The organism is Aeromonas rivuli, assembly GCF_000820045.1.
Taxonomy (GTDB): Bacteria; Pseudomonadota; Gammaproteobacteria; order Enterobacterales; family Aeromonadaceae; genus Aeromonas; species Aeromonas rivuli.
This window is the reverse complement of record NZ_CDBJ01000043.1, coordinates 54,637-110,759: the sequence shown is the minus strand read 5'-3', so window position 1 is coordinate 110,759 and position 56,123 is coordinate 54,637. Positions and strand designations below refer to the sequence as shown.

The 56,123-nt window shown below is 59.8% G+C and carries 53 protein-coding genes, 7 tRNA genes and 1 pseudogene (2 of these 61 only partly in view); 37 read left to right on the top strand and 24 right to left on the bottom strand.

From position 1 onward, the window contains the following. A protein-coding gene (gene atcA, locus BN1130_RS09465) for a cold adaptation protein AtcA (protein WP_042041682.1) crosses the window boundary here: on the bottom strand, window positions 1-444 show its 5' portion. It extends 81 nt beyond the left edge of the window; only the first 444 of its 525 coding nucleotides appear in the window; its start codon is at window positions 442-444; the stop codon falls past the left edge of the window. A gap of 6 nt (window positions 445-450) precedes the next feature. Further along, window positions 451-735 carry a cold adaptation protein ActJcold adaptation protein ActJ gene (gene atcJ / locus BN1130_RS09460; RefSeq protein ID WP_042041681.1) on the bottom strand — a complete coding sequence of 95 codons (285 nt, stop codon included), beginning with the start codon at window positions 733-735 and terminating at the stop codon, window positions 451-453. A gap of 345 nt (window positions 736-1,080) precedes the next feature. Between atcJ and BN1130_RS09455 the strand changes: the two genes are divergently transcribed. Continuing rightward, complete coding sequence (locus BN1130_RS09455) at window positions 1,081-1,494, top strand: EF-hand domain-containing protein (RefSeq protein ID WP_042041680.1); 414 nt, start codon at window positions 1,081-1,083, stop codon at window positions 1,492-1,494. Window positions 1,495-1,563: 69 nt separating this feature from the next. On the opposite strand, the gene BN1130_RS09450 is transcribed toward BN1130_RS09455, so the two are convergent. From BN1130_RS09450 to BN1130_RS09430, 5 genes and pseudogenes are all read right to left on the bottom strand, one after another. Further along, a complete protein-coding gene (locus BN1130_RS09450; RefSeq protein WP_042041678.1) occupies window positions 1,564-2,085 on the bottom strand; it encodes a protein disulfide oxidoreductase in 522 nt (173 codons plus the stop codon). An 8-nt stretch (window positions 2,086-2,093) separates the two neighbouring features. Continuing rightward, a pseudogene (locus tag BN1130_RS09445) lies at window positions 2,094-2,243 on the bottom strand (copper resistance protein); the annotation flags it as partial. Window positions 2,244-2,257: 14 nt separating this feature from the next. Next, window positions 2,258-2,986, bottom strand: coding sequence for a DsbA family protein (locus tag BN1130_RS09440; protein WP_042041675.1), 729 nt, complete (start codon window positions 2,984-2,986; stop codon window positions 2,258-2,260). 10 nt (window positions 2,987-2,996) lie between these two features. Continuing rightward, window positions 2,997-5,054 (bottom strand): protein-disulfide reductase DsbD family protein, encoded by a 2,058-nt coding sequence (locus BN1130_RS09435; RefSeq protein WP_042041674.1) that lies wholly within the window; start codon window positions 5,052-5,054, stop codon window positions 2,997-2,999. Window positions 5,055-5,105: 51 nt separating this feature from the next. Next, entirely contained in the window at window positions 5,106-5,471 is a 366-nt protein-coding gene (locus BN1130_RS09430; protein WP_042041673.1) for a hypothetical protein, read from the bottom strand. A 242-nt stretch (window positions 5,472-5,713) separates the two neighbouring features. Between BN1130_RS09430 and BN1130_RS09425 the strand changes: the two genes are divergently transcribed. The 4 genes from BN1130_RS09425 to pspG all read left to right on the top strand — a co-directional run bounded on the left by BN1130_RS09425 (window position 5,714) and on the right by pspG (window position 7,813). Beyond that, window positions 5,714-6,442, top strand: coding sequence for a 1-acylglycerol-3-phosphate O-acyltransferase (locus BN1130_RS09425; protein WP_042041672.1), 729 nt, complete (start codon window positions 5,714-5,716; stop codon window positions 6,440-6,442). Window positions 6,443-6,669: 227 nt separating this feature from the next. Beyond that, the gene (gene pspA, locus BN1130_RS09420) at window positions 6,670-7,332 is read left to right on the top strand and encodes a phage shock protein PspA (RefSeq protein ID WP_042041671.1); all 663 of its coding nucleotides are present in this window, start codon (window positions 6,670-6,672) and stop codon (window positions 7,330-7,332) included. A 2-nt stretch (window positions 7,333-7,334) separates the two neighbouring features. Continuing rightward, window positions 7,335-7,541 carry a PspC domain-containing protein gene (locus BN1130_RS09415; protein ID WP_042041669.1) on the top strand — a complete coding sequence of 69 codons (207 nt, stop codon included), beginning with the start codon at window positions 7,335-7,337 and terminating at the stop codon, window positions 7,539-7,541. Window positions 7,542-7,588: 47 nt separating this feature from the next. Further along, window positions 7,589-7,813 (top strand): envelope stress response protein PspG, encoded by a 225-nt coding sequence (gene pspG / locus BN1130_RS09410; protein ID WP_042041668.1) that lies wholly within the window; start codon window positions 7,589-7,591, stop codon window positions 7,811-7,813. Window positions 7,814-7,964: 151 nt separating this feature from the next. On the opposite strand, the gene BN1130_RS09405 is transcribed toward pspG, so the two are convergent. Beyond that, a complete protein-coding gene (locus BN1130_RS09405; protein WP_232301966.1) occupies window positions 7,965-8,303 on the bottom strand; it encodes a GIY-YIG nuclease family protein in 339 nt (112 codons plus the stop codon). A 219-nt stretch (window positions 8,304-8,522) separates the two neighbouring features. Further along, entirely contained in the window at window positions 8,523-9,407 is an 885-nt protein-coding gene (rarD, locus tag BN1130_RS09400) for an EamA family transporter RarD (protein ID WP_042041667.1), read from the bottom strand. Window positions 9,408-9,556: 149 nt separating this feature from the next. Here rarD and BN1130_RS09395 point away from each other — a divergent pair, with 149 nt between their 5' ends. Beyond that, entirely contained in the window at window positions 9,557-10,138 is a 582-nt protein-coding gene (locus tag BN1130_RS09395) for a uracil-DNA glycosylase family protein (protein ID WP_042041666.1), read from the top strand. A 12-nt stretch (window positions 10,139-10,150) separates the two neighbouring features. Here the strand turns inward: BN1130_RS09395 and BN1130_RS09390 are convergent, their stop codons facing one another. Then, window positions 10,151-11,011 carry a DMT family transporter gene (locus tag BN1130_RS09390; protein WP_042041665.1) on the bottom strand — a complete coding sequence of 287 codons (861 nt, stop codon included), beginning with the start codon at window positions 11,009-11,011 and terminating at the stop codon, window positions 10,151-10,153. A 90-nt stretch (window positions 11,012-11,101) separates the two neighbouring features. Between BN1130_RS09390 and BN1130_RS09385 the strand changes: the two genes are divergently transcribed. Beyond that, complete coding sequence (locus tag BN1130_RS09385) at window positions 11,102-11,995, top strand: LysR substrate-binding domain-containing protein (protein ID WP_042041664.1); 894 nt, start codon at window positions 11,102-11,104, stop codon at window positions 11,993-11,995. 26 nt (window positions 11,996-12,021) lie between these two features. Here BN1130_RS09385 and znuB read toward each other — a convergent pair whose 3' ends face one another. Then, window positions 12,022-12,801 carry a zinc ABC transporter permease subunit ZnuB gene (gene znuB, locus BN1130_RS09380; protein WP_042041663.1) on the bottom strand — a complete coding sequence of 260 codons (780 nt, stop codon included), beginning with the start codon at window positions 12,799-12,801 and terminating at the stop codon, window positions 12,022-12,024. 89 nt (window positions 12,802-12,890) lie between these two features. Continuing rightward, window positions 12,891-13,649, bottom strand: coding sequence for a zinc ABC transporter ATP-binding protein ZnuC (znuC, locus tag BN1130_RS09375; protein WP_042041662.1), 759 nt, complete (start codon window positions 13,647-13,649; stop codon window positions 12,891-12,893). A gap of 93 nt (window positions 13,650-13,742) precedes the next feature. On the opposite strand from znuC, the gene znuA reads away from it, so the two are divergent. Both znuA and BN1130_RS09365 read left to right on the top strand, forming a co-directional pair. Beyond that, window positions 13,743-14,654, top strand: a complete 912-nt coding sequence (gene znuA, locus BN1130_RS09370) for a zinc ABC transporter substrate-binding protein ZnuA (protein ID WP_042041661.1) — start codon at window positions 13,743-13,745, stop codon at window positions 14,652-14,654. A gap of 49 nt (window positions 14,655-14,703) precedes the next feature. Then, complete coding sequence (locus BN1130_RS09365) at window positions 14,704-15,378, top strand: transglutaminase-like cysteine peptidase (protein WP_042041659.1); 675 nt, start codon at window positions 14,704-14,706, stop codon at window positions 15,376-15,378. Here BN1130_RS09365 and BN1130_RS09360 read toward each other — a convergent pair. Together BN1130_RS09360 and BN1130_RS09355 are read right to left on the bottom strand one after the other, a co-directional pair. Then, window positions 15,373-16,314: a TAXI family TRAP transporter solute-binding subunit gene (locus tag BN1130_RS09360; RefSeq protein ID WP_042041657.1), complete on the bottom strand. Its 942-nt coding sequence runs from the start codon at window positions 16,312-16,314 to the stop codon at window positions 15,373-15,375. The genes BN1130_RS09365 and BN1130_RS09360 overlap by 6 nt on opposite strands. Then, entirely contained in the window at window positions 16,311-17,612 is a 1,302-nt protein-coding gene (locus tag BN1130_RS09355) for a LapD/MoxY N-terminal periplasmic domain-containing protein (protein WP_042041655.1), read from the bottom strand. The genes BN1130_RS09360 and BN1130_RS09355 overlap by 4 nt, the downstream gene beginning before the upstream one ends. 259 nt (window positions 17,613-17,871) lie before the next feature. On the opposite strand from BN1130_RS09355, the gene mepM reads away from it, so the two are divergent. Then, the gene (gene mepM, locus BN1130_RS09350; RefSeq protein ID WP_042041653.1) at window positions 17,872-19,209 is read left to right on the top strand and encodes a murein DD-endopeptidase MepM; all 1,338 of its coding nucleotides are present in this window, start codon (window positions 17,872-17,874) and stop codon (window positions 19,207-19,209) included. 94 nt (window positions 19,210-19,303) lie between these two features. Here the strand turns inward: mepM and BN1130_RS09345 are convergent, their stop codons facing one another. Next, window positions 19,304-20,248, bottom strand: coding sequence for a D-2-hydroxyacid dehydrogenase (locus BN1130_RS09345; RefSeq protein ID WP_042041652.1), 945 nt, complete (start codon window positions 20,246-20,248; stop codon window positions 19,304-19,306). A gap of 160 nt (window positions 20,249-20,408) precedes the next feature. Here BN1130_RS09345 and BN1130_RS09340 point away from each other — a divergent pair, with 160 nt between their 5' ends. Next, window positions 20,409-20,990 carry a YjaG family protein gene (locus BN1130_RS09340; RefSeq protein ID WP_042041651.1) on the top strand — a complete coding sequence of 194 codons (582 nt, stop codon included), beginning with the start codon at window positions 20,409-20,411 and terminating at the stop codon, window positions 20,988-20,990. Between the two features lie 58 nt (window positions 20,991-21,048). On the opposite strand, the gene BN1130_RS09335 is transcribed toward BN1130_RS09340, so the two are convergent. After that, a complete protein-coding gene (locus BN1130_RS09335; RefSeq protein WP_042041650.1) occupies window positions 21,049-21,519 on the bottom strand; it encodes a MarR family winged helix-turn-helix transcriptional regulator in 471 nt (156 codons plus the stop codon). 161 nt (window positions 21,520-21,680) lie between these two features. On the opposite strand from BN1130_RS09335, the gene BN1130_RS09330 reads away from it, so the two are divergent. Together BN1130_RS09330 and BN1130_RS09325 are read left to right on the top strand one after the other, a co-directional pair. Further along, complete coding sequence (locus BN1130_RS09330; RefSeq protein ID WP_042041649.1) at window positions 21,681-22,208, top strand: hypothetical protein; 528 nt, start codon at window positions 21,681-21,683, stop codon at window positions 22,206-22,208. 9 nt (window positions 22,209-22,217) lie between these two features. Continuing rightward, the gene (locus BN1130_RS09325; RefSeq protein ID WP_042041648.1) at window positions 22,218-23,819 is read left to right on the top strand and encodes a BCCT family transporter; all 1,602 of its coding nucleotides are present in this window, start codon (window positions 22,218-22,220) and stop codon (window positions 23,817-23,819) included. A gap of 110 nt (window positions 23,820-23,929) precedes the next feature. Here BN1130_RS09325 and mutS read toward each other — a convergent pair whose 3' ends face one another. Continuing rightward, complete coding sequence (mutS, locus tag BN1130_RS09320) at window positions 23,930-26,512, bottom strand: DNA mismatch repair protein MutS (RefSeq protein WP_042041647.1); 2,583 nt, start codon at window positions 26,510-26,512, stop codon at window positions 23,930-23,932. Window positions 26,513-26,683: 171 nt separating this feature from the next. Here mutS and BN1130_RS09315 point away from each other — a divergent pair, with 171 nt between their 5' ends. From BN1130_RS09315 to BN1130_RS09260, 12 genes are all read left to right on the top strand, one after another. Continuing rightward, window positions 26,684-27,175 (top strand): CinA family protein, encoded by a 492-nt coding sequence (locus BN1130_RS09315; protein WP_042041646.1) that lies wholly within the window; start codon window positions 26,684-26,686, stop codon window positions 27,173-27,175. Window positions 27,176-27,251: 76 nt separating this feature from the next. Further along, complete coding sequence (gene recA / locus BN1130_RS09310; RefSeq protein WP_042041645.1) at window positions 27,252-28,316, top strand: recombinase RecA; 1,065 nt, start codon at window positions 27,252-27,254, stop codon at window positions 28,314-28,316. Window positions 28,317-28,365: 49 nt separating this feature from the next. Next, a complete protein-coding gene (locus tag BN1130_RS09305) occupies window positions 28,366-28,863 on the top strand; it encodes a regulatory protein RecX (protein WP_084218173.1) in 498 nt (165 codons plus the stop codon). Window positions 28,864-29,349: 486 nt separating this feature from the next. Next, entirely contained in the window at window positions 29,350-31,974 is a 2,625-nt protein-coding gene (alaS, locus tag BN1130_RS09300) for an alanine--tRNA ligase (protein ID WP_042041642.1), read from the top strand. A 17-nt stretch (window positions 31,975-31,991) separates the two neighbouring features. Continuing rightward, window positions 31,992-33,248: an aspartate kinase gene (locus BN1130_RS09295; protein ID WP_042041641.1), complete on the top strand. Its 1,257-nt coding sequence runs from the start codon at window positions 31,992-31,994 to the stop codon at window positions 33,246-33,248. Between the two features lie 84 nt (window positions 33,249-33,332). Then, complete coding sequence (gene csrA / locus BN1130_RS09290; protein ID WP_005315760.1) at window positions 33,333-33,521, top strand: carbon storage regulator CsrA; 189 nt, start codon at window positions 33,333-33,335, stop codon at window positions 33,519-33,521. Between the two features lie 213 nt (window positions 33,522-33,734). After that, a tRNA-Ser gene (locus BN1130_RS09285) sits at window positions 33,735-33,827 on the top strand. A 3-nt stretch (window positions 33,828-33,830) separates the two neighbouring features. Continuing rightward, window positions 33,831-33,907, top strand: a tRNA-Arg gene (locus tag BN1130_RS09280). 101 nt (window positions 33,908-34,008) lie between these two features. After that, window positions 34,009-34,085, top strand: a tRNA-Arg gene (locus BN1130_RS09275). Between the two features lie 26 nt (window positions 34,086-34,111). Then, window positions 34,112-34,188, top strand: a tRNA-Arg gene (locus BN1130_RS09270). A gap of 28 nt (window positions 34,189-34,216) precedes the next feature. Continuing rightward, window positions 34,217-34,293 (top strand) — tRNA-Arg (locus BN1130_RS09265). Between the two features lie 29 nt (window positions 34,294-34,322). Further along, window positions 34,323-34,399, top strand: a tRNA-Arg gene (locus BN1130_RS09260). Window positions 34,400-34,904: 505 nt separating this feature from the next. On the opposite strand, the gene pbpG is transcribed toward BN1130_RS09260, so the two are convergent. The 6 genes from pbpG to pepA all read right to left on the bottom strand — a co-directional run bounded on the left by pbpG (window position 34,905) and on the right by pepA (window position 43,039). Then, the gene (gene pbpG, locus BN1130_RS09255; protein ID WP_370736606.1) at window positions 34,905-35,720 is read right to left on the bottom strand and encodes a D-alanyl-D-alanine endopeptidase; all 816 of its coding nucleotides are present in this window, start codon (window positions 35,718-35,720) and stop codon (window positions 34,905-34,907) included. A gap of 143 nt (window positions 35,721-35,863) precedes the next feature. Further along, window positions 35,864-36,535 (bottom strand): DedA family protein, encoded by a 672-nt coding sequence (locus BN1130_RS09250; protein WP_042041933.1) that lies wholly within the window; start codon window positions 36,533-36,535, stop codon window positions 35,864-35,866. A gap of 8 nt (window positions 36,536-36,543) precedes the next feature. After that, window positions 36,544-37,845, bottom strand: coding sequence for a hemolysin family protein (locus BN1130_RS09245; protein ID WP_042041638.1), 1,302 nt, complete (start codon window positions 37,843-37,845; stop codon window positions 36,544-36,546). A 151-nt stretch (window positions 37,846-37,996) separates the two neighbouring features. Next, a complete protein-coding gene (locus BN1130_RS09240; protein ID WP_042041637.1) occupies window positions 37,997-40,849 on the bottom strand; it encodes a valine--tRNA ligase in 2,853 nt (950 codons plus the stop codon). Window positions 40,850-40,896: 47 nt separating this feature from the next. Next, entirely contained in the window at window positions 40,897-41,352 is a 456-nt protein-coding gene (locus BN1130_RS09235) for a DNA polymerase III subunit chi (protein WP_042041635.1), read from the bottom strand. Window positions 41,353-41,530: 178 nt separating this feature from the next. Beyond that, complete coding sequence (pepA, locus tag BN1130_RS09230) at window positions 41,531-43,039, bottom strand: leucyl aminopeptidase (protein ID WP_042041634.1); 1,509 nt, start codon at window positions 43,037-43,039, stop codon at window positions 41,531-41,533. 171 nt (window positions 43,040-43,210) lie between these two features. On the opposite strand from pepA, the gene lptF reads away from it, so the two are divergent. Together lptF and lptG are read left to right on the top strand one after the other, a co-directional pair. Next, entirely contained in the window at window positions 43,211-44,323 is a 1,113-nt protein-coding gene (gene lptF / locus BN1130_RS09225) for an LPS export ABC transporter permease LptF (protein ID WP_042041633.1), read from the top strand. Window positions 44,324-44,461: 138 nt separating this feature from the next. Continuing rightward, window positions 44,462-45,532: an LPS export ABC transporter permease LptG gene (gene lptG / locus BN1130_RS09220; RefSeq protein ID WP_042041632.1), complete on the top strand. Its 1,071-nt coding sequence runs from the start codon at window positions 44,462-44,464 to the stop codon at window positions 45,530-45,532. Between the two features lie 69 nt (window positions 45,533-45,601). Here lptG and BN1130_RS09215 read toward each other — a convergent pair whose 3' ends face one another. Next, window positions 45,602-46,123 carry an RDD family protein gene (locus tag BN1130_RS09215; RefSeq protein WP_042041631.1) on the bottom strand — a complete coding sequence of 174 codons (522 nt, stop codon included), beginning with the start codon at window positions 46,121-46,123 and terminating at the stop codon, window positions 45,602-45,604. 144 nt (window positions 46,124-46,267) lie between these two features. On the opposite strand from BN1130_RS09215, the gene BN1130_RS09210 reads away from it, so the two are divergent. The 10 genes from BN1130_RS09210 to deoA all read left to right on the top strand — a co-directional run. Beyond that, window positions 46,268-46,352, top strand: a tRNA-Leu gene (locus BN1130_RS09210). 692 nt (window positions 46,353-47,044) lie between these two features. Beyond that, entirely contained in the window at window positions 47,045-48,463 is a 1,419-nt protein-coding gene (amt, locus tag BN1130_RS09205) for an ammonium transporter (RefSeq protein ID WP_042041629.1), read from the top strand. Window positions 48,464-48,780: 317 nt separating this feature from the next. Continuing rightward, a complete protein-coding gene (gene rlmD, locus BN1130_RS09200; RefSeq protein WP_042041628.1) occupies window positions 48,781-50,130 on the top strand; it encodes a 23S rRNA (uracil(1939)-C(5))-methyltransferase RlmD in 1,350 nt (449 codons plus the stop codon). A 185-nt stretch (window positions 50,131-50,315) separates the two neighbouring features. Continuing rightward, entirely contained in the window at window positions 50,316-50,828 is a 513-nt protein-coding gene (locus tag BN1130_RS09195; RefSeq protein ID WP_042041627.1) for a GNAT family N-acetyltransferase, read from the top strand. A gap of 78 nt (window positions 50,829-50,906) precedes the next feature. Then, window positions 50,907-51,065, top strand: a complete 159-nt coding sequence (locus BN1130_RS23295; protein ID WP_503089934.1) for a DUF5363 family protein — start codon at window positions 50,907-50,909, stop codon at window positions 51,063-51,065. Between the two features lie 170 nt (window positions 51,066-51,235). Continuing rightward, window positions 51,236-52,009 (top strand): TatD family hydrolase, encoded by a 774-nt coding sequence (locus BN1130_RS09190; protein WP_042041625.1) that lies wholly within the window; start codon window positions 51,236-51,238, stop codon window positions 52,007-52,009. A 225-nt stretch (window positions 52,010-52,234) separates the two neighbouring features. Further along, window positions 52,235-53,509, top strand: coding sequence for a NupC/NupG family nucleoside CNT transporter (locus BN1130_RS09185; RefSeq protein WP_042041624.1), 1,275 nt, complete (start codon window positions 52,235-52,237; stop codon window positions 53,507-53,509). Window positions 53,510-53,630: 121 nt separating this feature from the next. Then, window positions 53,631-53,801: a XapX domain-containing protein gene (locus BN1130_RS09180; protein WP_042041623.1), complete on the top strand. Its 171-nt coding sequence runs from the start codon at window positions 53,631-53,633 to the stop codon at window positions 53,799-53,801. Window positions 53,802-54,188: 387 nt separating this feature from the next. Next, entirely contained in the window at window positions 54,189-54,962 is a 774-nt protein-coding gene (deoC, locus tag BN1130_RS09175) for a deoxyribose-phosphate aldolase (protein WP_042041621.1), read from the top strand. A gap of 106 nt (window positions 54,963-55,068) precedes the next feature. Further along, a protein-coding gene (gene deoA / locus BN1130_RS09170) for a thymidine phosphorylase (protein ID WP_042041619.1) crosses the window boundary here: on the top strand, window positions 55,069-56,123 show its 5' portion. Its footprint extends 277 nt past the window's final position; only the first 1,055 of its 1,332 coding nucleotides appear in the window; it begins with the start codon at window positions 55,069-55,071; the stop codon falls past the right edge of the window.

Sequence of the window (56,123 nt, the reverse complement as noted above, 5' to 3'; positions counted from 1 at the left end):
GTCCTCATCCTCATCGCGGGGCATGGCATAGTCGTCATCGCGGGCGCCACGGGGCAGGGGGTTGTCCAGCAGATAGAGCACGGCGCAGGCTTCGATAAGGGTATCTTCGCTCTGGGCGCGTACTGCCTTGACCAGGGGCAGGTCGGCGTTGTTGAAGGCAACGGACACCTTGAACTCGTCCCAGCTGGGTTGCTCCCCTTGGCCAATCCAGTTGCGCCAGGCGGGCTTGGCCTGGGCAGAAAACTGCACCCGGCCATAGAGGGCCAGTGGCAGGTATTCGGGCATGAATTCCAGCATGCTCATGTCGGCCAGCAGCAGCGCTTTCATCTTGCCGGTGAACTGTTCCAGCGCCTTGGGCTGGTCCACATCACGGTAGGATTCGATGTTCTCGCTGGCGTCACTCATCAGCGCCTTGATACGCGCCAGATCCAATGTCTTTTTCATACAGCCTCAGGGATAGAATTGATCCCATAACTCCTGCATGGCAGAGGTCGGGTCGGTCACAATGACGTTGTTAAAGTCTTTGATGAAGGCGGCTTTTTTCTTGGGGTCCGAAAGAACCTCGTAGGCCTGCTTCACCTGTTGCAGCAAGACGGCTGCGCGCGCTTGTTCTTCGTCGGTGGCCCCGAGCAGCTTGTCGGGGTGATACTGGTTCGACAGTCGTCGATACGCTTTCTTGATGTCGTTTTCGTTGGCGTTGGATTTTACACCCAGCACCCGAAAGTAGTTGTTCATGGCAGATCCTGCATCACTGGCAACAGAGAAGTCACAATGCTGGCCCTGGCTGGTCGCTGAGAAAACCAGGTACGGCGAAAAACCCGTCATTTTAACGGAAATAGCGCGGCACTGCCATGAATAGGATCTGATCGGCCAAATGAACTTGGCGTGGGTGGGAATTGGTCACTTGTCTCCCTTTGTGCCACCCGAAGAGGGGATGACCGGGCTGGCGACGGGGCGCGGGAACCTTTGCATTGGCCGAGGGTCAAATCGCGCAGGTCGTCTCAATGGCAGCGCCCCCGTCCGACCCGCCATCATTGGCCCGGTCGATGAGATAAAAGTGCAAATGAGGAAAACCACATCATGATGAAACGCTACTTTCTGCCCCTGATGCTGCTCAGCAGCCTGGCGGTGGCCGCCGATGCCGTGCCCGGTGAGCCGCTCATCAAGGGGGATATCAGCAAGGCCCAGTTTATGGCGAGTGCTGAAAAGCGCTTTGCCAGGCAGGATCAAAATGGCGATGGGGTGATCTCGGTTGCCGAGAAGGAAGCCACCCTGGCCAAGATGGAGGCGGCGATGAAGCAGGCTGGCAAGGCTGTGCCGGAGCGAATGGGTAACATCAAGCCGAGACGGGAAACCACCAAGGCGCAATTTGTGCAGCGTCAGGAGAAGTTGTTCGCCCATCTGGACAAGAATGGGGACGGAGTGATCAGCGAAGCGGAGCGAGCGGACACCAGGGCCAGCTTGCAGAAACGGGCACAGCAGTCAGCCCCTTAAGCAAGTCGTCCCCAACGGATATAAAAAAAGAGCCCGGTTCATCACCGGGCTTTTTTATATTGGAGTGGATTACCAGCTGGCCCACAGCAGCCGCAGCTTCAATCCCCAACGACTACTCCAGCCAGTGGTAGTGCCGACCACCTTGCCATCCTTGAGGATCAGAAAGCTGGGGGTGACGCTCACCTGCCAGTGAGCGGCCAGTGCGCCCTGCTCGTCGTTATGGGTCGGGAAGCGCAATCCCTTGCTGGCCATGCCGCGGCGCAGTTGCTCATCGTTGCCCGAGCGCAGCGCCACCGTCAGCACGTTACCGCCGTCTTGCCACAGCTGCTCCACCGTCGGGGTGGTGAAGCGGCACACCCCGCACCAGCTCGCCCAGTAGTAGATCAGCAGCGGCTTGTCCCGGCTCAGGGCCTGCAAGTCCGCCGTGCTGCCATCTTGCAGGGTGAGAGCGGGAAGCGGGCTCCCCGCGGGCAGGGTCGGCCCGCGCCAGAGATCCAGCGCGGTCGTGAGGATGACGGCAAACAGCAGTAGCCACAGCGCCTCCTTGCCCCAGCGCCGCCAGCGTGAGAGCGGGTTGTTAGTCTCAGTCATGGGTCCCCTTAGCTCTGCTTGGCCAACTCGGCCAAGACCAGGTTTTCGAGCTCGTCATAGGAGATGGCGCCCGGCACCAGCTGATTGCCAATCAAGGTGGCCGGTGTGCCCTGTACGCCGAGCAAGGTGCCCAGACGAAGTCTGTCTGAGCGCAGCTCCCATTGTGTGACCATCAGCCTTGCTTGGCCAACTCGGCCAAGACCAGGTTTTCGAGCTCGTCATAGGAGATGGCGCCCGGCACCAGCTGGTTGCCAATCAGGGTGGCCGGTGTGCCCTGTACGCCGAGCAAGGTGCCCAGACGAAGGCTGGTGCGCAGCTCCTCGGTCGCCTTGTCTTCTGGTTTGAGGCCCACATTACCGGTGGCGGCCAGGGCCTTGTTGATGTCCGCCTCGGTCAGCATGCCCTGCTTGCTCATCAACTTTTCATGGAGCGGCAGGAAGCGAGCCGGATCCTGCTGCCAGAGGGTCAGGCTGTACTGGGCGGCCTTGGCGGAAGTTTGCCCCTTGAAGGGCAGCAATTTGATCACCAGGCCGAGATCCGGATGCTCCTTGAGCAGACGGGTCAGGTGCGGATCGAACTGTTTGCAGTAGGGGCAGTTGTAGTCGGTGAAGGAGACCAGGGTCAGCTTGGGGTTTTTGGCCCCCAGGCGCGGGCTGGTCGGGCTCATGAACAGGGCCTGCTGGTTACCCTTGATGATGTTGCCAAGCTGGGCGGCTTGATCCGCGGTGTTCTGTTTCTCCCAGGCATCGGCCGCCTCATCGAGGATCTTCGGGTTGGCCACCAGGGTCTCGCGGATCAGCTCCTTGATGCGCACCTCCTGCTCCGAGGTGAAGGGAGTGGCGTGCAGGGTGGGGGCGAGCAAGGCGCCGAGCAGACTCAGGGTGATCAGGGTAGGTTTCATCATCTTTTCCTTAGAAGCGAGTGGTGCCGGCCTTGATGAGGCCAGCCTTGTGCAAGGTGGTGAGCAGGTCGGCTTTGTCGAGCAGGGGGGAGAGCACTTCCCCCTTGGGCAGGCCGGGACCATAGATCTGGTTGAAGGGCACGGCCACGGCGCCCCGGGCCCGCAGGAAGGCGGCCAGGCTGTCGTTGGGCCGGGTCCAGTCACCGCGCAGGGCAACCACATCCGGGGCCGAGAGGGCGCTTTGCACCTCGTCTCGTAGCAAGACGTTGTATTTATTGGCTTTGCAAGTCACGCACCAGTCGGCGGTGACATCGATAAAGACCCGCTTGTTATCCGCCAAAGCCCGTTGCAGTGCCGATTCCGACAGGGGCTGCCACTGCACCGTCTCCCTTTGAGGGCTATTTGGCGCCGTGAGGGCGCCGCCGAGCAGCAGGGCACCGCCAATCAGGGTCGAGAGTGCCAGGGTCAGGGTGACACCGCGCATGCCATGGCGCCAGCCGATGGCGACGAGCAGGATCAGCAGCACAGCGGCCATCAGCCAGCCGGTGGTGAGCGTGCCGAGGTGTGCGGAGAGCAGGCTCAGCAGCCAGAGGCTGGATCCCAGCATCATCAGGCCGAGCACTATGCGCAGTCGTCCCATCCAGGGGCCGGGTTTTGGCAACCAGAGTGCGAGGCGTGGCCAGGCCGCGATGGCGAGCCAGGGCAGGCTCATGCCAAGCCCGAGGGCGGTAAAGATGAGCCAGAGCTGAGCCAGGGGCGCACCGAGGGCAAAGGCGACTGCCGTGCCGAGGAAGGGGGCCGAACAGGGGGTTGCCAGCAAGGTGGCGAAGCTGCCCTGCAGGAAGTGGCCGCCCAGGCTGTTGTCGCCGGTGGTCGCGAGCCGGGTGTTGAGCCGACTGGGCAGCCGGAACTCGAACAATCCCAGCAGGTTGGCGCAAAACAGCAGGGTCACCACCACCATGAAGCCGATAAACCAGAGGCTCTGGAACTGAATACCCCAGCCGACCGCCCCCTGAGTGGCGCGCAGCAGGGTGCTCATGAGGGCCAATGCCCAGAAGGAGACCAGGATCCCGGCACTGGCGGCCAGAAATTGCAGGCGAATGGGTCTGCGCTCCCGCGTCTCAAGCTGCAGCACTGACCCCAACTTGAGGGCCAGTACCGGCAGTACGCAGGGCATCAGGTTAAGGATGAGGCCCCCGAGCAGCGCAATGCCGACCAGCCAGAGTAGCGAGTGACCACTGTCAGGCCCGGCCGCTGGCAGCGCCAGGGGGGCGCTGATGGGCGTCTCCCCCTGCCAGGCCTGTTCGCCATCGACCAGCAGCACGCCCTGCAGCCTGCCTTTGAGATCCGGGGCATTGCCTTGCCAGCCATCGCTGACCGGGATGCGAGCCAGCAGACGCTGGCCTTCGACCTGCAGCTTGGGCTCGCCAAACTCGGCCTCTGCCTGACCGTCGAGGAAAATCGCCGGCTGCTGCCAGCCCTGGGGCCGCTCGGCAATGAGTTGCAGCTCATTGGCGCCATACCCGGCCTCGAGCCGGATGTCGCTCGCCATCGATTGGGGCAACTTACTCATGGCCTGGGCATAGGCAAAATCAAAGCCCGCGGGGGCCGCCTCACCCAGCGCCAGCTGGAAGGGGAAGTCGGTCAGTATGCAGACGTTGCTGCAGGTGGAGAGGCGCAGTATGCCGCTCAAGGTGCTGCCTGTCGGCGCACTCAGGGTCATGGGGAAGCGGACGTCCCCCTGATAACCCTGGGTGCTGAGCCCGGCGACCTCGAAGCGCTGTGGGGTCGGCCAGTGCCACTGGACCTGGGTTGGCTCTTGGCCTTGCCAGAGGATCTGGGGGGCGATGCCACCCTGGCCTGGACTGCGCCAATAGCTCTTCCAGCCGGATCCGAGCTCGACCTCGAGCAGCAGGCGGCTCTGGGCCGGGTGGCTGAAATCCCCTTGCAGCCGGACTCGGGCGTGGTCGTTTTGTGGGCTGGTCAGCCAGCCGCTGTCAGCGGCGACGGCTATCGTCTGCCAGCCAAGGCAGATCAGCAGCAGCGCCGTCTTGATCAATCTAGTCATCGATGTGTCTCGCAATAAATAAGTTGGGATCCGTCTAAAGTGGCGGATAACTCATTCGCGCAGCACGCAGAGCTGGAGGTGCAATCGGAGTTTGGGGGCTCTGCCATTCCTGGGTGGCGGCAGGGGGGGGCTATAGCGCCACAGGGGGGGCAGAACGGCAATGATGAGGGCGACGACGAAAAAGATAAACTCGGCGGCATTGAGCTGGGTGGCGCTGAGCCACTTGCCCTTGAGCTCGCAACTGCTAGGCTGCGGGCTCTCCTGGCTCTGGCCCGTTTCGTCGGTGGACGTGAGGGCCTGACAGCTGAGCGCCTGGTCGAGTTGGGCCAGTTTGAGCAGGGGCTGGGCGGCGCAGTTGAGCAGCAGTATGCACACCAGTAGCAGGAGTCGTGTTGCTGTGCGCTGTGGTTGCGTCATACCGGGCCCATCGTCTAGAGAGGGCCACATCCTAACGGGCCGCTCTTGTCGATACAAGCCGTTGGGTCATTTTGGCTTCATAAGAGGCTTTTTTACGGTGTCAGACCACATGGAGAACGCGGCTGGGAGCAAGGTGACAGCGCCATGTGGTCACCCAGACGGGGCCCGGTTTTGTTTGGCTAACACTTGTTCACCCAAAGCGGCCTCAGTATACTGCGCCGAATCTTGTCTAGAGGTGTTCGATGCTCAAATTTGCCCGTATTCTGCTGCTTGGCCTGCTACTTGTCGTCTGGTTCATCCTGGCCCTGCTGCTCTGTCTGGTGCGCCCCGGTCATGCCAACAACGTCTACGTCTTCGCTCGCATGTACCATGCCGTCTGCCCGCTGATCGGCGTCAAGGTGACGTTGACCATGCCGGATGAAGTGAAAAACGTCGGCCCCGCCGTCTATGTCTGCAACCACCAGAGCAACTTCGACATCTTCACCGTGACTGGCGCGGTGCGCCCCGGCGTGGTGGCGGTGGGCAAGAAGAGCCTGCTGTGGCTGCCCTTCTTCGGTCTCATCTTCTGGCTGTCCGGCAATGTGCTGATCGACAGATCCAACCGCTCCCGCGCCATTGGCACCATAGGTCAGGTGGTGGATCGCATCAAAGGTCGTGGCACCTCCATCTGGATGTTCCCCGAAGGCACGCGCTCCCAGGGCCGTGGCCTGCTACCGTTCAAGGCGGGCGCCTTCCACACAGCCGTGCAGGCCGAGGTGCCAGTGGTGCCCATCGTCTGCTCCAGCTACTTCGGCCAGATCGATCTCAACCGCTGGGACAATGGCGAGGTGCGCCTCGAGATGCTGCCGCCCCTGTGCAGCAAGGAGCATGGTGCCGCCGGGATCCGCGAGCTGTCCGAACAGTGCCGCGAGCAGATGAGCGCCAAGCTGGCCGAGCTGGATGCCGCCATCGAGCGGGATCGCGCCGCCTGATGAAGGTTCAGGGTGTAAAAAAGGGAGCCACTGGCTCCCTTTTTTATTGGTGATTTTCGCCATCTTTTTTGGTTAAAAACGCTAACCCATGGTTTGGTTTTCGGATGTTAATCCCATATCTGATTGTAAGTTAACGAAAAAATATTCTGGCACGGCTCTTGTAACACTGATGGCACGAGAAACTGAAACCAGGGGCCCAGGCCCATTCCATGACAAGGAGCCAGACCATGAGTGTATTTAGCCGCCTCAGCGACATCATCAACGCCAACCTGCACAGCCTGCTCGACAAGAGCGAAGAGCCCGAGAAGATGATCCGGCTCATGATCGAAGAGATGGAGCAGGTGCAAATTGAGATGCGCACCCAGGCCGCCCGTCTCATCGCCGAACAGAAACAGCTGGAACGTCAGCAGAGTGCCCTGAGTCAGCAGATGCAGGGCTGGGCTGCCAAGGCCGAGCTGGCCATTGGCAAGGGCCGTGAAGACCTGGCCCGTGCCGCCCTCGGCGAGAAGCTGGCCGAGGCCAAGCGCCTCGCACTGCTGGAGCAGGACAGGGATCGGCTGGCCGAGGTGCTGGCCCAGCTCAATGCCGACAGCGAGCGGCTGGGGGCCAAGCTGACCGAGGCGCGGGAGAGACAGAAGTTGCTGGTCCTGCGCGAGCAGACGGCCCACAGCCGGATCCGCGCCCGTGCGCAGATCGACCATAGCCGCATGCATGAACTGATGGCGCGTTTCGACGGCGTGCAGGGCCGGGTCGATCAGCTGGAAGCCCAGCTTGAAGCCGCGACCCTGGGTCAGAATCCGTCTCTGGAAGCGCAATTTCGCGAGCTGGAACTCAATGACGAGATAGAGCGCGAGCTGGCTCGTCTGAAGGGTCAGAAGGTGGAGGTGTAATCATGACGCCCTGGCCGAAAGACGTGGCGCACGGCAAGTTGACCGGGGTTTGCGCCGGTATTGCCAGGCGGTTGGGGCTCTCCAGGGTGACGGTGCGGATAGTGGCACTGCTTGCCCTGATCCTGCTACCGCCATTTACCTTGGCAGCCTACCTGTTGGCGGTGCTGCTGATGCCACCGCGCCATGAACTGAAGCGCTGGCTGGATTGACCCCGCCCATACCCCCATGAAGAGCAGCCCGGCTGCGAGGAGTAAATATGTTGGAATTTCTGGTGTTGCTGGCGGTGCTTGTCGTGATGGCCATGGCCGGGTTCACCGTGCTGGCCATGGTGGTGGTGAGCGGGGTCTTCATGATTTTCGGGGCCCTGGCAGGCATGATAGGCCTGGTGTTCAAGCTGGCGCCCTGGATATTGCTGGGGCTGGTGGTCTACTGGTTGCTGGGCAATCGGCGTCGCACCAGCCGCCCCAATCATTACCGTTGAGGCCTGGTTTGCGGAGGGTGATGGGGCAGAGGCGCCCTGGATGACAATGCCTGGCGCAGAGCACTCAGGATACATGGTTGACCATCACTGGCTAAGCGTGCCCCGCCAGTGACAGCTCTCCTTCTCTGGCCACCGATAGCGGTGGCCTTTCTTATGATGGCAATCCATCCGGTGTGAGCGCGGCATCGGGCTCTCGCTTGTCTTCCCGTCGGGCTGCACTGGGCGAGGTGAGCAGCCACTGCTGGCTCAAGGCATGCCAGTGGTCGGGGTGCAGGATCAGTTGCTCCTTGATGGCCTTGTTCTGCTGCTTGAGCCGGTATTCGAGACGCAGGGCCGCGCCCCGCTCCCCGACCTCCTGTCGCCAGGCCAGGATGAGGGGGCCTTTGCCGCGCAGCGCCCGTGCCCCTGTCCCGCGTTGATGCTGGGTCAGGCGGCGATCAGGATCTGTGCTGATCCCTGTGTAGAGGCTGCCGCTGCGGGTGCGCACCATATAGATAAACCAGATGGCACTCGCCCCTGGGGGGGCGCCATCGGCAGATGGATGTCCCCTGGTCACGCAGACCGCTTCATCAGCGGCGCTGTCTGGTTCAAACGGGAGGCGTTCACTCATCTTGTACTCTGCTCTCGAACAGCGTCATGGCTCTGGGTGAGGGCATTATCGCAGCGCACCCTCAGGGAGCAAGGGTTCCATGGCAGAGCAGGCCGCCGCTCAAGGGGCATGAGCCTTGCGGTTCAACCTGTGCAGGGGCAGCAGGCTGATCAGCAGACCCGCCCAGACGAAGGCGAAGCCCACCATCTTCACGGGGTCTGGCTGCTCTTGGAACCAGAAGATGGCAAGCAGGAAGGCCAGGGTCGGCTCAATGTATTGCAGCAGACCCACGGTGCTCATGCGGGTGCGCAGCACCGCATAGCAGAACAGGCCAACCGGCACCAGGGTGGCAGGAGCGCTGCCCATCAGCAGCAGGCGATCTCCCCAGTCTCCCTGAATGAAGGTGCCCTGGCCCTGCCAGACCAGCCAGCCGATGCACAGCAGGGCCAGGGGCAGTTGCACCAGGGATTCGAGATAGAGGCTGGTGCTCGCCTCATAGTGCACCTTCTTCTTGAGCAGGCCATAGAGGGCAAAGTTGGCCCCCATGATGAGGGAAAACCAGGGCAGCTGACCGTAGGAGAACAGCATGTAGGCCAGCCCTGCCAGCGCCAGGGCAACCGCCAGGTGCTTCTGGGGAGTGAGCCGCTCACCGAGAAAGATCACGGCGAAGGCGATGTTGAATAGCGGGGTCATGAAGAAGGCGAGGCTGGTGGCCAGTACCTGACCCGTGGTCAGGCACCAGGTAAACATGCACCAGCTGACGGACATGATGGGACCGGCCAGCAGGATCAGACCGAGCTGGCGGGGTTCCTGGCGCAATCTTCCCCAGGGCAGCCGCTGGCCAAGCAGGCTAAACAGCAGGGCGAGCAGTACCACGGACCAGAGCACCCTGTGGGAGAGCAGCTCCCACATGTTGACCTCGGGCATGAACTGGTAATAGAGGGGCAGCAGGCCCCAGAGCGCGAACGACAGGGCCGCACAGCCCGTCCCCATCCAGCTTTTCATTCTCTTCCGTTTATTAAACTAAACAATCTGGGCCGCATGATAGGCTGCCTCTAGCGGGGCGGCAAGGGGCAACCAGGACAAAAGATGTGGGCGAGAGGGGCGCTGGCGCCATGGCTGCGCCCCCTGCCAGCAGCTGATATCATGGGGTCATGAACCGACTCGACGCGCTATTTGAACAGATCCGCGCCTGCCGCCTGTGCGAGGCGCATCTGCCCCTGGGGCCCAACCCCGTGATCCGGGGGAGCGAACAGGCCCGGTTGCTCATCATAGGACAGGCCCCCGGCACACGAGTGCATGCCAGCGGCATCCCCTGGGACGACCCCTCCGGCGAGCGGCTGCGGGATTGGCTCGGGCTGGCCCCCGCCGATTTCTATGATGAAAAGAGGGTAGCCATCATGCCCATGGGCCTCTGTTACCCGGGGCGTGGCAAGTCGGGGGATCTGCCTCCTCGTCCCGAATGCGCCCCCACCTGGCACGAGAAGGTGCTGATGCTGATGCCCCATGTCGAGCTGACCCTGCTCATCGGCCAATATGCCCAGCAGCGTTACCTCGGCAAGGCCCGCCATGGCACTCTGACCGAGACGGTGCAACACTGGCGTGACTATGGGGAAGCCTGGTTGCCGCTGCCCCATCCCTCTCCGCGCAACACCCTCTGGTTGCGCAAGAATCCCTGGTTCGAGACCGAGGTGGTGCCCGAGTTGCGCACCCGCATCCAGGCCCTCTTTCCCTGACGCTCATTTCCCCTAGCTGACAGGCTCCGCCAGGGGTTTGGCTTTGCTCTTTCGCGCCATGGCAGCCAGGGGAATGATGATGCACAGGCAGCCAACCAGCAGGGGCAGGCCGGGCTGCTCGTCGAATAGCCAGGCGCCGATGACCACAGCGGCCAGCAGGCCAGTGTATTCGGCCGAGGCAATCTTGCTCGCCTCCGCCTTGCGATAGGCCAGCACGCACAGACCCGCATAGACCATGATCAGCGCCGAAGATCCAAATGCGGGCCAGAGCAGGTGCCACTGCCAGGGGGTGGGATCCCAGCAGGCCAGGGCGAAGATGATGGGCATGCTCAACACATTGGTGAAGAAGAGGGTCTGGGCTATGGGTTGCTGCAGGGGCAGGCGCTTGATCAACAGGTTGTTGAGGGCCAGAGAGAGCGCCACCCCGAGCGCCGCCAATGCGGCCCAGTTCACTTCGGTCGGGCGCAACACTATCAGCACGCCGATGAACCCCATCAAGGCGGTCAATACTTTTTGCCGGGACATGGCTTCCCCCGCGATCCAGACCGCGAGGGGCACCATCAACAGGGGGGCCGCGTAGAAGAGGGCATTGGCGGTGGCCAGCGGCAACTGGGTCAGGGCTATCACCATGAGGCAGACACCCCCCGCCCAGATGTGGGCACGGAGCAGGTGCCATTTGAGGGCGATCGGCGGGTGGCGACGCCAGGACCAGAGCAACCAGGGGGCGAGCAGCAGCGCCGCCGAGAGCTGACGAAAGAGGACGAATTGGAAGATGGGCTGATCAGGATCCAGCACCTTGACCAGGACGTCGGAGAAGACGGCGATGAGGTTGCCGAGGACCAGATAGAGCATGCCTGCCGATACTGAATTCATACCACCTCCTGACTTGATGGGATCAGGGTAGCGGTGGGCTGACTATTGGGTAAAATGATAAATAATCACCATCTATGAGATTTATAGATAATGAAGCTCCCCCCGCTGCGTGCCGTGCAATATTTCGAGGTGGTTGCCCGCCTGCTCAGCTTCTCCCGCGCCGCCCTCGAGCTCAATGTCAGCCAGAGTGCCGTCAGCCATCAGATCCGCCTGCTGGAAGACTTTCTCGGCGAGCGATTGCTGCTGCGCCAGGGGCGGCTCTTGTCCCTGACACTGCAAGGAGAGATCTATTTTGAGGGCATCGCCGCCGGGCTTGGCCAGATAGCCCAGAGCAGTGCCCAGCTCAGGGGCGGAGCCCAAATGCAGCTGCGGCTCGCCGTCTACAGCTCCTTCGCGGTCAAGTGGTTGATCCCCAGGCTGGCCGGGCTGCGCCAGCTCTACCCCGAGCTGGATCTCAGCCTGGAGATGGTGGCCGAGGATCCCGAACTCTCCGATCGGGTGGCGGACTGCTTCATTACTGTCTGCCCCAATGGGCGTGGTTATAGCCATGATCTTATCTATCAGGAGCGGCTCTTCCCGGTGTGCAGCCGTCGGCTGTTGCAGCAGGTGGAAGCCGAGTGGCCCGGCGCCATCTGGCAGTTGCCGCTGCTGTCTGTGCAGTCCATCTACAAGTCACGAGGGGAGGATTGGCAGCGTTGGGCCGAAGCGGGCGGCATGAGGGTGCCGGAGGGGGTGCGGATGCATCACTTCAGCCATGTGTTGCTGGCCATGGAGGCGGCGGCCTGGGATCAGGGCGTCACCTTCGTCAATGACTACATGGTACGGCCGGATGATCCCCAGCTGGTGCGCCTGCCGGTGCATCAGCTGGAGACGGGGGATGCCTTCTACTTCACCTGCAAACGAGGGCGGGCCCATGAGCCCGCCATCAGCCGCCTGCGCCAATGGCTGCTGCTGGAAACCTGTCAGAGCCTGCCATCGCCTTAATCAGCGGTGCGAAGGATAGCTGACCATCAGGCCTTCTTGAACTGGCTCAGCACGAACAGACTGGTGGCGCAGACCACCACGGACGGGCCTGCCGGGGTATCCTGGAACCAGGAGAGGCTCAGGCCTCCCAGCACGGCCAAACACCCGATAAGGGCGGCCAGGCCTGCCATCTGCTCCGGGGTCTGGCTGAAGCGGCGTGCCGTTGCCGCCGGGATAATCAGCAAGGAGGTGATGATCAGCGCCCCGACGAATTTCATGGCCACCGCGATTACCAGGCCAATGAGCAGCATCAACACGCAGCGCAGCACATCGACCCTCACCCCTTCCACCCGCGCCAGCTCTTCCGAGATGGTCATGGAGAGCAGGGGATCCCAGAGTCGCCACAGGGTGAGCAGTACCAGGGCGCCGCCGCCGTAGATCCAGACCAGATCCACCGGCTGGACCGAGAGCAGATCGCCAAACAGATAGGCCATCAGATCGACGCGGACATTGTCCATGAAGCTCAAGGTCACCAGTCCCAGGGAGAGGGCGCTGTGGGCCAGGATGCCGAGCAGGGTATCGGTCGCGACCTGCTGATTGCGGCTCATGACCACCAACAACATGGCCATGGCGAGGCAGCAGACCACTACCGCCAGGGTGAGATCCACTTGCAGCAAGATGCCGAGGGCTATGCCAAACAGGCAGGCATGGGAGAGGGTGTCACCAAAATAGGCCATCTTGCGCCACACCACGAAGCTGCCCAGAGGCCCGGCCAGGAGGGCGATGCCGAGACCGGCGGCGAGGGCATATAACAGAAAGCTGTCCACGTTAAGATCCTTACTTGCAGTCGGTTGGCCAAAGGAGATTCAGGCCGGGTTTGGCGCCATATTTATCCGTGCTGTGCATTCTCGTCGGCTTATTTGCGTGACGGCAGGCGGATGAGCGGGGCAGGCTCGGCATGTTCATGCTGGCCATCGCAGTGGTGATGGTGGGTATAGACAGCCAGCACCTCCTGCTCGGGTCGGCCGAACAGGCGGGCAAACTCCGGATGGCGAGCCACGCTTTCCGGTTCCCCGTGGCAGCAGATGTGACCATTCAGGCAAATCACCTCATGGGTACTCGCCATGACCAGGTGCAAGTCGTGGGAGACCATGAGCACGGCGCAGTCGAACTCGGCCGCCAGTTTGCCGATGAGGGCATAGAGTTCGATCTGACCATTGATGTCGACCCCTTGTACGGGTTCATCCAGCACCAGCAGCTCCGGCTTGACCAATAAGGCGCGGGCCAGCAGTACCCGTTGCATTTCACCGCCGGAGAGCTTCTGCATTCGGTTATCGAGCAGACTCTGGCCACCGACCCGGGCAAGGGCCTCCTCAATGGAGAGGCGACCATTCTTGCCGAGCTGCAGGAAGCGGCGCACGGTGAGCGGCAGTGTGGGATCCAGGTAAAGTCGCTGTGGCACATAACCGACCCTGAGCCCGCCACTGCGCACAATGTGCCCGGAATCGGGCTTGAGCAGGCCCAGTACCAGCTTGCTGAGGGTGCTCTTGCCCGCACCATTGGGTCCGACAAGGGTGGTGATTTTGCCTTTATTGAGGGTAAAGGAGACCTTGTCGAGCACGAGACGTCCGTCGAATGAGAGACAGACGTGCTTCAGCTCCACCAGTTGGGTCATGACAGCTCCGGGGTTTACAGCCAGTGAGAGTTATAATATAACAGTCGCGTTTTCTGTTATATTATCACATTCATCTGTCCTGACGAGATCCCTATGCGAATTCTTGCCCTGCTCACCGCGCTGCTCATGATCAGCCAGCCGGTGCGTGCCACCACAGTCTTGACCACCATCAAACCCTTGGGTTTCATCGCCGCAGCCATCACGGATGGGGTCAGTGAGCCCCAGGTGTTGCTGCCGACCGGCGCCTCTCCCCATGACTTTTCTCTGCGTCCCTCGGACATTCGTGCCATCAAGCAGGCGGATCTGGTGGTCTGGGTCGGCCCTGAGCTGGAAGGTTTCATGAGCAAACCCTTGGCGGGTCTTCCCCACGTGCTGACCCTGACCCGGGTCAAGGGCATGCCATTGTTTGATTATGCCAACCAGGCAGGCGAGTCTCATGAGGGGCATGATCATGACGATCACGGCCATGAAGGTCACGAAGGCCACCATCATGAGGGGGTGGATCCCCACATCTGGCTGGGCCCGGATCAGGCAAGGGTGATAGCCCAGGCGCTGGCGGATACCTTGAGTGCCCAGGATCCGGCCAATGAGGCCCGCTACCAGGCGAATCTGATCACCTTCAACCGCAAATTGGCCGAGAAAGAGCAAGCCATAGCGCCGCAAATGAAGGCCGTCAGTCAGCAAGGTTATTTCGTGTTTCACGAGGCATATGGTTATTGGGAGCGTCATTATGGCATGCGTTCCCGAGGTCACTTTACCGTCAGCCCTGAGCGACGTCCTGGTGCCCGGACTCTGGTCGAGATTCGCAAGGCACTGGAGGAAAAGAAGGCCAACTGCATCTTCGCCGAACCCCAGTTCTCGCCGGCGGTGATCGAGTCGGTGGCCCGTAATACCGGCGCCAAGGTATTGTTGCTCGATGAGGTCGGGGAGGACGTGGTGTCAGGACCGGATGCCTATCCACAATTTATGCAGCAATTGGCCGATGGCTTTGCACAATGCCATTAGATGGGGTGTCTATACTGACCATCAACACGATTTAATGAGCACCATTTAAATGAGAAGGATCTCTCTGTTGATATGCAGTGGCTTGCTGGCCAGCTTGCCACTGCAGGCTTCCCAGCTTTCCACCTATCTGGCCGAACCCCAGTTGCAAGCCAAGATGGCCGATGTCTATGGCAAGGCGGCAGTGAAGCGGGCAGAGGCGTATGCCCGTCTGCTGAGCCCTCGGGCTGGCACCACTGATCAGCAGAAAATTGTCTTGGTAAACAACTATTTCAATAATCTCACTTATAGTGAGGATCCCAGGTTGTGGGGCATGGATGATTATTGGGCCAACCCGCTCGAATTCATTGGTGCCCGGGGAGGGGATTGTGAGGATTACAGCATTGCCAAGTATTACACCCTGATGGAGCTGGGTGTTGAAGAGAAGAAACTGCGTCTCGCCTATGTCAAGGCGGTTGATTACAACGCGTTTCATATGGTGACGCTCTACTTCCCCACTCCCAAGGCCGACCCTTTGGTGCTGGACAACATCAAAAGCAGCATATTGCCAGGCAGTAAACGTCCCGATCTCATTCCCGTCTACAGCTTCGATGCCAAGAGCATCTGGGTCATGAAATCACGCCGTGATGGAACCCTGGCGGGCAGTGCCGATCGACTGGCCCAGTGGACCTCCATGAAAACCCGCTTCTCCAGCGAGCATCTGCGCTCCCCCCGCCGCCAGCTATAACTTCCCAGCCGCCTTGAGCTCCGCAAAATAGCGGGCGGCTCCGGGATGCTGCGGCGCCATCAGCACCGGACCTATCTTGTTGCGCGATCTGTGAAACAGATTGGCGTAGCCATATGTCTGTTCGTTGAACGGGATCTGTTGATTCAGCATGGCTTTGGTGAGCCGATAGACCTGATCCTCCAGGACATCCTCCCGACTGACCAAGGTTGCTGCGATGGCGAAGGTTGGGACTGGCTTGGGGTTACCCGGATAGATGCGTGCCGGGATCTGGCTGCGCTGATAGTAGGGGAGGCCCTTGATGAACCGATCGCGTAGCTCGCCCTCTATGGACAAAAAGGTAATGGGGCAGCGTTTCGCCGCTTCCAGGGTCATGCGGTTGGGATGGCCTATCACCAGCGCGAAAGCATCAATCTGCTTGTTGCACAAGGATTCTGGCAAGTTGGCAACGCTCTTCAGATCGAGATCCTGCTCCTTGACGCCCAGTAGTGCCATCAGCGCCAGTGCCGTCTTGCGGGTGCCCGAATGCTTCAAACCAAAGTCGATAGGTGCCAGTTTGAGCTGTTCGAGTCGAGTGATATCGCCATCGGCCCGAACCACCAGGGTGAAGGGCTCGGCGTGAGTGGCGAACAGGGTTCTCAAGTGAGCTTGAGGAGCCCCTTCAAAGGCGCCGATCCCTTTGCTGGCCTGAAATAGCCAGTCTGACTGGACTATGGCGTAGTCACTCTCCCCTTCTTTCAACTGCTTCAGGTTTTCCAGGGATCCCGCTGTTGCCTTGGGTCGGCAGCTGAGGCTCTCATCCTGCTCATGGGCCAGGCGGCAGAACTCCTTGGCCATCTGGTAATAGATGCCTTGTTCGGATCCCGTTCCTATCTCGATGTGGGTGGCTGCCTGCAGGGATGGCACCAGTAGCAGGGGGAGCAGGGGCAGGATTTTCATGATGATGCTCCCGTGGCGTAACCATCGATACCCCAGGCCCGCAATATGCTGATGTCAGTGATGGAGCTGGCCTCTGCCAGCAAGGTATAGCCGGATCCATGGAGACTCTGGCTGACCAGATTCCAGTAGAGGGGAGAGTTGGTGACAGCAAGGCTGATGAACGCGGGATAGACAGGGTCGAGCTGGTTCAGCACCTCGTTGTTGATGGGAATGCCGCTAAAGGCCAACTCCAGTCCCGCGCCTTCCAGTGCCATGAAGGTGGTCATGGCACTGGCTGGCAGGGTGGTTATATCCCAACGCCAGTCGACGAATCTCCCCTTGGACGCCTTGATGAGTTCGTTCTGCAATTGGGACCATTGAGGATGGCTGAGCAGACTGAGCGGCAGGGAGAGCCCTTCACATTCCTGACCTAGCCAGTAAGTGATGGCTTGCTGCAACTTGATGAGAGGCATCTCGCCAGAGAATGGTTGGCGGGGCAACAAGCGCCGATAGAGCAGTATGTCCCCTTGGGTGGAGTAAAAATGCTGTTGTTGCCACTCCTCATCCACAGGGTGAAGGTTGATCAGGGGAAGATGACTGCTTGCCTCCTGCTGCTTGCCTAGCTGGGTGATCTTGAGCCGCTGTTGCAGCATGTCCCGTTTGCGCTCCGAGACGAGCTGGTTGACCGAGCTGGCCACCTCCTTGAGCTCCTTGAGCCAAGGGATGGGCAACTCAGCGCCATATTGACGCTTGCGGATCAGGCCCAACTGCTGATTGATCTCGGTGAGTGGGCGCAATAGACGCTTGCAGATCCAGGGAATGAGCAGGCTGAAGACGATCAGGCCGCCCAGCAGCGCCAGGCCAGTGCGGCTGACGGCATTCCACAGGTGTTGGTAGGCGTAGCCACTGTGTCCCTCCAGCGTCAGTGTCCCCAGCATGCGCCAGCCGTCGGTCAACTCCTGTTCGACCTTGACTGGCGGCATGGCGATGAGACTGGGCAACCAAGCCGGGATACTCTGCTGGGTACTGGTAAAGACCTTGTGGAACAGCATCTGGCCATCCGGGTCGACTAGGGTGATGGCACTGACGAAGCCACCGTCAAACATGGCATTGACGATGGTTTCAGCCAATACCTTGTCTTCATTGAGCAAGGTGCCCTGCAACACCAGACCGAGGGCTGTGATGGCCGTTTCAAGATTGGCCGACATCTGGTCGAGGATGGATTGGCGGACCGTGGTGATTTCGAGCATGAACAGTAGAGCGGCGCCAATCAGAAACAGGACGAGGATGATCCTGTTTAACAATTTCGCTAACGACATATCCACTCCCTGGAAAAAGTTGCGCAACATGGCCCTTGGCGGGTCGATCAGGATCTGATCTGGTTCTTAAAAGTAGGAAAAAATGGGAGAAAAGTGATGATATTTTCTGCCAAAAACCACAGGTTATGAATAAAATGTGTTTTTGGTGCGTCTTGCAGTGAACTTTTCACGAAATCATGGGTCGAATGTGCAGCTTTATGCGAATTTATAACAACGACACGACCCAATAACACTCTCAGAACTAATGACAGGATAGCGGATGAAACGTCTTCGTCCCTTGGTAGCCAGTGCTGCCAACTGGGAACCACCGGTTCCCCGCAAACATTTTTATGCCATGTTGTTGCTGACGGGATTGACCCTGTCGGCAGTGGCCATACTGCCTGCGCCAGGGGATATTCTGGAGCGCCCACTGCGCCTGGAACTGCCCATTTCGGCTCATGGCACCGCCACCAATGAAGACAACACCGAATTTAACGCCATCCCGGATCATGAGCTGATCGATCCCGTGGCTCCCGAGGATGACATTCCCGCCGATACTGGCCCCGAGTGGCAAGACTACCGGGTACGCAATGGTGAGAACCTCACTACCATCTTCAACACCCTTGGCCTGTCGACCACCACCCTGTACAAGGTGCTGGATGCAGACAGCAAGAACAATCTGGCCCGCCTCAAGCCAGGGCAGACCATAGAGCTGCTGATCGATCAGGACAACATACTGCAAGAGATGAAGATCCGGCTCAATATCAAGCAGTCTCTTGAGCTCAAGCGGGTCGATGACAACTACAGTGCCAACATGGTCACCGAGGCCGTGGAGTGGCAGAAGCAGAACTTCAATGGCGTCATCAATGGCAGTTTCTACGTCAGCGCCCGTAATGCCGGCGTCCCGGCCAGTCACATCAAGAAGATTGCCAACTTGTTTCAGTGGCGCCTCAATTTTGCCAGCGATCTGAAGAAGGGCGACAAGTTCAAGGTATTGATGCAGCAGGAGACGGTGCAGGGCAAGAATACCGGCAACAGCCAGCTGCTCGGGGTCGAAGTACTCAGCAATGGCAAGAGTTTCTCCGCTTGGCTGGCGGAAGATGGCAACTATTACGATGCCCAGGGACAGAGCCTGGAGCGCGGTTTCCGCCGCTATCCAACCCACAGCCGCTATCGCATCAGCTCGACCTTCAACCCGGCCCGCCGCCATCCCATCACTGGCATGGTGCGCCCTCATGAAGGTACGGATTTCGCTGTACCGGTCGGCACGGCCGTGTTGGCAACCGGGGATGGCGTGGTCGTCAAGGCGACCCGTCACCCCTTGGCTGGCACCTATGTGGTGATCAAGCATGGTCGCACCCTGAGCACCCGTTACCTGCACCTGAGCAAGCTGTTGGTCAAACCGGGTCAGCGGGTGAAGATGGGGGACAGGATAGCTCTGTCCGGCAACACAGGGCGATCCACGGGGGCGCATCTGCACTATGAGGTACGACTCAACAACCGCCCCGTTAACCCCATGACGGTCAAGTTGCCCATGTCCGAAGCTCTGAGCGGCAAGGCCAAGCGCCAGTTCCTGGCCAAGGTTCAGTCTTACAAGAAAGAGCTCTTGGTGAGCTGAGTTCCCGTGACGGCCAAGATCCCTCTGATTGCCATGAAAAAGAGCCCGTCGGGCTCTTTTTTATTGGCGGCTGTCCCGCCTCGGGCTTGGGGGCTCAGTAGCCCTTGTCGAAGTCGATGCGACCATCCAGAGGCTGGCCATCGATGAAGCGGATATAGTTGCGCACGAAAATCTGGGCCACGTCTTCGGGAAAGCTGTAGGCGCTGTTATGGGGAGTGATGATGAGGTTGGGGGTCGACCAGAGCGTGCTGTCGGCGGGCAAGGGTTCTTGCTCGAAGACATCCAGTACTGCCTGGGCAAGCTTGCCGCTCGCCAGGGCAGCGAGCAAATCCTGAGTGTGAATAGCGCTGCCACGACCGACATTGAACAGTATGGCGCCGGGCTTGCAGTGTTCGAAGCGCTCCCGGGTGAACAGATGGTGCGTCTCGCGGGTCGCTGGCAACACGCTCACTATCACATCGCTCTGGCCCAGTACTCGATTGAGGGCGGCCAGCTGGTACACCTCATCAAAGCCCGCCCGTTCATGACCACTGCGACTGACACCGAGCACCCGCATGCCGAAATGCTTGCCGGTCTGTGCGATATGCTGGCCTATGCTGCCGGTACCAAGCACCAGCAGTGTCCTGCCCTTGAGTCCCTGATAGGGGTGGCTCTGCCAATGCTGCTGCGCCTGCTGCTCTTGGTAGCAGGGCAGATGACGAGTCAGGCTGAGCAGGTGGCCGAACACATATTCACTCATCAGGGGGCCGAAGATGCCGCGCACGTTGGTGAGCTGATAATCGTGACGGCAATCGTTGCCCAGCAGTACATCAACGCCTGCGTAGCTCGATTGCAGCCAGCTCAGCTTGTGTGCCCGGGCCAGCAAGGGTTTGGCACGAGCAGGCTCGGCGAGCAGGATGTGAGCCTCGCCGATGAGGGGCTCTGCCTCACTTGGGCTGTCGGCTCGCAGGATGCGAAGATGCGGCAGGCGAGCGGCCTGCAACAGGCGCTGGTAGTGGGCATTGTCCTGACTGAGCAGCAGCAGGGTACGTTGGCTCATTGGCGAATTCCTCATAAGACGCGCGGCGAGGGAGGGGAGGCCGCTCTCTTCATCTTACCCGACTTGCCAGGGCAACAACGTCGACCAGCTCGCTTTTTCGTTTTCGCCGCGTCCCCCGTGGGCTACAATCTGCCCCACATTTTATGAAGGATCTCCTGCCGTGTTTGGTGACAAGTTTTATAAGCGACTGGCCGAGTTACAACCTTGGCAGCAAACCGTCTATACCCTGGCCCTGGCCGAGCGTATGTATCCGAACTATGCCCTGTTCGCCCAGGCCTCGGGCTTTGGTGATGCCAAGGCCTATCGCCATGCCCTGGATCAGATGTGGAGCTACCTCACGGTCAAGAGCTCCCGGGTCAACTTGGGGGCTATTCTGGAGGCGTTTGAGGTCTATATCCCCGAGCCAGGCAAATTCGAATCCTACGGCGCCTATCCGGCACTGGATGCCTGCGTGGCCTTGGGCTGCGCCTATAACTCGGTGATCTGCCGGGTGGGCGAAGAGGCCATGGATGCCAGTCACGCCTCGGTCGGGACGGTAGCCGGTTTCATCGAGCTGCTGGAAGAGCGGGATCTCACCGAAGAAGAGCTCTACGAGCATGAATACATGGAGGCGGAACTGGAGTTCCAGGTCGAGTTGCTCAAGCGGGTCGCTCACGAGCGTGACAGCGACCGGATCCTCGCCATCAAAGCCTTTGCGGCCCAGGACGGCGTCTCCAATATCGGTATCTCGCTGGAAGAGTAAGACGATAGTGTGATGAGATTGAAAAAAGCCCCGACGGGGCTTTTTTCATATGCGCCGTTCAGTCGGTGAGGGGATTCACGCTCAGCACGGGGGCGGCATTTATGCCGCTGGCATTCATCATGTGGGAGATGCGTTGCAGGGAAGAGAGCAGCAGGGTCTGCTCCCACACTTCCAGCGCCTGAAAGCGCTGAATAAAGTGGACTTGCAGAGGGGTCGGAGCCTGAGCCAGCAGCAATTGACCCTGTTCGGTCAGGGTGGCATGTACCTTGCGCTTATCGGTCTGGCTGCGAATTCTCTGCACCAGACCGCGGCTTTCCAGCCTGTCCATGATGGTGGTGGCGGTCGCCTGACTCATATTGGTGTGGTTGGCCAGCTGGCGCATCGAGATCTGCCCCAACTCATTTATTCCTTTGAGCAGCAACAATTGTGGTGCCGTTAGACCCGCCTCCTTGATCAACCGCTTCGAGTGCATATCGATGGCTCGAATGATTTGGCGCAGCGCGACCAAGACTTCATCATGTTTTTCCATGGTATCAGACCACTAAAGAGGCGTTGTTGGGAGCAGATTCTCGAACTAATCAATGCTTGGGTCAAGCGGCCTATGAATGACTTAGTTTCAGCTCAAAGCATTTTTATGGTATTTTATGCGGCCTTTACCAAATTTAAACCTGATATTTGAGGAACAAGATGATGACAAACGATCTGGACATCAAGTCTCTGGTTAGCGAGTTAACCGTGGTGCGTGTGCGCTATGAGTTGCCCGACACCTCTGCGTTCATTCGCTATCAACCCCGTTACGATGAGGATCCTAACACCCTCAAAGTACACCACTATGATGGTGAGCTCCCTCTCTCCTGTACCAACACCGGCCGCTTCACCCTCAAGGAGCTGGTCAACGAGATGCGGTATGCCTATGTGCTGGTGCACCTGTTCCCCAATGAGAGCGCCATGAACTTCTACCTCTCCGGTCTGGACAACGGTCTGGCCCAGCTCGAGTTCATTGGCGGTAGCTATGACTTCAACCGCCTCTGGATCAGTAGCGGTATCTCCAACATCGGTATCCCCATGGCGATCTTCCTTGGCAAACGCCATGCGGTAAATGGTCAGCCTTCGGTCAGTCTGGTCGATCATCGTGACGACAGTGCCGGCAAGCTGGTCTATCGGGCCATCGGCGGCGCCGGTGACCATGTCGGTGAAGATTTTTACAATCAAGACTAAGGAGGGTCAATGAGAGCGACCAAAGGGATATTCAAAGGCCTTAATTCAACCATGGCGACCACGGCCCTGACCGTGATCACCCTCTTCCTGCTATTCGGGGTCTTCGATCCGGACACGGCGGCATCCTGGTTCAGTGGCGCCAAAGACACCATCATCGCCAGCTTCAAGTGGTATTACATCCTGGTGGTGGCGCTCTTCCTGTTCTTTGCCATCTATCTGATGTTCAGCCGCTTTGGCAGCATCCGCCTGGGGGATGATGATCAGGAGCCCGAGTATGGCTACTTCGCCTGGTTCTCCATGCTGTTCAGTGCCGGCATGGGGATAGGGCTGGTGTTCTGGAGCATCGCCGAGCCGATGTTCCACCTGCAGGCCAACCCTTTCATCGAAAAGGGCATGACCCCCGAGGCGGCGCAGATTGCCATGCGGGTTACTTTCTATCATTGGGGTCTGCACCCCTGGGCCATCTACGCGATTGTCGGTCTCTCCCTGGCGTTTTTCAGCTATAGACGCAAGCTGCCCCTGGCCATTCGTTCCGTGCTCTACCCGATCCTGGGTGACAGGATATATGGCTTCTGGGGTCATGCCGCCGATGTGCTGGCGGTGTTCGGTACCGTGTTCGGAGTCGCCACCTCCCTCGGCCTGGGGGTTGCCCAGATGAACACGGGTCTCAATCAGCTCGTTGGGATGGACGTCTCCCAGACCAACCAGCTGTGGCTCATTGCGGGTATCACCCTCATCGCTACCCTGTCGGCAGTCTCGGGGGTGGGGCGTGGGGTCAAGATACTGTCTGAGCTCAACGTCTGGCTCAGCATCCTGATCTTGCTGGTGTTTGTCGTGATGGGGCCGACCACCTACATCCTCAACTCCTATGTGCAGAACATCGGTGACTATCTGCAAAACCTCATCAAGTTGAGTTTCTGGACCAACACCGAGGCGAACGGCACCTCTGCCTGGCAATCCTCCTGGACCGCCTTCTACTGGGGCTGGTGGATTGCCTGGGCCCCCTTTGTTGGCATGTTTATCGCCCGCATCTCCAAGGGGCGTACCATACGTGAGTTCATCCTGGGCGTGCTGCTGGTGCCCTCTCTGTTAGGCATGTTCTGGCTGACGGTGTTTGGCGGTACCGCCATTCATCTGGAGTTGTTCGGTGCGGGCGGTGTGGCCGAGGCCGTCAACCAGGATGTGACCCAGGCACTCTACAAGACGGTAGACATGCTGGATTGGGGCACTGTGGGCCTGATTGCCAAGGGGATCCTGACCCTGCTGATCTGTACCTACTTCATCACCTCCTGTGACTCGGGCACCCTGGTGATCACGACCCTGCTCTCCATTGGTGAGAGCGAGCCGCCGATACGTCACCGCGCCGTCTGGGGCATAGGTCAGGGGCTGGTCGCGGCCATCTTGCTGATGTCGGGAGGATTGGCTGCCTTGCAGGCCGCCAGCATCATCGCCGCCTTGCCCTTCTCGGTGATCATGCTGGCCATGTGCTACTCGCTGATCCTCGGTCTCAAGCAAGAGAGCCAGCGGCAGGTCGAGTACCGACAGAACCTGAAACGACACGATGGCTCGGTCCACATCAGCCTCAAGGAACGGATAGGCCCGGGCACCTGATAATGCCCTGATGCCTGTGAATGCAGGCATCTCATCCAAAAAAGGGGAACCCGTTGGGTTCCCCTTTTGTTTGAGCTTGCGCTGCTCCCGTTCTGGGAGTCACGCCGCTGTCAGAGCAGTTGCTTGAGGCGATAGATCAGCTCCAGGGCCTGGCGGGGGGAGAGGTCATCCGGGCGTATCTGTGCCAGTTCCTCCACGGCCGGGTGAGACTGTGGCAAGGGCTGTGGTGGAGGGAGGCTGCCCGCTTCGCCCGTCACCAGCGGGATGCCACGTTCCAGCTCGGCCAGCTTGTGGCGCGCCTGATGGATCACCGACTTGGGCACCCCGGCCAGGGCTGCGACTTGCAGGCCGTAAGAGCGACTGGCCGCCCCTTCCTGCACCGCATGCATGAAGGCGATGGTGTCGCCGTGCTCCACCGCATCCAGATGGACGTTGGCAAGGTTTGGCAGCAGCTCGGGCAGCTTGGTCAGCTCGAAGTAGTGGGTGGCAAACAGGGTGTAGGCCCCTATCTTGCTGGCCAGCTGTTCGGCACAGGCCCAGGCCAGGGAGAGACCATCATAGGTGCTGGTACCGCGACCTATCTCGTCCATCAGCACCAGGCTCTGGGCGGTGGCATTGTTGAGGATATTGGCGGTCTCGGTCATCTCCACCATGAAGGTGGAGCGGCCCGAGGCAAGATCGTCCGAGGCGCCGATGCGGGTGAAGATGCGATCGATGGGACCGATGCGGGCGCTGTCGGCTGGCACATAAGCGCCAATGTGCGCCAGCAGCACGATGAGGGCGGTCTGGCGCATATAGGTAGACTTACCCCCCATGTTGGGGCCTGTGATGATCAACATCTGCCGGCCCTGTTTCAGACTGACCGGATTGGCGATGAAGGGATCCTTCATGACCTGCTCTACCACGGGGTGGCGGCCGCCCTCGATCAGGATCTGATCCTCGTCGGTCAGGGTCGGACACTGATAATTGAGGGTCTCGGCTCGCTCCGCCAGGTTGGCCAGCACATCCAGCTCGGCCAGGGCGGCGGCAGACTCTTGCAGCTCGGCGAGATGGGGCAGCAGGGTGTCGAGCAGCTCTTCATAGAGCCGTTTTTCCAGGGCCAGAGCGCGACTCTGGGCGGTCAGGATCTGATCTTCGTATTTTTTGAGCTCATCGATGATGTATCGCTCATTGTTTTTCAGAGTCTGACGGCGGATGTAGTGGGCGGGCACCAGGTGGCTGTTGGCCCGGCTCACCTCGATGAAGAAGCCATGCACCCTGTTGTAGCCCACCTTGAGGGTGTTGATGCCCGTCTCCTGCTTCTCCCGCTCCTCGATGCGCCCCAGTACGGCGGTGGCCCCATCGGCCAGATCGCGGATGTCGTCGAGCTCGCTGTTGAAGCCCTCGCGGATGACGCCGCCATCGCGGATCAGCACAGGCGGGGTCTCCATGATGGCCCGCTCCAGCAGATCCAGCAGCTCCGGGAAGCAGGCGGCGCGATCCCGCAGTCGCTGCACCGCTTCGTGCTGGCTGCCTGCCAGCAAGGCTTGCAGGTGTGGCAGCTGGGTGAACGCCTGGCGCAGACGGGTCAGATCCCGAGGGCGTGCGGAGCGCAGGGCGAGGCGGGCCAATACCCGCTCCATGTCGCCAACCTGGCGCAGCAGGGCACCCAGCTCGTCATAGAGGTTTGCTTCTATCAGCTCGGATATGGTGCTCTGGCGGCCGCGCAGCAGCACCCGATCGCGGATCGGCTGATGCAACCAGCGCTTGAGCAAACGGCTGCCCATGGGGGTCTGGGCGCGATCCAGCACTTCGCTCAGGGTATTTTCGTAGCCGCCGGCCAGATTCTGGGTCAACTCCAGGTTGCGGCGGGTCGCGGCATCCATGATGACGGCGTGATCCGGTTGCTCAAGCCTGACTCCGCGAATATGAGGCAGGGCGGTGCGCTGGGTGTCTTTCACGTACTGCATCAGGCAGCCTGCGGCGCACAGGGCGACCTCACTCTTGTCGACCCCAAAGCCCACCAGATCCTGGGTGCCAAATTGCTGGCACAGCAATTTGCGGGCCGTGCCCAGTTCAAACTCCCACTCGGGGCGACGGCGCAGGCCGCGGCGTCCCGCTATGTGGTGCATGAACGCGAAAGATTCCGGATGGAGCAACTCGGCCGGGTTGGTGCGCTGCAACTCGGCAAGCAGCGTCTCTTCCTTGTCGAACTGATTGATGAAGAAGCGGCCCGAGCTGATATCCAGGGTGCCAAAACCGAACTGACGACCATCGTGATAGAGGGCGGCGATCAGGTTGTCCTGGCGCTCGTTGAGCAGCGCCTCGTCGGAGACTGTGCCCGGGGTAACGATACGGATCACCTTGCGCTCGACCGGCCCCTTGCTGGTGGCCGGATCCCCCACCTGTTCACAGATGGCGGCCGACTCGCCGAGTTGCACCAGCTTGGCCAGATAGCCTTCGATGGCGTGATAGGGCACCCCCGCCATGGGAATGGGGGTGCCGGCGGATTGACCACGCTTGGTCAGGGAGATGTCGAGCAGCTGCGCCGCCCGGCGGGCATCGTCATAGAAGAGCTCATAGAAGTCGCCCATCCGGTAGAACAGCAGTATCTCAGGGTTCTCGGCCTTGAGGCCCAGGTACTGCTGCATCATGGGCGTATGTTGGCTAAGGGCTGCGTTGGGAGCCCCTGTTTGGGCGGATAATGCGTTCATGTTCGATCCCGGATGGTGGCCGAGTGGCCTATGCAGATACGGCTATTATGGGGGCCATTCTACACAGAAGGCGGGGATGGGGGGAACCCAACCTGATGGTGCCCAAGGCTGACTCTGTTGCGATAGCCCGGGCCGGGATAGCATAATGCAGGCTCGATAACGGGAGGTGCCATGACCCTTGATAGAGAGATTGTTTGCCTTGCCGAGGAGCTGGGCCCGGCCCTCATCGGCCGTGGCTGGCTGGCTGCCACCGCAGAATCGTGCACCGGGGGCGGGGTTGCCTATGCCATCACCGAGGTAGCGGGCAGCTCGGTCTGGTTCGATCGCAGCTTCGTCACCTACACCAATGAGGCCAAACAACAGATGCTGGGAGTCAGTGTCGACAGCCTGGTGCGTCACGGCGCCGTCAGTGAGGCCGTGGTACTGGAAATGGCGAGGGGCGCCCTGGCGCGATCCGACGCCCGCATCAGCGTCGCCATCAGCGGCATAGCGGGGCCGGGCGGGGGGTCTGAGGATAAACCGGTCGGCACCGTTTGGTTTGCCTGGGCCGAGCAGGGAGGGCGTCAGCGCTCGCTGCTTGCCCGTTTCGAAGGGGATCGCCATCAGGTGCGACAACAGGCGATCAGACAAGCCCTGTCCGGTCTCTTGGCCCTGCTCAAGTAAAAGGGGTTGATACTGTATGAATAGACAGTATACTTAGCCCAACTTCACCTTATCACGATTTCCAGCGGAGATTGGCATGGATCAGAACAAGCAGAAGGCACTGGCGGCAGCGCTGGGTCAGATTGAGAAACAGTTTGGTAAAGGCTCCATCATGCGTCTGGGCGACAGCAAGACCATGGACATTGAAGCCATCTCTACCGGCTCCCTCTCCCTGGACGTGGCGCTCGGCATCGGCGGTCTGCCCTGCGGTCGTGTGGTCGAGATCTATGGCCCGGAATCATCAGGCAAGACGACCCTGACGCTGCAAGTCATTGCCGAGGCTCAGAAGAAGGGCAAGACCTGTGCCTTCGTCGATGCCGAGCACGCGCTGGATCCCATCTATGCCGCCAAGCTGGGCGTCAACGTCGATGACCTGCTGATCTCCCAGCCGGATACCGGCGAACAGGCGCTGGAAATCTGTGACATGCTGGTGCGTTCCAACGCGGTCGACGTCATCATCGTCGACTCCGTTGCCGCCTTGACGCCCAAGGCTGAAATCGAAGGCGAGATGGGGGATTCCCACGTCGGCCTGCAGGCTCGCTTGATGTCCCAGGCGCTGCGCAAGCTGACTGCCAATATCAAGAATGCCAACTGCCTGTGTATCTTCATCAACCAGATCCGTATGAAGATTGGCGTCATGTTCGGCAGCCCCGAGACCACCACGGGTGGTAACGCCCTCAAATTCTACGCCTCAGTACGCCTGGATATCCGCCGGATCGGCGCCATCAAGGAAGGGGACGAGGTGGTCGGTAACGAGACCCGTGTCAAGGTCGTCAAGAACAAGGTGGCCCCGCCCTTCAAACAGGCCGAGTTCCAGATCTTCTATGGTGTCGGCATCTCGAAAGAGGGCGAGCTGGTGGACTTGGGCGTCAAGCACAAGCTGATCGACAAGGCCGGTGCCTGGTATAGCTACAATGGCGAGAAGATAGGCCAGGGCAAGGCCAACGTCATGAAGCTGTTTGCCGAGAACAAGACGATGGCTGCCGAAATCGAAGCCAGACTGCGTGAGCTGCTGCTGGCCAAGGACGGGGGGCCAAACGAGAAAGCTCCAGTGGCCGCTCTCGACGAGCTTGAGCCCGAAGATGAACAAGAATTTGAGTAACAGACAGGCCGGGCTAACCCCCGGCCTTGTTTTTATGGGCGAGGGAGCCATGACGGAACAGCCTGAGTTGTCATTTGAAGAAATATTCGCCGCCGCCCGCGCCTACGCCATGCGCAGTCTGGGCAGGCGGGAGAGTGCCGAGTCCGAGCTGCTGATGCGCCTGCGCAAGCGGGGCTATGATGAGGCCGTGAGTCAGGCGGTGCTCGATTATTGCCGTGATCACCAGTGGGTATCCGATGAGCGTTATGGCGCCATGGCGGTGCGGGCCGGAGCGGCCAAGGGGCATGGTCCCACCAAGATCCGCTTCGATCTGCGCCGCAAGGGGCTCAGTGATACCGAGTTGGAGCTGGCGTTTGATCAACCCGAACTGGACTGGTTCGAGCTGGCCCTTGCCCTGTTGCAGCGCCGCACCGATGGTGCTGTTCTCAAGGAGTTCAAGGTGCGGATGAAGTGGCTCAAGTATCTGCTGGGGCGAGGTTTCAATCAGGATCAGGCCCGTTATGCGCTGGATACTCTGCTGGCCGAGAGCGAGGCGGACGACGGCTGAATGGCAAGCATGATGGCTTGCTCAGGCCGGGAGTTGCGCTTTCCCTCGTCACGTTAAGTCAATCCCTTCTTGGTGTGAGGCGCATGCCTCTTGTTCCCTGCCGCCGTGCGCCCTTCCGTGATCTGCCGCCAGCCACCCCTGCTGCTCTCTCTTTGGCGTTTTGTCTTTGACGTTTTGGCCGTGGCATCTTGGTGACGGCTTCCTGGCCAACCTTCTAGGCTATGGCGTCGTGACGCTGTCCGCTGGTGATCGTCATGTGCCTGTCTTGCCGCCTTTGGGGAGTCTGCGCTGCATGTTCGGGTTTCTCGTCAGCCTGGATCTGAGCCCAGCCCGCCGCTTTTTTAGGGCGTTATGCCTTGCATGTCGCCTGGGGTCTCTTTTCACCGGCTTTTTCGGGGCCGAGGGGCCTGTGGGTTTTACTTTGCCCCGTAGAAAACTTACATTAAGGCGATTAAAAGTCCGTATCTGAATCAAGCAGGATTTTCCATGTATATGTCCACATCAGAGATCCGCAACGCGTTTCTCGAGTACTTCCGCTCCCAGGGGCACCAGGTGGTGTCGTCCAGCTCACTGGTCCCGCACAACGATCCAACCTTGCTGTTCACCAATGCAGGGATGAATCAGTTCAAGGATGTCTTCCTCGGTGCCGACAAGCGCGCCTACAACCGGGCGACCAGCTCCCAGCGCTGTGTACGTGCGGGCGGCAAGCACAATGATCTGGAAAACGTGGGTTATACCGCGCGTCACCACACCTTCTTCGAGATGCTAGGTAACTTCAGTTTCGGCGATTACTTCAAGCAGGATGCTATCCGCTTCGCTTGGGAGTTCCTGACTGGCACCCTGAAGCTGCCCAAAGAGCGCCTGCTGGTCACCGTCTATGAGACCGATGACGAAGCTTTCGACATCTGGGCCAAAGAGATTGGCGTGCCGACCGATCGCATCGTGCGCATCGGTGACAACAAGGGCGCAGCCTTTGCCTCCGATAACTTCTGGCAGATGGGTGATACGGGTCCTTGTGGTCCCTGCACCGAGATCTTCTACGACCATGGCGATCATATCTGGGGCGGCCCTCCCGGCTCACCGGAAGAAGATGGCGATCGCTTCATCGAGATCTGGAACGTGGTCTTCATGCAGTTCAACCGCCAGGTCGATGGCACCATGGAACCGCTGCCACGTCCCTCCGTGGACACCGGCATGGGGCTGGAGCGTATCGCTGCCATCATGCAGGGCGTGCACTCCAACTATGAGATCGACATCTTCCAGGCACTGATCAAGAAGGCGGCCGAGATAGTGGGCACCGAGGATCTGAGCAATCAGTCCCTGCGCGTCATCGCCGATCACATCCGCTCCTGCGCCTTCCTGATTGGCGACGGTATCATGCCCTCCAACGAGGGGCGTGGCTATGTACTGCGCCGCATCATCCGTCGCGCCGTGCGCCATGGCCGCAAGCTGGGTGCCACCGATGTCTTCTTCTACAAGCTGGCCGCCGAGCTGGCCGTGCAGATGAAAGACGTGGCCACCGAGTTGAGCGCTCAGCTCTCCCTGGTCGAGCGGGTACTGCGCATCGAAGAGGAGCAGTTTGTCCGCACCCTGGACAGGGGCTTGTTGCTGCTCGAAGATGTGCTGGCCAACCTGGGGGATGCCAAAGTGATCCCGGGTGACGTGGTGTTCAAGCTGTATGACACCTATGGCTTCCCGGCGGATTTGACCGCCGATGTGGTGCGTGAGCGCGAGATCGGTATCGATGAAGAGGGTTTCCACACCGAGATGGCGAAGCAGCGTGCTCGCGCCAAAGAGGCCTCCAGCTTCGGTGTCAATTACAACGATGTGCTCAAGCTCGACTTCGAGACCCCTTTCACCGGTTACCAGGCCCTGACCGAGCAGACCCGTGTGCTGGCCATCTACAAAGATGGCGTCCAGGTGAGTGGCCTCATCGCGGGTGAAGAGGCGGTTGTGGTACTCGAGAAGACCCCCTTCTACGCCGAGTCCGGCGGTCAGGTGGGCGATACCGGCATCATCAAGGTGGATGACGGTATCTTCGCGGTGACCGACACTCGCAAGGCGGGTAAAGCCATTATCCATACCGGCTATCTGGAGCTGGGTACCCTGGAAGAGGGTGCCGCCGTGGTGGCAGAAGTCGATGAAGAACGCCGTCAGGCCGTGGCGCTGAACCACTCGGTGACCCACTTGCTCCATGCGGCCCTGCGTCAGGCATTGGGGGATCATGTGACCCAGAAGGGATCCCTGGTCGGTGCCGAGCGGATGCGTTTTGACTTCTCCCACTTCGAAGGCTTGACCATGGCGACCATTCGTCGCATCGAGGAGCTGGTCAACGCCCAGATCCGCGCCAACCATGACATCGCTACCCAGGTGATGGATCTGGAGGCGGCCAAAGCCGCTGGCGCCATGGCACTGTTTGGCGAGAAATACGAAGATGACGTGCGGGTAGTGCGCATGGGCGATTACTCCACCGAACTCTGTGGTGGTACCCATGCCAAGCGCACCGGCGACATCGGTTTCTTCAAGATCATCGCCGAGAGCGGCATAGCGGCGGGTATCCGCCGTATCGAAGCCGTGACCGGCAAGAGTGCCATCGATTTCATGCACCAGTTGGCCGAGCAGATTGAAGAAGCGGCTGCGCTGATCAAAGGCGATCAGTTCTCCCTGGGTAGCAAGGTGCGTCAACTGCTGGACAAGTCCAAGATGATGGAGCGCGAGCTGGAGCAGCTCAAGGCCAAGCTGGCAGCCCAGGCGGGCAGTGACCTGCTGAGCCAGGTCATCGAGATCAAGGGTCAGAAGGTGCTGGTAGCCGCACTGGATGACGTGGATCCCAAGTCCCTGCGCGGCATGCTGGACGAGCTGAAGAATCGGATGAAGTCCGGCGTCGTGCTGCTGGCCACCAGTGATGAAGGCAAGGTCAACCTGATCGCTGGCGTTACGTCGGATCTGACTGGCAAGGTCAAGGCGGGTGAGCTGGTCAATCTGGTTGCCCAGCAAGTCGGCGGCAAGGGGGGCGGTCGTCCTGACATGGCGCAGGCGGGCGGCACTCAACCGGAGGCCGTGCCGGCGGCACTGCAATCCGTTCACTCCTGGCTGGAAGAGCGCCTCTAATTAGGGCGAGGTGATCTGTGGCACTCTATGTACAGAAGTTCGGTGGCACCTCGGTTGGCACCCTGGAGCGGATCGAAGCGGTCGCTGAGCGGGTCGCTCATACCAGACTGCAGGGGCATGATGTGGTGGTGGTGGTCTCCGCCATGTCGGGGGAGACCAACCGTTTGCTGGGCATGGCCCAGCAGCTGGATCCTGACGCCAATCGGCGCGAGATGGATGTGCTGGTCTCCACCGGCGAGCAGGTCACCATTGCCCTGCTTGCCATCGCGCTGAACCGCCGTGGCTGCCAGACCGTCTCCATGACCGGGGATCAGGTGCGCATCCATACCGATTCGGCCTATGGCAAGGCCAGGATCACCCACATAGATACCGCATCGCTGCAAGGCGAGCTGGCCAGTGGCAAGGTGGTGGTGGTGGCAGGCTTCCAGGGACGTGATGAGCACAATGCCATCACGACCCTGGGCCGGGGTGGTTCCGACACCACAGCGGTGGCGATTGCGGCGGCCCTCAAGGCCGATGAGTGTCATATCTTCACCGATGTAGACGGTGTCTATACCACGGATCCGCGCATCGAGCCCAAGGCTCGGCGCCTCTCGACCATCACCTTCGAGGAGATGCTGGAGATGGCGAGCCTGGGGGCCAAGGTGCTGCAGATCCGTTCGGTGGAGTTTGCAGGAAAGTACCGGGTACCATTACGGGTGCTGTCGAGCTTTATCGATGGCGAGGGAACCTTAATCACATATGGAGGTGAGAGGATGGAAGCTCCCCTGGTATCGGGCATTGCGTTCAACCGCAATGAGGCCAGTCTGACCATTTTGGGGGTGCCGGACAGGCCCACCGTTGCGGCTCAGATCCTCGGCCCCATCAGCGATGCCAATATCGACGTGGACATGATTGTTCAGAATACGTTGGGGGATGGCACTGCAGACTTTACCTTCACGGTGAATCGCGATGACTATCGCCGTGCCCGTGCTCTGCTTGAGCTGACGGCCAGCGAGCTTGGCGCCGCCTGTGTTCAGGGCAATGGTGAGATAGCCAAGGTCTCTATTGTCGGGGTGGGGATGTGGAATCATCCCGGCGTGGCCCGCACCATGTTCAAGGTATTGGGTGAGGAGGGGATCAATATGCAGTTGATTTCAACCTCAGAGATCAAGATTTCCGTGGTGATTGACGAGAAGTATCTGGAGCTGGCAGTACGCTCCCTGCATGGGGCCTTCGGGCTGGATCAGGAGCCGAGTGAACAGCCTCTGGGTAACAATCCCGGATTGATTTAGTTTCAACCATTTACCATATCGGTATCTTTGTAAGATAATGTCGATTATCGATACAAATACAAAACAGAATACAGGAGCAAGCGAATGCTTATTTTGACTCGTCGTGTAGGGGAAACCCTGATGATAGGTGATGAAGTGACAGTGACCGTACTGGGCGTGAAAGGCAACCAGGTCCGTATCGGCGTCAACGCACCGAAAGAAGTCTCTGTACACCGCGAAGAGATCTACATGCGGATACAGGCCGAGAAAGTACCGGGCCAACCCAACTTCTAAGCCGCTTTTCATAGCAGCATCAAGGCGACACCTCAGTGTCGCCTTTTGTTTTTCTGGGGGGCGCAACCTGCCCGTCAGGGGCGTAAACAGTGGGATAAGTATCGATTTTGTTTGAATATCCCGCTCTTTGACCAAATGCTGAGCGAACAGGCTTTTTTCTCCAAAAAAGTGTTTGACTAAAAATCCCTGTGAAGTATTATCAGCCCCGCAAACGGAGAGGTGGCCGAGAGGCTGAAGGCGCTCCCCTGCTAAGGGAGTATGCGGCTTATACCCGCATCGGGGGTTCGAATCCCCCCTTCTCCGCCATTTGCGCCCGTAGCTCAGCTGGATAGAGTACCTGGCTACGAACCAGGTGGTCGGAGGTTCGAATCCTCCCGGGCGCACCATATTAAGACTCAAGCAAGAGTCATGTGTTGACCATCAGCAAGTCGACACTTTAGAAAAGGCTTACTGATAAGTAAGCTTTTTTTATCGCTTTAAAAACAGGGCGCCCGTAGCTCAGCTGGATAGAGTACCTGGCTACGAACCAGGTGGTCGGAGGTTCGAATCCTCCCGGGCGCACCATTTAAAGCAACACCAAAAGTTTATGAGCGCCCGTAGCTCAGCTGGATAGAGTACCTGGCTACGAACCAGGTGGTCGGAGGTTCGAATCCTCCCGGGCGCACCATATTGAAAGCAGTACAAAAAGTTTGTGAGCGCCCGTAGCTCAGCTGGATAGAGTACCTGGCTACGAACCAGGTGGTCGGAGGTTCGAATCCTCCCGGGCGCACCATATTAAGAAGCAATGTCAAAAATTGATGAGCGCCCGTAGCTCAGCTGGATAGAGTACCTGGCTACGAACCAGGTGGTCGGAGGTTCGAATCCTCCCGGGCGCACCATACAGACAGCCTCGACTCAGGTCGAGGCTGTTTTTTTATGGATCCTTTCCGGCCCGCTCCAATCCCTGCCACTCCCGTGGCCCTCGCTTGTCGCATACCGGGAAGAGAGGCTGACAACCCTGCTGCCCGCCAGCCCATCCTTCATCGCAACCCCCATCAGCGAGCCTTGTGGCTGTGGCGCTATCCAAGGGTGTACTCCCTTCCCAGAGCCCCACGCAAGGCCATAGGCGGCGTATTGCTGGCCCTGCCCCACTCTCCAGGCGTTCCCCCTTCATCTTGCTTGCTGGCTAGCGCAGCGACCCATTGCGCCTTGAGCCGGCCGGGAATAGTGCCCAGGCCTGGGCTCTCTTCAGGCAAGGTGTGTGGCGGCGAGGGGAGGGGGGAAATCGGTGGCGGGTGTGCCAGGGCAAGCATTGTCTGACGCGGGAGCCAGCCAGGGCGGATAAGCAAAGAGGGATGCCATGGCATCCCTCTTTGGGTCAGATCGAGCCAAACGAGCTTCTACTCAGGTTTTGAGCCACTTGCGGATGCGGTTGGCATCTCCTATGGGGGTGCGTTTGCCAAAGGAGTTGAGCAGGACAATGGCCAGCTCTTTGTTGTCCGGTTTGGCACGCATCAGCAGGCAGCGGCCCGCTTCATTGGTAAAGCCGGTCTTGGAGAGACGCACATCCCAATCCTGGTTCTTGACCAGGGGATTGGTGTTGTTGAAGTGCAGGCTGTATCCGGGCACCGCAAAGCGCATCTCCTGCTCGCTATCCTGGGTGAACTGGCGGATCAGCGGCTGGCGATAGGCGGCAGCGATCAGCTTGGCGAGATCCTGGGCGGTGGAGACATTGGCACTGGAGAGGCCGGTGGCATCATGGAAGCGGCTGTTGCGCATCCCCAACTGTTTGGCTTTGGTGTTCATGGCCCGCACGAAGGCGGCGCGCCCTCCCGGGTAATGGCGAGACAGCGCCGAGGCCATGCGGTTTTCCGAAGACATCAGTGCCAGATGCAAGGCATCGCGACGACTGATCTTGGTGCCCATGCGCACCCGGGAATAGGTGTGCTTGATGGCATCGCGATCGTTGCTGTTGACGGTGAGGGTCTGGTTGAGATCCTGCCTGGCATCGAGTACCACCAGCGCCGTCATCAGTTTGGTGAGGGAGGCGATGGGGCGGCGACTGGTCGCGTTCTTCTGATAGAGCGTCTTGCCGCTGCCAACCTCCATCACCAGGGCGCTGCTCGACTGCAATTGCAGTTTGGCAGGATTGGGCGCGGCCATGACCAGGGCGGGCAGCAAGAGGCTGGCCAATGTACTCAACAACGTCAAGGTGCGCATCTGACCCCTCATACGACTACTCCATCCAACTCCAGAAAAAGGCGGTAGATTCACGCATTTTTGCTGCGGCTTTACAAGGTCGCTGGTGGCTATTTTATTAATAATCGTGATTAAAAAAGGCCATGTTGCCATGGCCTCTTGCTTCAGGGTTTATTTTGCTCCGGCGTGGCCTTGCGCCGCACCAACCAGCGCCAGATCAGCGCCACCAGACCGGCAGCGAGCAGCACCAGCGGCAGGTAGAGAATGATGCTGAGGAACTGAGTCTCATACTGGGCTGCCAGCTTGGTATGACTCAGGTAGTAGCCCAGACTCACCAGCGGGCTGACCCAGAGGATGGAACTGACCAGATTGACGACCAGGAAGCGTCCCTGGGGGATCTCGGTCGCACCGACTATGTAGGGATAGACGGTGCGCACGAAGGCGATATAGCGCGCGGTGATCAGGGTCAGGATGCCGTACTTGTTGAGCAGGTAGAACACCTTCTCCTTGTGCTTGTCGTCCATGTGGGACATCAAACGGTGATAGGTCTGGGTGTGCCCGAGGAAGCGGCCCTGCATGTAGCCGAGCCAGGTACCGACGAAGGTCGCGACGATCAACAGGGGCACCACCCAGGGGGAGATCACCTCCTGATAGATGAGTACCCCGGTCAGGATGAGCAAGCTGTCACCGGGCAGAAAGGCGGTAGGAATGAAGCCGTTCTCCAGCACCAGGAAAGTCAGCAGCACGCAGCACACCATGAAGGCCATCCTGGGATCTGACAGGGTGGCGAGATCCTGGGTCATGAAGGCGTGCGCCAACTGGGAAAACTGCTCCATCATAATACCTACTCCACGGCCTCGGCCGACTGCTTGGTTGAGGTTGCCAACACTTTATCGATACGCAGACCATCCATGTCGACAATCTCCAGTTGCCACTGATCCAGGGAGACCAGATCTCCGGTCTGAGGCACTCGTCCCAGCAGCAGCATGATGAGGCCGCCCAGGGTGTGATAGTGGTGATCCTCTTCTTCCGGCAGGCGGTTGATCCCCAGGCAATCCTTGAGCTCTGGCAGAGGAATGAGGCCGTCGAGCAGCAGGCTGCCGTCGGCGCGCTGAAAAATCCAGTTGTCCTGCGCTTCACCCTGCTGGAAGTCCCCCGCCAGCGCCTCGAGCAGATCCTGCTGGGTCACCAGACCCTGCAACTCACCATATTCGTCCACCACCAGCACCATGTGCTCGGCGTGACCACGGAAATGGTTGAGCAGCTCCAGGCCATTGAGGGTCTCAGGCAACAGGCTGCCATCCTGGGTGAGGGCCGCCAGATCGATGGTCTCGCCGCGCACATAGGCATGGAGCACCTTGTTGACGTTGAGGATGCCAACCAGGTTGGAGAGGCTGCCGTCACACACCGGGAAGAAGCTGTGGCCATACTCCACCATTCGCATCAGGTTGACCTCGGTGGGCAGGGCCAGATCCAGATAGCGGATGTCGCTGCGGGGCACCATGATGGACTCGAGACGGCGCTCATCGAGGCGAAACACATTGCGTAGCATGGTGCGCTCATGGGCCTCGATGACCCCGGTCTCGGAGCCCTCCTCCAGCATGGCGTGGATCTCTTCCTGAGTGAGGTGACTGTTGTTCTCCTGGCTGACCCGCAGCAGTCGCAGACTGGCATGGGTCGAGGCTGAGAGCAGCCAGACGAAGGGGCGAGTCAGGGTCGCCAGCCACAGCATGGGGCGCGCCATCAGGCAGGCGATGCGCTCCGGGCTTATCTGGCCGAGTCGTTTGGGCACCAGCTCACCGATGACGATGGAGAGATAGGTGACGATGACCACCACCAGCACGGTGGCGAGCAGACTGCTGCTGCTGGGGGTCAGGCCCCAGCCCTGCAGCCAGATGGCGAAGGGTTTGGCCAGCACGGATTCACCATAGATACCGTTGAGCAGACCTATGCTGGTGATGCCAATCTGCACCGCAGAGAGGAAATGGGTAGGATCATCGGCCAGGCGCAGGGCGATGGCGGCAGAGTGGCTCCCCTCGGCGGCGAGCTTGGTGAGTCGCGCCTTGCGGGCCGTGACGATGGCGATTTCAGACATGGCGAAGAGGCCATTGAGCACAATCAATCCAATCAGGATCAACATTTCCATACGGTAAGCTAACTCCACATAATGAACACTGCGGCAGTGTAATGAATTTGGCGGGGATCCGCTTGTAAAAACGATGGCTGTGAGGCGCCCACAAAAAAGCCCCCTGCTGGCAGGGGGCTCAATATGGCGGTGCGAATGGTGAGGGTGCCGCTTACAGGGCGGCGATTTCCACCTGCTGGGCTTCCAGCTTGGTGAGCTGGAGACGGTAATCTTCCAGCTTCTCGCGCTCCTTGGCGATGACCGCATCCGGCGCCTTGGCCACGAAGGCCTCGTTGCCGAGCTTGCCTTCGATACGGCCGCACTCACCGACTAGACGGGCCACCTCTTTGGCCAGACGGGCCAGCTCGGCCTCCTTGTCGATGAGACCGGCCATGGGGATCATCAGCTCGGTGCTGCCGATCAGCTTCTTCACCGACAGCGGGGCGACGTCGCCGTCCGCCAGCACGCGGATGGACTCCAGGCGAGCGAGGGACTTGAGGAAGGCCTCGTTATCACCGGCGCGCTGGGCGTCCTTGGCATCGCACTGGAGCAGCACGTTGAGGCCAACGCTCGGCGCCACGTTCATCTCGGCGCGGATGTTGCGGATGCCGACGATGAACTCCTTCACCCACTCCTGATCCGCCATGGCGGTCTCATCCAGCCTGGCGGCATCGAACTCGGGGAAGGCTTGCAGCATGATGGTGTCGGCATGGACCCCGGTCAGCGGCGCCACCGATTTCCAGATGGTCTCGGTGATGAACGGAATGATGGGGTGCGCCAGGCGCAGCAGGGTTTCCAGCACGGTCACCAGGGTGTGACGGGTGGCGCGCTGCTCGGCCTCGGAGCCCTTGCCCAGCACCGGCTTGGTCAGCTCCAGATACCAGTCGCAGAACTGGTTCCAGATAAATTCGTACAGCACGCCGGCGGCCATGTCGAAGCGGTAGGTGTCGAGCGCGGTGCGGAAGTCGCGGATGGCGACCTGCAACTGGGACTGGATCCAGCGATCCGCCAGGCTGAACTGCATCTCGCCGCCATTCAGGCCGCAATCCTGCTGTTCGGTGTTCATCAGCACGTAGCGGGAGGCGTTCCACAGCTTGTTGCAGAAGTTGTTGTAGCCGTCCAGGCGCTTCATGTCCCAGTTGATGTCACGACCCGTGCTGGCCAGCGCCGCCAGGGTGAAGCGCAGGGCGTCGGTGCCGTGGGCCTCGATCCCTTCCGGGAACTGCTTGGCGGTGCGCTTGCCGATCTTCTCGGCCATCTGCGGCTGCATCATGTTGCCGGTGCGCTTCTCCAGCAGATTTTCCAGGCTGATACCGTCGATCATGTCGAGCGGGTCCAGCACGTTGCCCTTGGACTTGGACATCTTCTGGCCCTCTTCATCCCGGATCAGGCCGGTGATATAGACGGTCTTGAAGGGAACCTGCGGGGTGCCATCTTCGTTCTTGATGAAGTGCATGGTCATCATGATCATCCGGGCTATCCAGAAGAAGATGATGTCGAAGCCGCTCATCAGCACGTCGGTCGGGTGGAAGGTCTTGAGCGCCTCGGTGTTGTTCGGCCAGCCCAGGGTGGAGAAGGTCCACAGGGCGGAGCTGAACCAGGTGTCGAGCACGTCTTCGTCCTGACGCAGCACGGTCACGGACGGAATGTTGTGCTTGGCGCGCACCTCGGCCTCGTCGCGGCCGACGTAGACCTTGCCGGATTCGTCATACCAGGCCGGGATGCGGTGACCCCACCACAGCTGACGGGAGACGCACCAGTCCTGAATGTCGCGCATCCAGGAGAAGTACATGTTCTCGTACTGCTTGGGCACGAACTGGATGCGGCCATCTTCCACCGCAGCGATGGCGTCTTTGGCCAACGGCGCGGTGCGCACATACCACTGGTCGGTCAGCATGGGCTCGATGGGCACGCCGCCGCGATCGCCATAGGGCTGTTGCAGCACGTGATCCTTGATCTCGCTCAGCAGACCCAGCTCGTCCAGCTTGGCCACAATCGCCTTGCGGGCAGCGAAACGCTCAAGGCCGGCGAACTCGCTCGGCAGGGCGGCGTCATAGGCGGTGCTGGGGTTGCCGTTGCAATCGACCACTTCGGCCTCGGCGCGCACAAAGGCGTCCAGGGTGAAGATGTTGATCATCGGCAGGTTGTGGCGCTTGCCGACTTCGTTATCGTTGAAGTCGTGGGCCGGAGTGATCTTCACGCAACCGGTGCCCTTCTCCATATCGGCGTGTTCATCGGCGACGATGGGGATCAGGCGGTTCACCAGTGGCAGCAGAATGTGCTGGCCGATCAGCGCCTTGTAACGGGGGTCTTCCGGGTTCACGGCCACGGCGGTATCGCCCAGCATGGTCTCCGGACGGGTGGTAGCGACGATCAGGTGATCCTGACCCTCGGCTGTCTTGGCGCCGTTGGCCAAGGGGTAGCGCAGGTGCCACATGTGGCCCTTGATCTCGCGGTTTTCCACTTCCAGATCGGAGATGGCGGTGTTGAGCTTGGGATCCCAGTTCACCAGGCGCTTGCCACGGTACATCAGACCATCTTCGTAGAGGCGCACGAACACTTCTTGTACGGCTTCGGAGAGACCCTCATCCATGGTGAAGCGCTCGCGCTCCCAATCCACGGAGTCGCCCAGGCGGCGCATCTGGCGGGAGATGGTGCCGCCGGACTCTTCTTTCCACTGCCAGATCTTGTCGATGAAGGCTTCACGGCCGTAATCGTGGCGAGTCTTGCCCTCTTCGGCGGCGATCTTGCGCTCCACCACCATCTGGGTGGCGATGCCGGCGTGGTCACAACCCGCCTGCCACAGGGTGTTCTTGCCCTGCATGCGGTTGTAGCGGATCAGGGTGTCCATCAGGGTCTGCTGGAAGGCGTGGCCCATGTGCAGGCTGCCGGTGACGTTCGGCGGCGGGATCATGATACAGAAGGAGTCTTGGCTGGTGTCACCGTGGGGCTTGAAGTAACCCTGGGATTCCCAGTGCTGATAGAGCGCCTGTTCGATGGCATTGTGGTTAAAAGTCTTTTCCATGGTCTCGCCGTATGCTGATAGGTTCTGATGGATAAAAAAGGGGGCAGTCAGGGCTGCGCCGGATTGTGCGCTGCAAGTGCGGGCTGATCTCTCATCTCGAGTTGATGACCGGCCTGGCGATACTCTTTGTAGCGCTCGCGGGCTTGCTGCTTCTGCGTGTCGTCAGTGGGGACAAAATCTACCACCTGAGGGAAGTTCCCTGCAAACAAAGGTGCCTCCCAGGCCAGATTGATGAGCCGGGCATAGCGTCGTTTGGGGGGCTGATGGCCTATTTCCACCGGGGCCTGACCCGCTTCACCTTGCAGCTGGTGGGGCACGAAGCGATCGGTTGGTAGCTGCCAGAGCAGCTCGTCGAGCCGTTCGGCCTGGGCCTGGTTCGCACAGTACAGATAGAGGTGACCGCTGCTCCAGCCCTCGGCTGCCAGCTCGCAGGCGAGCCGTTCGCAGGCGCTGACGCCAGCCTCATCCGGTTCGCTCATCAGGTAGAAGGTCACTTGGCTCATCAGGTTGGGTCCCGTGTGGCGGTGACTGCGCTTGGCGCAAGCCAGGCTGCGCGCCGCAGATCTCTTGGCGGGTGCGCATCGGCTGCGCATCCTGCCTGTTTTGTAATGAAACAAGGAAGAGGCGGGCCTCTTCCTTGTGAGTCAAGGGTAACAGGGGCCAACAAGTGGCCGCCAGGGGTTACTCTTTTTCTTCGATGTCCACCCCGGCCCGGTTGAGCAGGAACTGGGTGAGCAGGGGCACCGGACGACCGGTGGCACCCTTGTCCTTGCCGCTCTTCCAGGCGGTACCAGCTATATCCAGGTGAGCCCAGTTGTACTTCTTGGTGAAACGCGACAAGAAGGCGGCAGCGGTGATGGTACCGGCCGGACGACCGCCGATGTTGGCCATGTCGGCGAACGGGCTCTCCAGCTGTTCCTGGTACTCGTCGAACATCGGCAGGCGCCAGGCGCGATCGCCGGCCTGCTCCGAGGCGCCGAGCAGTTCATGGGCCAGCGGGTTGTGATTGGCCAGCAGACCGGAGGTGTGATGCCCCAGGGCGATGATGCAGGCACCGGTCAGGGTGGCGACATCGATCACAGTGTCTGGATCGAATCTGTCCACATAGGTCAGCGCATCGCACAATACCAGACGGCCCTCGGCATCGGTGTTGAGCACTTCGATGGTCTGGCCGGACATGGAGGTGAGGATGTCACCCGGGCGATAGGCATTGCCACCGGGCATGTTCTCGCAACCGGCGAGGACGCCGATGACGTTGATGGGCAGTTGCAACTCGGCCAGGGCATGCATGGTGCCGAGCACGGAGGCGGCGCCGCCCATGTCGTACTTCATCTCGTCCATGCCATCGGCCGGCTTGATGGAGATGCCGCCGGAGTCGAAGGTCAGCCCCTTGCCCACCAGCACTATGGGCTTGGCATCGGCGTTGCCCTTGTACTCGATGATGGCCATCATGGCTTCGTTTTCGGAGCCACGGGCCACCGCCAGGTAAGAGTTCATGCCGAGTTCGGCCATCTCCTGCTCGCCCACGACTTTGGTGGTGATGTTGTCATAGGCATCGGCGAGGCGACGGGCCTGGGAGGCGAGGTAGGCCGGATTGCAGACGTTGGGCGGCATGTTGGCCACATCGCGGCAGACCCGCACCCCTTTCGAGACGGCCAGACCGTGGGAGATAGCTTTCTCGCCTATGGTCAGTTCCCGACGCGTCGGCACGTTGAACACCAGCTTGCGCAGCGGGCGACGTGGCTCGGCTTTATTGGTCTTGAACTGATCGAAGCTGTAGAGGCCGGCCTTGGTGCTTTCTACCGCCTGGCGGACTTTCCAATAGGTGTCACGACCCTTGACGTGCAGCTCGGTCAGGAAGCAGACCGCTTCCATGGATCCGGTTTCGTTGAGGGTGGTGATGGTCTTGTTGATGATCTGTTTGTACTGGCGTTCATCGAGCTCCCGCTCCTTGCCACAGCCCACCAGCAGGACGCGCTCGCTCAGCACGCCCGGTACTTGATGCAGCAGCAGCATCTGGCCTGGCTTCCCTTCCAGGTCACCACGGCGCAGCAGCGAGCTCAGGTAGCCATCGCTGATCTTGTCCAGTTGTTCGGCCACCGGAGAGAGGCGGCGGGGCTCAAATACACCCACCACGACGCAGGCGCTGCGTTGCTTCTCAGGACTGCCACTCTTTACACTGAACTCCATGGAATCTCCTACATCCTAAAGACAAAAGGCACCTTTTATTGAATAATGCAGTGCTTGTTGGGTATCAGAGGCGGAGCGAACAGCCACAGGCTCCGCAGTTCAAACTGGTAAAAATCCAATATAGGGCCCTATTTTTCAGGCATTCGACTAAAAACACAAGTTTACTTGGGAATGACTGTGATCGTTTTCCGATATTTGTTCAGGGAAACCCTGAAAACCCAGCTGGCAGTATTGTTCGTGCTGCTGCTCATCTTTGTCAGCCAGCAATTTATCAAGATCATTGGCGATGCCGCCGATGGCGAGGTACCGACGCGCCTCATATCGACGTTGATGCTGCTCAACCTCCCCAATATGGCGCTGTTGATGCTGCCAATCAGTCTGTTTTTGGCCATCTTGTTTGCTCACGGCCGTCTCTATGCCGAAAGTGAGATGACGGTGATGCATGCGGTGGGGGTCAGCCCGCGCCGCGTCATGGTGACCACCATGATATTGGCTCTGCTGACCGCCCTGGTGGCGGGCTTCAACACCGGCTGGGTCGCGCCTCTCGCCAAGGAACGCGAGTATCAGGTCATCGATGAATTCAAGGCCGATCCCGGTATCTCCTTCCTGCAGGCGGGGCGCTTCATGGAGCTCGATGGCGGCAAGTTGGTGGCCTATATCCAGGATCTGAACGACAAGGGCTCCGTGTTGCATAATATCTTCGTGTTGCAGCGGGCCCAGGGCACGACCCCCCCTTCGATAGTGATAGCGACGGAAGGGCAGGTGACGGTGGATGAGAACGGCCTGCAATGGCTGACCCTGAAGGATGGTTCCCGCTACGAGGGCAACTTCAATGGCAAACAGTTCCAGAACTCAGATTTTCGCGAGTACAGCCTGGTCATCCGTCAGCAGGAGGCCGAGCACTCCAACCGTAAATCGGCAGCCAAGCCAACCATGGAACTGTTCGGCACCCAGGATAACCAGCTGATGGCCGAGTTGCAGTGGCGTATTTCGCTGCCGCTCTCCATCCCTGTGCTGACCTTCCTGGTGGTGCCCCTGGCCCGGGTCAATCCGCGCCAGGGTCGCTACGCCAAGTTGCTGCCAGCCATCTTGCTCTATCTCTCCTACTTCCTGTTGCTGTCGGCGGCCCGCTCGGCCATCGACAGTGGTCGTCTCCCCCACTGGCCCGGCATGTTCTGGGTACCGATAGCCTATTTGCTGTTGATCGGGGTGCCGCTCAACTTGCAGGGCACCGCCTGGTGGAATGGGGTCAAAGGGCGACTCTTCAGCAGGGGGTCGGCGTGATGCGGTTACATAGGGATTTCCACTGATGTTTGGCGCGCTCGTTAGGCATGCCCATGGGGTCGCCTTTATGTCGAACCTCTTCTGTGCTCGATATTCCAGGCGAAAAAGCATGATGCTGCAATATAGGAACCTCTGCTGATGTTTGGCATTCTCGATAGATATATCGGTCGGGTCATTTTCATGTCGATCCTGCTGTGTGAGGTGACCCTGGTCGGCCTCTCTGCGCTCATCAAGTATGTGGAGCAGCTCAAGTCGGTCGGTGACGGCAACTATGACATGGTCAATGCCTTCTACTTCGTGATGCTCTCCATGCCCAAGGAGGCGGTACTCTTCTTCCCGCTGGCGGCGCTGCTGGGGGGCTTGATTGGTCTGGGTCAGCTGGCGAGCAGCTCCGAGTTGGTGGTGATGCAGGCCGCCGGTCGCTCCAAGCTCAGCATAGTGATTGCGGCGCTCAAGACGGCGATCCCGCTGATGCTGGTGTTCAGTCTGGTGGGTGAGTATGTGGCTCCCATCGCCAAGCGCACTGCCGATGACATCAAGGCCGGTGCCATGTCCGAGGGGCGGCTGACCGTATCAGCCTCCGGGGTCTGGGCGCGGGATGGCAATAACTTCGTCAGTATCAACGGAGTGCGCAACGATGGTGCCCTGACCGGCATCACCCTCTATCGCTTTACCCCGGATCGCAAGCTGATCGATGTGGTGCAGGCGCAGGAGGGGATGTTCGAGCAGCATCACTGGCTGCTGAAGTCTGTCCATGCGACCCGCTTCGACGATCCGACCCGGATCATCAGTGAGGTGCACCCCCAGATGACCTGGACGTCAGATCTGACCCCCAAGCAGCTCGGTGTGGTCAGCATCGATCCAGAGAACCTCTCCATCTCCGGTTTGCGGGACTATGTCGGTTATCTGGATGCCAACAAGCAGGATGCGGGGCGCTACAAACTGGAGCTGTGGCGCAAGCTGCTGGCCCCCCTGTCAGTGGTCTCCATGATACTGCTCGCCTCCTCCTTCATCTTTGGGCCCTTGCGCTCGGTGAGCATGGGGGCGCGGATGTTGATGGGCATCATGACCGGCTTCGTGGTCTATGTGAGCGATCGGGTGTTTGGCCCGATCAGCCTGGTCTATGCGGTGCCGCCCATCATAGCGGCAGTGGCGCCCAGTCTGCTGTTTGGCGGCATCTCCCTTTATATACTGAGCCGCAGGCGCTAAGCGTCATCAGGCAAGCACCGCTGGAAACAAGAAAGGGCACCTGGGTGCCCTTTCTTCATCTGACCATTCCTATTTATTAAGCATGTTCAGGTTCTCTTGCTTGCTCAGCACTATCACTTCGCACTCTGCCCAGATGTCCTGGAATGCCTTGGGGCGATGGCGGTCAAACAGACACATCAGGTTGCCCAGGCCAAAGGCGGCGGTGGCCAGCCGAATAATGGCCTGGGTGATGCGGATATTGCTGCCGTCCACATTCTGGATGCGCAACCGCCAGGCGCGCATGCCGATGGTTTGACCGGCCCGGGTCCAGAACCAGACATAGAAGCCACAGATCACCAGCGCCAGCCAGGCACTGTAGAGGGGGCTGGTGAGCAGCCAGCTGGCATCCTTGCCTTCGGGAAGGGTCGCCAGACCGGTCGCGAGCAGCAGTTGGGCGACCCCCATGCCGAGAAAGCCGGCGATCACCAGCAGCGAGATGACCACCAGGTAGTCATAGAGCAGGGCACCGAGGCGGCGCAACAACCCGGCGGAAGGGTGCGTATGCACAGGGGGCGTTGCCTGGGGGGGTTGAACTGTCTTGCGCTTGGCCATGGGGGACGTTTCCATTAAAAAGTTGAGGGCATTCTAAGTAACTGGGCGATCAACGGCAAGGCGTTGAATAAATGAGCAAACGAGAAGAGGGATACGAAAAACCCCTTGCATGCCGAAGCGCCATTCGTATAATCCCTCGCAGTTGCCCGGGTGGCGAAATCGGTAGACGCAGCGGATTCAAAATCCGCCGTTGCAAGACGTGTCGGTTCGAGTCCGACCCCGGGCACCATTCCAGAATTCAGTGATAAAAGGCCATCCTCGCGGATGGCCTTTTGTTTTTCTGGATCCCGTTGCGGGGTCCTGGCGATGGGCATCGACAGCGGGATGTCTGGCGGCAGGCTGCCCTGACGCCAGGTTTGATCTTGTGTCTTCATCTGTGATGCCTCTTCTGGCTTACGCCATGCAACCACGCCAGAGGCGCTCTCTTTCGCAGTCAACAAACCCCCGGCAGTCAACAGAGCCTCCACGTCACAAGCGGACAGTGCCGCCTCCCCGCAGCCATGCCCCGTGGCTGCTGAGTGGGCGTCAAGCCCGCCTGGTCTTTTCCCCTCGTAGCCAGTGCGACTGGGTTCCCCTGGTCCTCCCGGCGCCCGTAGCCAAGGCTTGCGCCATTTAAGTGCATCCCCGGATGCTGCCCGGTCGAGGTGCAATCCTGAATGGGTTGGCGCGCCCAGCGCACCATCATGGTGCTAGTATTTCTCTTTATCTTTTTAATGCACTGATAGTAAAGAAGTTTATTAACTGGCCTGTTTTATGCTTCCGTCCATCAGCTTGCCATGTTGCCGCACCAATAAGGGCACAGCAGTCAAGACGGCGATGGAAGGGATGGCCGGGTATGTTTTATATGAGCCACCGGATCCACATGTTCATCAGCAAGGCGAACCGATCCGGTGCAGGAAAGACAGGGAAGGAGATGGCGATATGCTCAAGAGATTCATGATGACAGGCCCGCTGGCGTTGACCGCCTTGCTGGCCGCCCCAAGCTGGGCACAGGATGCGGTCGTGGCCACAGCCCCAGTCGCTGCCATGACCATCAACAAAGGGGATAATGTCTGGATGCTGCTGTCGGCGGCGCTGGTGATCCTGATGTCGATCCCGGGCCTGGCACTGTTTTACGGTGGATTGGTGCGCAGCAAGAACATGTTGAGCGTGTTGATGCAGGTATTTGCCCTGTTTTCCCTTATTTGTGTGTTGTGGGTGGTGTATGGCTACTCGCTCGCCTTCACCGAGGGCAACAGCTTCTATGGCTCCTTCGACAAACTGCTGCTCAAAGGGGTGACCCCTGACTCCATCGCTGCCACCTTCAGCAAGGGAGTGGGCATCAGCGAATTCATCTATGTCGTGTTCCAGGGGGCCTTCGCAGCCATCACCTGCGGTCTGATCGTGGGGGCCTTCGCCGAGCGCATCAAGTTTGCCGCGGTGCTGCTGTTTTCCGTGCTCTGGTTCACCTTCTCCTACATCCCGCTGGCGCACATGGTGTGGTACTGGGCAGGTCCTGACGCTTATACCACTCTTGAAGCCGCCAGCGCTGCCACCGCCACCGCGGGTTACCTGTTCCAGCATGGGGACCTCGATTTCGCTGGCGGCACAGTGGTGCACATCAACGCGGCCGTGGCCGGGTTGGTCGGGGCCTTCATGGTCGGCAAACGCCTTGGTTATGGCCGTGACGCCATGACCCCCCATAGCCTCACCATGACCATGATCGGGGTCTCCCTGCTCTGGTTTGGCTGGTTTGGTTTCAACGCAGGCTCTGCCCTTGAGGCCAATGGCACGGCCGCGCTGGCCTTTATCAACACCTGGCTGGCCCCGGCGGCAGCGGCGCTCTCCTGGACCCTGGCCGAGTGGCTGATGAAGGGCCGTCCCTCCTTGCTGGGTGCGGCCTCTGGTGCCGTTGCCGGACTCGTTGTGATCACCCCGGCCGCCGGTTTTGTCGGTGTGGGCGGCGCCCTCATCATGGGGTTGCTGAGCGGGGTCGCTGGCCTCTGGGGTGTACATGGCCTCAAGCGACTGCTGGGTGCCGATGACAGCCTGGATGTGTTTGGCCTGCACGGGGTGTGCGGCATCCTGGGGGCGCTCTTGACCGGTGTCTTCGCCAGCCCGGATCTGGGCGGTACCGGGGTGTGGGACTATGTCACCAATCAGGTGGCGCCAGATTACTCCATCCTGACCCAGGTCAAGATCCAGGCCATAGGGGTTGGCGTGACCATCCTCTGGTCCGGTGTCGTCGCCTTCCTGGCCTACAAGCTGGTGGATATGACCATCGGGCTGCGGGTAAAAGAGGATGCGGAGCGCGAAGGGCTGGATGTCACCAGCCATGGCGAGAAGGCCTACAGCCAGTAAAAACATCAAGTCACAGGATCTCCATGCCGCCGCCGGTCCTATCCGGCGGCTTTTTTATGGCCGCCAAGGGGCCGCAGCTCGGCCCAGCGTTTGCTGATGGCGCTGCTTTATGCCTGGCGATCTGGCCGGTTCACCGCTCAGCTATGGCCGCGTTTTATGTCTGGCGATCTGGCCGGGTTTTCCTTTGGCTATTTCCGCTATGGCAACGTTTTATGCCTGCAATTTGGCCGGATCTCCGCTAAACTCTGCCACCCTTTATTCGGGGTAGCCGGGCCAGCCCTGCTTCCACCCTTTCTTCTATGCCTTCGGAGCCGCTCATGCCGTTAGTGGGACACCAACATCAGATCGATATTCTGGAACTGACCGACAAAGGGGATGGCAAGGGTCGCCTGTTCGATCGCCCCCTGTTCGTCGAGGGTCTGCTGCCCGGTGAGCAGGCGCTGGTCGAGCTGACCGAGGTCAAGCCGAACTATCTGCACGGCAAGCTGGTCGAGCTGACCCAGGCTTCCGCCGACAGGGTCGCCGATTTCTGCCCCAATACCGAGTGTGGCGGCTGCCAGGTCAGGCCGCTGGCCTATCCGGCCCAGCTCAAGCTGAAACAATCCCTGGTGCAGAGTGCACTGGATCAGGTTGGGCTGACGACTCAGGTCAATCCCATCCTCGGCATGGACAGCCCGTTCGCCTATCGCAACAAGGCGCAGTACGCCGTGCGTGGCAGCGAGGCCGGCGCCGAAATAGGCTTCTACCGCAAGCACTCCCACACACTCATCACCGCCGACGACTGCGCGGTGCAGGACTCCCTGCACGTGGAACTCAACGCCCGGGTGCGTGGCTGGATGCGCGCGCACGATATCGCCGCCTATGACGAGGTGGCCCACACCGGCTGCGTGCGCAACCTGATGACCCGCAAGGGCTTCAAGAGCGGCGAGCTGATGGTGGTGCTGGTGACCCTGGGTGAGGCGCTGCCCTTCGAGGCCGAACTGCTGGCTATCTTAAGCGATCTGCCCATCACCACCCTGGTGCAGAACATCAATGACGAGCGCACCAACCGCATCCTGGGAACGAGCAACCGGGTGCTGCTGGGGGGAGGGGTGATCCGCGACAAGATCCACGAACTCGCGTTCGAGATCTCGCCGCTCTCCTTCTTCCAGAACAACCCGAGCCAGACCGATGTGCTCTACTCCAAGGCGCTCGAATACAGCGAGCTGACCGGCAACGAGACTGTGTTCGACATCTACTGCGGCATAGGCACCATCTCCCTGTTCCTGGCTGGCAAGGCCGCCAAGGTGGTGGGCATTGAATCGGTGGAGAGCGCCATCAGCGATGCCCGCCGCAACGCGGCCCTCAATGGCATAGAGCACACCGAATTCCACGTGGGCAAGGCCGAGCAGCTGATGCCCGAGCTGCACGCCCAGGGCGTGAGCGCCGATGTGGTGGTGATGGATCCCCCCCGCAAGGGTTGTGACAAGGCGGTGTTGCAGACCCTGGTCGCCATGGCGCCGCGCCGTCTGGTCTATGTCTCCTGCAACCCCCAGACCCTGGCCCGGGATCTCGCCTATCTGGTCAAGCAGGGCTTCGTGCTGGACGAGGTGCAACCGGTGGACATGTTCCCCCACTCCATGCACGTGGAAGCAGTTGCCCGTCTGAGCCTGCCAGCGAAAGATTGAGCGAGTATTGGCGCGGAGAGATTGACATGTTCCTCCTCCCGCCATATCGGTAGATGCCGTCACACGCTTGAGCCTACTGGCCAAGGCATGATTTGAATTAGCCAGATGGCTCTGATAAAAACGACTCCACATGGAGTCGTTTTTTATGGCCGCCCGCAAGCGGGTCAAAGGACCGGGAGCCTGAGATGAGCATTCGTTTGGCCGAGACGGAAGACGCCGCCGCCCTGGATCACTTCTTCCAGCAACTGGATCGGGAGACCCGTTTCATGCTGTTCGAGGCGGGGGAGCGCCCATCCGATATCGAGGGGCAGCGCCAGCGGCTCGAGGCCATGGCGGCGGCCCCCAATCAGGCCATGTGGCTGCTGGTGCTGGACGGGGAGGTGGAGGGGTTTGCGCTGATGATCGGAGGCGGCTTGAGGCGCAATCGACACTGCGCCCTGATTGTGATGGGGTTGCGGTCGAGTGCGCGGGGCCTGGGGTGGGGTGAGCGTTTGCTACGTACCCTGATCGCCGCCGCGCCGGGTTGTGGCATCAGCCGGCTGGAGCTGGGGGTGATGGCCCATAACGAGGCGGCTCATGGGCTCTATCGCAAGTGCGGTTTTATCGACGAAGGCATCCGGCGCAACGCCTATCGACTGGATGATCACGATGTCGACGAGATCAGCATGGGTCTTTTATTGCTGCCAGATGCGCCATGACGCCATCTCTTTAGGAGCGCCAGGCGTTAAGCGCATGGCAACGGCGTGTTAAGAGTGGACAGAGACAAGGAACCGATCATGAAAGCTATCTTGTTGCGTTGGCTGGCCCGTTACGATGCCTGGAGTCAGCGCTGGGGCCTATCCCCTGAGTATCGCCGTTGCTGTACGCCTCAGTGCAGGGAGGCCAGAGCCGATTGTCCCAAGCCGGTGCCGGTTGAAAAGCAGTCAGCGCCATGAGTGGCCCTGGCTGAACGGCATGTGGCGGTTAATCGACTCCCCGGGCCATGCGTTTGTGGCCTGCTGGGCCGGGGGGATCCCCCGAGCTAAGCTCAGATTAAGAGTGTTCCGTCCCTCACTGGGTCGGTAACCCGCCTCCTTTCTTCTCTTTATATAGCGAGCCCTGTTCTATGCGGTCGTTTGACAGCCACAGCCACCTGGATTTCCCCGACTTTGATCAGGATCGTGCCGCTCTGCTGGCTGAGTGTCGCCTGCGGGGCGTGGCGGGCTTCATCATCCCCGCTATCGGTGCCGGCAACTGGCGCCGGGTGATGGCGCTGGCGGCGAGCGAGCCCGACATCTTCTTCGCTCTCGGTGTGCACCCATGCTTCGTGGCCGATCAGCCAGAGGATGTGATGGCGCAGCTAGCTGCCCTGGCCGCTGCACGACCGGCGGGTCTGGTTGCCATAGGGGAGTGCGGTCTGGATGGGCGATCCCATCTGGTCCAGGAGGGGCAGTTAGCCCTGTTTGAGGCACAAATCAGGTTGGCCATGGGGATGGATCTCCCCCTCATCGTCCATTCGGTGCGAGCCAACGACGATGTGCTCAAGCTATTGCGCCGTCACAAGCCGGCCAGGGGAGGGGTCATTCATGCCTTCAGCGGCTCTTTGCATCAGGCTGAGCGTTTCTGGCAACTGGGTTTCAAGTTGGGTATTGGCGGTACCATCACCTATGAGCGAGCCAATAAAACCAGAGAGGCGGTAGCGGCCATGCCGCTTGAGTCTCTATTGCTGGAAACGGACTCCCCAGACATGCCATTGTCGGGGGCGCAAGGGGAGCGTAATTCGCCACTCTCTCTATTAAGGGTGCTTGATGAATTGGCAAATATAAAACGTTTGCCTGCCGAGTATGTTGCAAGGGTGTTGTGTGAATCCACATTCCGCAGTTTTCATCTCCATAAATAAATAATTAACATTAATTCAACCTGGCAATGCTCGTGGGTGAAAAAGCACGGGGATAAAAATCGTTTGCGGTCTAATTTAGCGCCAGTTAGTCGATTTGATGCTTACAAAATGTGACCGCCCTTATACTTTGTCGCGAGCCAGTTAGTATAATGCGCACCCTTGATTGATAAGTTTGGGACACAACTTATTAACAAGTTGGAAGGTGCTACTACGAGGAAGATAACAATGAGTTTGATCATGGGTCTGGTAGGGATGGCGACGCTCATCCTTATCGCGGTGCTGTTCTCCAGCAACCGCAAGGCAATCAACATCCGTACCGTGGCAGGTGCGTTTGTTATTCAAGCCGGTCTGGGGGCATTCGTTCTGTATGTTCCGGTTGGCCGCGATATTCTGGTCGGCGTCTCCAGTGCCGTTTCCAGCGTCATTAGCTATGGCCAGGATGGTATTAATTTCCTGTTTGGTGGCCTGGTCAGCGATAAGATGTTTGAAGTATTTGGTGGTGGTGGCTTTGTATTTGCCTTCCGCGTTCTGCCAGTCATCATCTTCTTCTCTTCCCTGATTGCCGTTCTCTATTACCTCGGCATCATGCAACTTGTCATCAAGGTGCTGGGTGGCGGACTGCAAAAAGTGCTGGGTACGTCCCGTACTGAATCTCTGTCTGCGACTGCCAACATTTTCGTTGGTCAGACCGAGGCCCCGCTGGTGGTGCGTCCCTTCATCGGCAAGATGACCGACTCCGAGCTGTTTGCCGTCATGTGTGGTGGCCTGGCCTCCGTAGCCGGTTCCGTACTGGCCGGTTACGCCGCCATGGGCGTCAAAATGGAATACCTGATTGCTGCCTCCTTCATGGCTGCCCCGGGTGGTCTGTTGTTCGCCAAGTTGATCGTGCCTGAGACCCAGAGTCCGAACTATGACGAGAACAGCGCCGATGGCGACCTGGATGACAAGCCAGCCAACGTGATCGATGCCGCCGCAGCCGGTGCTTCCTCCGGTATGCAACTGGCCCTGAACGTCGGCGCCATGCTGCTGGCCTTCATCGGCTTGATCGCCATGATCAACGGTATCTTCTCCGGGATCGGTGGCTGGTTCGGCTATCCTCAGCTCTCTCTGGAACTGCTGCTGGGCTGGTTGTTCTCCCCGCTGGCCTTCCTGATTGGTGTGCCTTGGAGCGAAGCGACCGTCGCCGGTTCCTTCATCGGTCAGAAGCTGGTGGTGAACGAGTTCGTGGCCTATCTGAACTTTGCTCCTTACCTGAAGGATGAAGTGCTGATCAATGGCGTGGCCATGTCCGACCACACCAAGGCGATCATCTCCTTCGCCCTGTGCGGTTTCGCGAACCTCTCCTCCGTGGCTATCTTGCTGGGTGGTCTGGGTTCCATGGCACCGAACCGTCGTGGTGACATTGCGCGCTTCGGTCTGAAAGCCGTGTTGGCAGGTTCCCTGTCCAACCTGATGTCTGCAACCATTGCAGGCTTCTTCCTGGCCCTGTCCGCGATCTAAGTACGGCTGACAAGCCTTAAGCCGAACGCCACAGCATATGCTGTGGCGTTCGCATTTGGGGAGCTGACAACCGTTTTCCTCCCTAAACTCATCACAAGAAGTGAGTCAAACCGGAGGTTCTATGAACGAAGTGTTACTGGCCATGGTTGCCGGCTTCATCGTCGGCCTGTTGTTTTCTTTCCTCAAATTGCCGATCCCGGCACCACCGGTATTATCCGGGGTGATGGGTATCGTAGGAGTCTACCTTGGTGGTGTCGCCTACTCTTGGGTGTTGACTCGCTTCTTCTCCTGAGCAGGAGAAAGTGATGGATTTGCCTGGTGTGAGATACCTCTGGAATTGGCAAATCCGGCTTGCAAACAGGGGGTATCTCGGCTGAAATAGGCATTGCCAGCAGGGTGCTGGCATTGACTAATGCCCGATGGGATCGGGTGTTGGCGGTCAAATGGAATTGATTGGGAATCAGGGTCTGATGTGCATGACCTTTCTCAAGTCTTCATGGAACCAAGTCCGCACTTTTGTAAGAAAGTGACAGGGCTCTTGCCTTATTTACAGTCTATTGCCCGTGCAGTCGCACTGTATTTCCATGCCCGCATGCTGGGTGGAACCTGTCGGCCAACTGCGTCTTCGCAGCTGACTCGTTTGCCTCATGGGGCCCAATCAAAGACTTTGGAGAATTTCATGACCGATCTGAAACTGGCTGCCCAACGCGCCTTGAACCTGATGGACCTGACCACCCTGAACGATGACGACACCGATCAGAAGGTTGTCGACCTGTGCCGCAAGGCCAAGTCCCCGGCCGGCCTCACCGCCGCCGTCTGTATCTATCCCCGCTTCATTCCCATCGCGCGCAAGACCCTGCGCGAGATCGGCGCTGCCGACGTGCGCATCGCCACCGTGACCAACTTCCCCCATGGCAACGACGACATTGAGATCGCCGTGGCCGAGACCCGCGCTGCCGTCGCTTACGGTGCTGATGAGGTGGACGTGGTGTTCCCGTACCGCGCCTTCATGGCTGGCAATGAACAGGTCGGCTTCGAGCTGGTCAAAGCTTGTAAGGAAGCCTGTGGCGACCAGGCACTGCTGAAAGTGATCATCGAGACCGGCGAGTTGAAAGAAGAAGCGCTGATCCGTCGCGCCTCCGAGATCTGCATCGATGCCGGTGCCGACTTCATCAAGACTTCCACCGGCAAGGTGCCGGTTAATGCGACCCCGGAAGCTGCCCGTATCATGATGGAAGTGATCAAGGCCAAGAACCCGAAAGTCGGCTTCAAGCCGGCTGGTGGCGTGAAAGATGCCGCCGTGGCCGGTCAGTACCTAGCCATGGCCGAAGAGATCCTGGGCAAGGAGTGGGTCTCCCCGCGTACCTTCCGCTTCGGCGCCTCCAGCTTGCTGGGCAGCCTGCTGGCGACCCTGGGCCATGGCGACAAGCCTGCCAATACCAGCGGTTACTAAGTTGCACAGAGGGCGAGCGCGGCTCGCCCTGTTATGCCCCTGCCCAGCCATGTGCGGGCAGGGATAACGGCTTATGTGACGCCTGCAATGGCGGAGGGAATGAAAGATGTTTTTGCCTCAAGAAATTATTCGCAAGAAGCGCAACGGTGAAGCGCTCACTACCCAGGAGATTCAATTCTTCGTCCAGGGCATTACCAACAACAGCATCGGTGAAGGCCAGATCGCGGCCCTGGCCATGGCTGTCTACTTCAAAGACATGACCATGGACGAGCGGGTCGCCCTGACCTGTGCCATGCGCGACTCCGGCATGGTGCTGAACTGGGAGAGCCTGAACCTGGGTGGCCCCATCGTCGACAAGCACTCCACCGGTGGCGTGGGTGATGTGGTCTCCTTGATGCTCGGCCCCATGGTCGCCGCCTGCGGTGGCTTCGTGCCGATGATCTCCGGCCGTGGCCTGGGCCACACCGGCGGTACCCTGGACAAGCTGGATGCCATCCCCGGCTACCAGACCTCGGTCGACAACGATCGCTTCCTGAAAGTGGTGAAAGAGGCGGGTGTGGCTATCATCGGCCAGACCGGCGATCTGGCCCCGGCTGACAAGCGCATCTATGCGGTGCGTGACATCACCGCCACCGTCGAATCCATCGCCATGATCACCGGCTCCATCCTCTCCAAGAAGCTCGCCTCCGGGCTCGAAGCCCTGGTGATGGACGTGAAAGTCGGTTCAGGCGCCTTTATGCCGACGTTTGAAGCATCTGAGGAACTGGCGAAAAGCATAGTGGCCGTGGCCAACGGTGCCGGTTGCCGCACCTCCGCCCTGCTGACCGACATGAACCAGGTGCTGGCCTCCAGTGCAGGCAACGCCGTGGAAGTGCGCGAGGCGGTGCGCTACCTGACCGGTGAGTACCGCAACCCGCGCATCCACGAAGTGACCATGGCGCTCTGTGCGGAGATGCTGATCTCCGCCAAGCTTGCGAGCGACGAGCAAGACGCCCGTGCCAAGCTGCAGGCGGTGCTGGACAACGGCAAGGCCGCCGAGATCTTCGGTCGCATGGTGACCGGCCTCGGTGGTCCGGCGGACTTAATGGAGCGTTACGACAGCTACCTGCCCAAGGCTGCCATCGTACGCCCTGTGTACGCAGACCATGCCGGTTTCGTGAC

Coding starts and splice junctions, on each gene's coding strand:
- atcJ (WP_042041681.1), bottom strand. CDS start 735: ATGAACAACTACTTTCGGGTGCTGGGTGTAAAATCCAACGCCAACGAA.
- BN1130_RS09455 (WP_042041680.1), top strand. CDS start 1,081: ATGATGAAACGCTACTTTCTGCCCCTGATGCTGCTCAGCAGCCTGGCG.
- BN1130_RS09450 (WP_042041678.1), bottom strand. CDS start 2,085: ATGACTGAGACTAACAACCCGCTCTCACGCTGGCGGCGCTGGGGCAAG.
- BN1130_RS09440 (WP_042041675.1), bottom strand. CDS start 2,986: ATGAAACCTACCCTGATCACCCTGAGTCTGCTCGGCGCCTTGCTCGCC.
- BN1130_RS09435 (WP_042041674.1), bottom strand. CDS start 5,054: ATGACTAGATTGATCAAGACGGCGCTGCTGCTGATCTGCCTTGGCTGG.
- BN1130_RS09430 (WP_042041673.1), bottom strand. CDS start 5,471: ATGACGCAACCACAGCGCACAGCAACACGACTCCTGCTACTGGTGTGC.
- BN1130_RS09425 (WP_042041672.1), top strand. CDS start 5,714: ATGCTCAAATTTGCCCGTATTCTGCTGCTTGGCCTGCTACTTGTCGTC.
- pspA (WP_042041671.1), top strand. CDS start 6,670: ATGAGTGTATTTAGCCGCCTCAGCGACATCATCAACGCCAACCTGCAC.
- BN1130_RS09415 (WP_042041669.1), top strand. CDS start 7,335: ATGACGCCCTGGCCGAAAGACGTGGCGCACGGCAAGTTGACCGGGGTT.
- pspG (WP_042041668.1), top strand. CDS start 7,589: ATGTTGGAATTTCTGGTGTTGCTGGCGGTGCTTGTCGTGATGGCCATG.
- BN1130_RS09405 (WP_232301966.1), bottom strand. CDS start 8,303: ATGGTGCGCACCCGCAGCGGCAGCCTCTACACAGGGATCAGCACAGAT.
- rarD (WP_042041667.1), bottom strand. CDS start 9,407: ATGAAAAGCTGGATGGGGACGGGCTGTGCGGCCCTGTCGTTCGCGCTC.
- BN1130_RS09395 (WP_042041666.1), top strand. CDS start 9,557: ATGAACCGACTCGACGCGCTATTTGAACAGATCCGCGCCTGCCGCCTG.
- BN1130_RS09390 (WP_042041665.1), bottom strand. CDS start 11,011: ATGAATTCAGTATCGGCAGGCATGCTCTATCTGGTCCTCGGCAACCTC.
- BN1130_RS09385 (WP_042041664.1), top strand. CDS start 11,102: ATGAAGCTCCCCCCGCTGCGTGCCGTGCAATATTTCGAGGTGGTTGCC.
- znuC (WP_042041662.1), bottom strand. CDS start 13,649: ATGACCCAACTGGTGGAGCTGAAGCACGTCTGTCTCTCATTCGACGGA.
- znuA (WP_042041661.1), top strand. CDS start 13,743: ATGCGAATTCTTGCCCTGCTCACCGCGCTGCTCATGATCAGCCAGCCG.
- BN1130_RS09365 (WP_042041659.1), top strand. CDS start 14,704: ATGAGAAGGATCTCTCTGTTGATATGCAGTGGCTTGCTGGCCAGCTTG.
- BN1130_RS09360 (WP_042041657.1), bottom strand. CDS start 16,314: ATGAAAATCCTGCCCCTGCTCCCCCTGCTACTGGTGCCATCCCTGCAG.
- BN1130_RS09355 (WP_042041655.1), bottom strand. CDS start 17,612: ATGTCGTTAGCGAAATTGTTAAACAGGATCATCCTCGTCCTGTTTCTG.
- mepM (WP_042041653.1), top strand. CDS start 17,872: ATGAAACGTCTTCGTCCCTTGGTAGCCAGTGCTGCCAACTGGGAACCA.
- BN1130_RS09345 (WP_042041652.1), bottom strand. CDS start 20,248: ATGAGCCAACGTACCCTGCTGCTGCTCAGTCAGGACAATGCCCACTAC.
- BN1130_RS09335 (WP_042041650.1), bottom strand. CDS start 21,519: ATGGAAAAACATGATGAAGTCTTGGTCGCGCTGCGCCAAATCATTCGA.
- BN1130_RS09330 (WP_042041649.1), top strand. CDS start 21,681: ATGACAAACGATCTGGACATCAAGTCTCTGGTTAGCGAGTTAACCGTG.
- BN1130_RS09325 (WP_042041648.1), top strand. CDS start 22,218: ATGAGAGCGACCAAAGGGATATTCAAAGGCCTTAATTCAACCATGGCG.
- mutS (WP_042041647.1), bottom strand. CDS start 26,512: ATGAACGCATTATCCGCCCAAACAGGGGCTCCCAACGCAGCCCTTAGC.
- BN1130_RS09315 (WP_042041646.1), top strand. CDS start 26,684: ATGACCCTTGATAGAGAGATTGTTTGCCTTGCCGAGGAGCTGGGCCCG.
- recA (WP_042041645.1), top strand. CDS start 27,252: ATGGATCAGAACAAGCAGAAGGCACTGGCGGCAGCGCTGGGTCAGATT.
- BN1130_RS09305 (WP_084218173.1), top strand. CDS start 28,366: ATGACGGAACAGCCTGAGTTGTCATTTGAAGAAATATTCGCCGCCGCC.
- alaS (WP_042041642.1), top strand. CDS start 29,350: ATGTATATGTCCACATCAGAGATCCGCAACGCGTTTCTCGAGTACTTC.
- csrA (WP_005315760.1), top strand. CDS start 33,333: ATGCTTATTTTGACTCGTCGTGTAGGGGAAACCCTGATGATAGGTGAT.
- pbpG (WP_370736606.1), bottom strand. CDS start 35,720: ATGCGCACCTTGACGTTGTTGAGTACATTGGCCAGCCTCTTGCTGCCC.
- BN1130_RS09250 (WP_042041933.1), bottom strand. CDS start 36,535: ATGGAGCAGTTTTCCCAGTTGGCGCACGCCTTCATGACCCAGGATCTC.
- BN1130_RS09245 (WP_042041638.1), bottom strand. CDS start 37,845: ATGGAAATGTTGATCCTGATTGGATTGATTGTGCTCAATGGCCTCTTC.
- BN1130_RS09240 (WP_042041637.1), bottom strand. CDS start 40,849: ATGGAAAAGACTTTTAACCACAATGCCATCGAACAGGCGCTCTATCAG.
- BN1130_RS09235 (WP_042041635.1), bottom strand. CDS start 41,352: ATGAGCCAAGTGACCTTCTACCTGATGAGCGAACCGGATGAGGCTGGC.
- pepA (WP_042041634.1), bottom strand. CDS start 43,039: ATGGAGTTCAGTGTAAAGAGTGGCAGTCCTGAGAAGCAACGCAGCGCC.
- lptF (WP_042041633.1), top strand. CDS start 43,211: ATGACTGTGATCGTTTTCCGATATTTGTTCAGGGAAACCCTGAAAACC.
- lptG (WP_042041632.1), top strand. CDS start 44,462: ATGTTTGGCATTCTCGATAGATATATCGGTCGGGTCATTTTCATGTCG.
- BN1130_RS09215 (WP_042041631.1), bottom strand. CDS start 46,123: ATGGCCAAGCGCAAGACAGTTCAACCCCCCCAGGCAACGCCCCCTGTG.
- amt (WP_042041629.1), top strand. CDS start 47,045: ATGCTCAAGAGATTCATGATGACAGGCCCGCTGGCGTTGACCGCCTTG.
- rlmD (WP_042041628.1), top strand. CDS start 48,781: ATGCCGTTAGTGGGACACCAACATCAGATCGATATTCTGGAACTGACC.
- BN1130_RS09195 (WP_042041627.1), top strand. CDS start 50,316: ATGAGCATTCGTTTGGCCGAGACGGAAGACGCCGCCGCCCTGGATCAC.
- BN1130_RS23295 (WP_503089934.1), top strand. CDS start 50,907: ATGAAAGCTATCTTGTTGCGTTGGCTGGCCCGTTACGATGCCTGGAGT.
- BN1130_RS09190 (WP_042041625.1), top strand. CDS start 51,236: ATGCGGTCGTTTGACAGCCACAGCCACCTGGATTTCCCCGACTTTGAT.
- BN1130_RS09185 (WP_042041624.1), top strand. CDS start 52,235: ATGAGTTTGATCATGGGTCTGGTAGGGATGGCGACGCTCATCCTTATC.
- BN1130_RS09180 (WP_042041623.1), top strand. CDS start 53,631: ATGAACGAAGTGTTACTGGCCATGGTTGCCGGCTTCATCGTCGGCCTG.
- deoC (WP_042041621.1), top strand. CDS start 54,189: ATGACCGATCTGAAACTGGCTGCCCAACGCGCCTTGAACCTGATGGAC.